The following is a 57440-nucleotide window of genomic DNA, read 5'->3' as shown; positions in this document are numbered from 1 at the left end:
GTGGGATGGCCGTGGCGCTGGACGGCGGCATGGTCGCTGAGCGGCTGGCCGCGACATGGCAGCGGCGGGCCGACAACGTGGCGCACCGTCGGAACCCGCTGACGGGGGTCAGTGAGTTCCCGCATCTGGACGAGCAGCTGCCGGCACGGCCCCCCGCTCCTGCGCCGCCGGGTGGCGGGCTGCCCCGACATCGGTACGCCCACGCGTACGAGGCGCTGCGGAACCGCGCCGAAGCCCATACGGCGGACACGGACCGGCGGCCCACCGTTTTCCTGGCTACTCTCGGGCCGGTGGCGGTGCACAACGCGCGGGCCGGCTTCGCCGCGAACCTCTTCGCCGCCGGTGGGATCGCCACCGTACGGCCGTCGGTCGGGGATGATGACCCGGCCCGGCTGGCTGCCGAGTTCGCCGTCAGCGGCGCCGGCGTCGCCTGCCTGTGCTCCTCCGACCGGGTGTATGGGCAGTCAGCGGAGGTGGTGGCGCGGGCGTTGAGCGCTGCGGGTGCGTCGCGGGTGTGGTTGGCCGGGAAACCGGCCGGCTACGGCGGCGTGGACGACTATCTGTTCGCGGGCTGCAACGCGGTCGCGGTGCTGGAAACGACGCTGGACGACCTGGGGGTGGCGTGATGGGCGCGGGAATTCCCGACTTCCGCGGCGTCGAGCTCGGCGCACCGCCGACTGCCGCCGACACCGACCTGGACCGGTGGCGCGAAGCAGTGCGCGCCGAGACCGGTGGCGCGCCGGAGGCGCTGACCTGGCATACGCCGGAGGGCATCGACGTCGCCCCGCTGCACACCGTGGCCGACCGGGACGGAGTGGACTTCCTGGGCACGTATCCGGGAGTCGCCCCGTACCTGCGCGGTCCGTACCCGACCATGTACACCACGCAGCCGTGGACGATCCGCCAGTATGCGGGGTTCTCCACCGCGCAGGAGTCGAACGCGTTCTACCGACGTAACCTGGCTGCCGGTCAGAAGGGGCTGTCGGTCGCCTTCGACCTGCCGACCCACCGTGGCTACGACTCGGATCACCCCCGTGTCGCCGGTGACGTGGGCATGGCCGGGGTGGCGATCGACTCCATCTACGACATGCGGCAACTGTTCGACAAGATCCCGTTGGACCGGATGAGCGTGTCGATGACCATGAACGGTGCCGTCCTTCCGGTGCTGGCCCTGTACATCGTCGCCGCGGAGGAGCAGGGGGTGGCGCCGGAGCAGCTCTCCGGCACCATCCAGAACGACATCCTCAAGGAGTTCATGGTCCGCAACACCTACATCTACCCACCGCAGCCATCGATGCGGATCATCTCCGACATCTTCGCCTACACCTCGGCGCGGATGCCCCGGTTCAACTCGATTTCCATTTCCGGCTATCACATCCAGGAAGCCGGCGCGACCGCTGACCTGGAACTCGCCTACACCCTCGCCGACGGCGTCGAGTACCTGCGCGCCGGCTGTGATGCTGGGCTGGACATCGACGCGTTCGCGCCCCGGCTGTCCTTCTTCTGGGCAATCGGGATGAACTTCTTCATGGAGGTGGCGAAGCTGCGGGCCGCACGGCTGCTGTGGGCCCGCCTGGTGCGCGACTTCCACCCGAAGAACCCCAAGTCGCTGAGTCTGCGGGCGCACTGCCAGACTTCCGGCTGGTCGCTGACCGCGCAGGACGTGTTCAACAACGTCGTGCGTACCTGCGTCGAGGCGATGGCCGCTACCCAGGGGCATACGCAGTCCCTGCACACCAACGCCCTCGATGAGGCGTTGGCGCTGCCGACCGACTTTTCCGCGCGGATCGCCCGCAACACCCAGCTCGTACTTCAGCAGGAATCGGGTACCACACGGGTGATCGACCCCTGGGGCGGCAGCGCCTACGTGGAACGTCTCACCCACGACCTGGCCGCCCGCGCCTGGCAGAACATCCGCGAGGTGGAGGCGGCCGGTGGAATGGCCCGGGCCATCGACGAGGGCATCCCGAAGCTGCGGATCGAGGAGGCCGCCGCGCGTACCCAGGCACGCATCGACTCTGGTCGGCAGCCGGTGATCGGCGTCAACAAGTACCGCCTGGACGCCGACGAGCCGATCGACGTGCTCAAGGTCGACAACCGGTCGGTGCGTACGCAGCAGATGGACAAGCTACGCCGACTGCGCGCGGAACGCGACGAGCAGACCTGCACCTCGGCGTTGGACGCGTTGACCCGGGCGGCCGGTGCCGCCCTCGACGGTACCCGCGGGCCGGGCCTGGACGGCAACCTGCTCGCTCTGGCGGTCGACGCGGCCCGGGCGAAGGCCACCGTCGGGGAGATCTCCGACGCGCTGGAGAAGGTGTACGGGCGTCACGCCGCGCAGATCCGTACCATTTCCGGGGTGTACCGGCACGAGGCGGGAGCGGTTTCCGCGCTGGAGGGCGTCCGCGCCGCCACTGTGGCGTTCGCCGTCGCCGAGGGCCGCCAGCCCCGCATCCTGGTGGCCAAGATGGGCCAGGACGGCCACGACCGCGGCCAGAAGGTGATCGCTACCGCCTTCGCCGACCTCGGTTTCGATGTCGACGTGGGCCCGCTGTTTCAGACCCCCGGCGAGGTGGCCCGGCAGGCGGTTGAGGCTGACGTGCACATCGTCGGTGTCTCCAGCCTCGCCGCGGGCCATCTGACGCTGGTACCGGCGCTGCGCGAGGAGCTGACCGCCCTGGACCGCGACGACATCATGATCATTGTGGGGGGTGTGATCCCGCCGCAGGACTTCGACGCGCTGCGCGAGGCCGGTGCCGCGGCCATCTTCCCGCCCGGCACCGTGATCGCCGAGGCCGCCCGGGAACTGCTCACCGTGCTGTCCCGGCGGCTCGGTCACCCGGAAGCGTGAGCGGCACGATGCGCACCCCGTCGGTCGAGGCGTACGTCGATGGGGTGCGCGCTGACTCGCGCGCGTGGATCGCCCGGGCCATCACCCTGGTCGAGTCCACCCGACCCGATCATCGCAGCGCGGCGCAGCAGCTGCTCGCGGCACTCACCCCGCACGCCGGCGGCGCCCGTCGCATCGGTATCACCGGGGTACCCGGCGTCGGCAAGTCCACGTTCATCGACGCCCTCGGCTGCCGGCTGACCGGCGCCGGACACCGGGTGGCGGTGCTCGCGGTCGACCCGTCGTCCACCCGCACCGGCGGGAGCATCCTCGGTGACAAGACCCGCATGGCCCGCCTGGCCGTCGACCCGGCCGCATTCGTCCGGCCCTCGCCCACGGCCGGCACGCTCGGTGGTGTCGCCAAGGCCACCCGGGAAGCGATCGTGGTGCTCGAAGCCGCCGGCTACGACGTGGTGCTGGTCGAGACCGTCGGCGTCGGCCAGTCCGAGACCACGGTCGCCGACATGGTCGACTCGTTTCTGCTGCTCACCCTGGCCCGCACTGGCGACCAGTTGCAGGGCATCAAAAAGGGCGTGCTGGAACTCGCCGACGTCATCGCCGTCAACAAGGCCGATGGGCCGCACGTGACCGATGCCCGCCGAGCGGCCCGCGAGCTCGCCGGCGCGCTGCGCCTGATACATCCACCTGACGCAGGGTGGCATACCCCGGTTGTCACGTGCAGCGCCCAGGAGGAGACCGGCCTCGACGAGGTGTGGCAGCAGATTCGTCACCACCAGGACACCATGACGGCCTCCGGTGAACTGGCCGAGCGGCGCCGACGACAGCAGATCGGCTGGGTGTGGGCGATGGTGCGGGCCGAGCTGCTCGACCGGCTCCACACGCATCCCACCGTGCGAACCCTCGCTCCGCAGGTCGAGCGGCAGGTCCTCGCCGGCACCCTCACCCCGGCAGTGGCCGCCGAGCGGCTGCTGGCCGGTTTCGCCGACCCGACCGTCACACCGGACACACCACCAGACCGGTCTCCGCCGGGTAGCGATACTGCCAGTTCCCTGCCGGCGTCCGGCTGAGCGTCGACGCGAGCAGGTCCAGCAGCCGGCGGGCCAGCGGCCCGGGCAGCGACCGCCCGGCCAGGCGCTGGACCAGTTCGGTCTCGTCGGCCACGGTGACGGCCCGCACGGTGGTCACCATCCGCACGTCGGCGGCCAGACCCATTTCGGCCAGCGTCCCGGCGATGAGCAGATGTCGGGGCGCCTGCCGGATCACCGGTGCTCCGAGCAACGCCGCGAGGACCTGTTCGTGCGGTGCGGGCGTGCCGGCCTCGTCGACGCAGAGCAGTAGCCGGTCGGCGTGCAGCACCATGGCGCGCAGTGCCGCCGGCAAGTCGCGGTGCCGGCGTAGCGCGCCGGCACCGACCACCACGTCGTGGTGCGCGACCGCCGCGTGCGGCCAGAGCGCGTGCACGGTGTCGACGGTGACGCCGTGCCGCTGGGCGTCGGACGCCACCTGAGCGAGGCGCTGTGACGATCCATCGACCACTGTGACGTGCGCGCCGGCCTGGGCGGCCACCATCGCGAACTCATCCGCGGCGATGTCGAGCACGGTCTCTCCCGGACAAATGTAGGACGTCAGCGTCCGCGACACGTCCGGGCCGAGTAGAAGGGATTCGTCCCCTTCGCTGCCTGTCGTGGCGTGCCAGGCGGCGGCAAATCCGTAACCGGGGGTGGGCGAGGACGTCATCTGCCTGGGGATCCTTCCCTTGAGGTCCGGCGTGGCCAGCCGCTGGATCGGGGAAGGTGACGGCAGGGCTGGGCGATCCGTCGCCAGCCGCGCCCAGGCCCTCCCGCGAGGCCGTCGGCGGCGTGCGTGGTCACGCACGCGGCGCGGGCAGGTCTTCGGACTCGTGGGCACGACCGGACAGGCCGATCTCCTACTGGCCGTCGCTTCCCGGACACCAGGGGCATCCAGTGCATGTGACGGCGGTCGTTCCCACTCACCGCTGCGGGGCAGTCCCGGTCTCCCACCGGGTTCCCTCTTACGACGCCCGGACCGTCACGGTCCGCGCGAACCAGCACCGACGCCTATTCTAGGGCACCGGCCGGGGAGAGCGATGGTAGCCAGATGCAGTGCACGCTCCGGTGGTGAAAGCGCTGGTGGCTCGGCGACCATCGCGCTGCTGCCCGGCTCGGGTCCGCGAAGCGGGGAGCCCCCGGCCGTGCAGACGGTCGAGCGGCTTGCCGCCCATGGCCGAGAGGCGCGAATCGTGTCCCGCGCCTCGGACGCCGGCCGCGGCGGGCGGCGGTGGGGCGTAGGATCGCGGGCGGTGCTGGTTCGCCTCTCCCGTACGCGGGTGGGGCGTCGTAAGAGGGAACCCGGTGTGAGACCGGGACTGCCCCGCAGCGGTGAGTGGGAACGACCGCCGTCAACGAAGCACTGGACCGCATGGTCTGGGAAGCGACGGCCAGTAGGCGACCCTGTGTCATGCCCACGAGTCCGAAGACCTGCCAGCGCTGCGCGTACCGCCGGTGCGCGCCGTCGGCGGCCTCTCGGGAGGGCCAGGGCGGAATGCCGGTTACGCCGTGGCGTATCCGTCTTCCTCTCGGGTGGTCGCCGGACACCGCGAGGGAAGGACCACCTGTGACCACCTCATTCGGGCAGAGCACCGTGCTCGGCTATCCCCGTATCGGCGCCCACCGCGAGTGGAAGAAGGCCGTCGAGGCGTACTGGGCCGGCACGCTGGACGCCACCGGCCTGGAGGACGTCGCGGCCGGGCTGCGGGCCGAGGTGTGGCGGACGCTGCGCGACGCCCGCCTCGACGCGATCCCGTCCAACACGTTCTCCTACTACGACCACATGCTCGACACCGCCGTCACGGTCGGTGCGGTCCCCCGCCGCTTCGCCCGCCTCGGCCTCGGGCAACTCGACACCTACTTCGCCATGGCCCGTGGCGTCGATGCCGCACCAGCGTTGGAACTCACCAAGTGGTTCGACACCAACTACCACTACCTGGTGCCGGAGATCGACCCCGACACCGTGTTCGCGGCCGACCCGGCGAAGGCGCTGAGCGAGTACGCGCAGGCACGTGACCTGGGCATCACCACCCGACCGGTGCTGGTCGGGCCGGCCACCTTCCTGCTGCTGGCCAAGGGCGAGGATCCGTTCGCCCGGCTCGACGACCTGGTCGACACGTACGCCCGGATCCTCACCGCCCTGGCCGACGCGGGTGTGGCCTGGGTCCAACTGGACGAACCCGCCTACGTCGCGGACCGCACCACGGCCGAGATCGACGGCCTGCGGCACGCCTACCAACGTCTCGGGGAGCTGCCCCACCGTCCCCGGATCTTCGTCGCCACCTACTTCGGTGACCTCGGCGACGCGCTGCCGGCGCTGCTGGACACCCCGGTCGAGGCGATCGGCCTGGACCTGGTCGCCGGTGCGGGCAACCTGCGCCGGCTCGCCGCCGCCGGTCCCCTGCGCGGCAAGACCGTCGTCGCCGGCCTGGTCGACGGACGCAACATCTGGCGCACGGATCTGCGGGCGGCCGTCGCCGCCGGTGCCACGGTCGCCGGACTGGCCGACCACGTGGCGGTGTCCACGTCCTGTTCGCTGCTGCACGTGCCGGTCGACCTGTCCGCCGAGACCTCCCTCGACCCGGAGTTGTCCGCGCGGCTCTCGTTCGCCCGGCAGAAGGTCGACGAGGTGGTCCTGCTCGGGCGTGCGCTGCGCGACGGCACCACCAGCCTGCCGGCCCCGTTGCCACCCGCCCCGCCGGCGTGGCGGCACGACGACGTGCGTGGCCGGTTGGCGGCGCTGCGCCCCAGCGACCGGCACCGTGGCGACTACGCCGAGCGGGCCGCCCGCCAGCAGGAACGGCTGGGGCTGCCGGACCTGCCGACCACCACGATCGGTTCGTTCCCGCAGACCGCCGAGCTGCGCCGGGCCCGTGCCGCGCACCGCGCCGGCACCCTCGACGACGCCGGCTACACGCAGCGGATGCGCGTCGAGGTGGAGCAGGTCATCCGGTTGCAGGAGCGGCTGGGCCTGGATGTGCTGGTGCACGGTGAGCCGGAACGCAACGACATGGTCCAGTACTTCGGCGAACAACTCGACGGTTTCGCCGCCACCACCCACGGTTGGGTGCAGTCCTACGGGTCCCGGTGTGTCCGTCCGCCGATCATCCACGGCGACGTGGCCCGGCGGGCACCGATGACCGTCGCGTGGTCCACCTATGCCCAGTCGCTGACCGACCGTCCGGTCAAGGGCATGCTCACCGGGCCGGTCACCATCCTGGCCTGGTCGTTCGTCCGGACCGACCAGCCGTTGGCCGACACCGCCGACCAGGTGGCGCTCGCGCTGCGCGACGAGTGCCGCGACCTGGAGGCCGCCGGTATCCGGATCATCCAGGTCGACGAGCCTGCCCTGCGGGAGACCCTGCCGCTGCGTCGGGCCGACCAGAAGGTGTACCTGGACTGGGCGGTCGGCGCGTTCCGGCTGGCCACCGGCGGCGTCGCCGACGACACCCAGATCCACACCCACCTGTGCTACAGCGAGTTCGGTGAGGTGATCACCGCCATCGACGCGCTCGACGCGGACGTCACCAGCATCGAGGCGTCGCGTTCGAAGATGGAGATCCTCGACGACCTTGCCGCGATCGGCTATCGCCGGGGGGTCGGCCCCGGGGTGTGGGACATCCACTCGCCCCGCGTCCCACCGCACCATGAGGTGGTCGACGCGCTCCGTCGGGCCGTCGCGGCCGTGCCCGCCCGACGGCTGTGGGTCAACCCGGACTGTGGTCTGAAGACCCGCACCTATGCCGAGGTCGAGGCGTCCCTCCGACACCTCGTCGCGGCTGCCGCCGAGGTCCGCGCGAGCTGACTGGGCCGGCCCGGGCGGACTCCCCTGGGGTCCGCCCGGAGCGGATGAGTCGTTCGCGCGAACCCCATCTCCGGCGGGATCGGGCGGCCCAGGATGATGCCGTCGCGTGCCGCGCGGCGTCCGGGTGGGTGTCGCAGTGGTTCATGGCGTCGGTGTGGGCGAGCCCGGCGGTCGCGGGATCCGCTGGGCATCTAGCAGGTCACGGATCCGGCTGTCGGCGTCGCGGTGGGTCGCACAGCACTGCGGCGTCGAGTCGACGATGCGCCGGATGTCGGCCAGCAGTGTGCTCAGGGTGTTCACCTGGTCGGTCAGGCTGCGGTTTCGCGCTTCGCGTGCGCCGAGTTGCCGTCGCGCGGAGGCGAGACGTTCGTAGTCCGCTGCCGGGAGGACGACGACATCTTCGTCATCGATTCTGATGTGACGTGGTGCGGCGGGCCTACTCACTGGCCGTTCCGTTCGGCGAGCATGCCGGCGGTGCCGGGGGTCACGGCATCGGACGTTGACCGACGGGGTCGTTGTGCTGGTGGCGCTTGCATCGGGGTCTCCTTGTGCCGAGTCGTCGAACTCGGCTGAGAGCGGTGCGGTCGCAGGCAGCACCGGATGTCGTGCTGTCGGCGATGGTCGACCCGCCCTCGAAGGTCGCCGAGCTCTCCGCGTGCGGGTGCACGTGGGCAGCGGGCAGGTCTTCGGACTCGTGGGCGTCGTGCTCAGGCCTACCGGCCGTCGCTTCCCAGGCCGTGTGGGCCCAGTGCTGATGACGGCGGTCGTTCCCACTCACCGCTGCGGGGCAGTCCCGGTCTCGCACCGGGTTCCCTCTTGCGCCGCCACGTGGTGGCGTGGCGGACCGACTGCGGTGTCACGATATCGCGTCGGGTCCCGATGCGGCGGTGCTTCGGGCCGCAGCGTTGCGCACCGGGGGCGACGGTGAGTCAATGTGCCGTTGCTGACCGCGTTCGTGTCAGGTGGCAAGGGTACGGCCGGCTTCGTCCGGAGAGGACGGCGATCATGCCGGTTCTCACCAACCGTGTTCGTACGATGGCGCATTGACATCCACTGTCGTGGAGATCAGACTGTCGCGACAACTCCATCAACGTGTGTGCGTGGGGGAAGTCCGGTCGAAGTCCGGCGCTGGCCCGCAACGGTAGGTCGTCGAGGTGGCAGACACCCCTGACGGCGAGCCCGAATACCCGCCGCACGCGTGATTTTCCGTTCCCCACCCGTCGTGGCCCACGGGTCGGAGGCCGGTCGATCCTGCCTGCCGGTGGCGATCGTCCGGGTTCTGACGACCGCCGGGCCGGAAAGGCGCTTCCGATGGTCGTCCGCCTGAGCCGGCACCGCCTGCTCGCCCTGTTCTGCGGCGTACTCGCCGCTCTCACCCTCGCCACACCTGCGACCGCCGCACCCGCGCACCCCGGCGTCGACCGGGCCGGGGCCGCCGCCGGCTGGCTCGCGCGGCAACTCGTCGACGGTGAACGATTCGAGGTGGTCTTCGACGGCGTCGCCTACCCCGACCAGGGGTTGACCCTCGACGCGGTGTTCGCCTTCGCCGCCGCCGGTGTCGCCGACGACTTCGGCGCGCAGGCACTGGACTGGGTCACCCGACCGGACATCCGCGACGGTTACGTCGGTGACGGCGGCACCGAGGCGTACGCCGGCGCGACCGCGAAGCTCGCCCTCGCCGTGCAGGTTCGCGGGGGCGACCCGACCGACGTCGGCGGTGTCGATCTGATCGCCCGGTTGCGGGGCCTGGAATCGCCCAGCGGCCGGTTTACCGACCGGTCCGCGTACGGCAACTACAGCAATGCGTTCAGCCAGTCCTTTGCGATCCTCGCCCTGGACCGCACGGCGCACGGTGTGCCCGCGACCGCCGCCATCTGGCTGGCCGGGACCCGCTGCCCGGACGGCGGATACCCGCTGCTGCCCGCTCAGCCGGTGTGTACCTCCGATGTGGACGCCACCGCACTGGCGGTGCAGGCGCTCCAGGCGGCGGGCCGCCCAGCCGACGCTGCCGCCGGGCTGCGCTGGCTGGTGTCGGTGCAGGGCGCCAACGGCAGCTTCGCCGACTCGTCGGGTGTCCCGAACGCCAACAGCACCGGGCTCGCCGCGCAGGCGCTGCGCGCCGGCCACCGGCCGTTGGCCTGGTTGCGGGCACGGGCGTACCTGGTCGGCCTGCAGGTGGGTTGCGGCGCAGCGCCGGCCGACCGGGGCGCGGTCGACTTCGACGGCGGCACCTTCGACCCGGCCACCGCCACCCGCGCCACCGGCCAGGCCGTCCTGGGCCTGACCGGCGACGGCTACGCCACGCTCTCCGCTGCGGCCGCCGGTTCCGGCGCACCGGTCCTCACCTGTCCATGACCTGTCGCGCCGACCTGAACCCGGGAGGACACGTGTTCCGTCTCCAATCCATCGTCCGCGTGCGGCTGGCCAGGCTGGTGGCCGCTGCCGTCGCCGCCGTCGCCCTGACCGCCGTGGAGCCCGCGCCGCAGGCGGCGCACGCCGCCGCCTGCACCGGCACCACAGGGGTCACCGTCGTGGTCGACTTCGCCGCGCTCGGCGGGGGCGTGCAGGTCGCGTGTGCCCTGGGCGACCCGGCCACCGGGGTGGCCGCCCTGCAGGGGGCCGGTTTCACGGTGACCGGCACCTCGCGCTGGGGTCTGGCGTTCGTCTGCCGGATCAACGGCAAGCCCACCTCGGCGACCGAGCCGTGTGTCAACACGCCGCCGGCGACCGCCTACTGGTCGTACTGGCATGCCCCGGCGGGTGGGTCGTGGTCCTACAGTTCGTCGGGCGCGAGCAGCTACAACCCGGCTCCGGGCAGTGTCGAGGGCTGGTCGTTCGGGGCGGGCGCAGCGCCGAGCATCGCTGTTCCCTGATCCTGACGGCATCCCTGGTGTGACCGGCGCGTCGGCTGTCGGCGGCCGCCCTGGCGTCCTGCGACGCCAGGGCGATACCGTGTCGGCATCCGGTGCGCCGGGTACACAACTGCATACGTCCCGTGTGGGGGGAAGCCGGTAGAAGCCGGCGCTGACCCGCAACCGTGAGCGAGGGGTCCTCTCGCGAGCCGGAATGCCCCGCCCGGGACGAGCGGCTTCCACTGTCGAGGTCTACAGGGTGAGGTCCGGGCTGCCGTCGACGGTCCGTTCACCCCGCACCGCAGCATGCGGAGCGGGGTGACGTGCCCGGGGGTGTGTTCCGGAGGTCTCACCGACCGCTCTGCGAAAGGCAATCCCATGCTTTTGTCCCGGCGTCTCGCCACCGGCCTCGGCGCGATCGTGGCGACGACCGTCGTCACGGCCGCGGTGCCCCTGGCCGGGGTGGCCGCACCCGCCCCGGCTGATGCCGCCGCCGCGCGTGACGCCACCTCGTGGTTGGCCGGTGAGTTCACCGACGGCACGCTGCCTGGGCCGTTCGGTGGTCAGGACTGGGGTCTGACCATCGACGGCATCATCGCGATGTCCGCCACCGGCGGGTCCGCGCCGACGCGTCAGGCGGCGACCGGGCAGGTCGCGGCGCACGTCCGGTCCTACAACAGCTACGACGACTGGGGCATCGAGGGTTTCACCGACGGCGGGGCGACCGCGAAGCTGCTCTACGTCGCGTCCGCCGCCGGCGCCGACCCCACCGACTTCGGCGGGTACGACCTGCGGGCGGTGACGCTGTCCCTGCTGGCCGGGGCGGACGCCGGTCACCAGCGGGGACGGATCACCAGTCGCACCACAGCGGACAGTGGACCGGACGCCAGCAACACCTTCGACCAGTCCTTCGCGGTGCTGGGTCTGGCCCGCAGCGGTGACCTGCCGCAGGACACCGTCGACTTCCTCGTCCGGCAGCAGTGCGCCGCCGGCGGCTTCCGGCTCTACCCGGACACCGCGGACGGCCCGTCGCCGTCCTGTGACGAGCAGCCGGGCGCGACCCTCGACGTCGATTCCACGGCGATGGCCGTGCAGGCGTTGCTGGCTGCCGCTGACTCCGGTGCCGCCGGCGCTTCCGACGCCGCCCGCCGGGGCGCGGACTGGTTGGTGGGTCAGCAGCATGCCGACGGTTCGTTCGGCGGTTCCGGCCCGACCACCGGCGCGAACTCCAACAGCACCGGGCTGGCCGGGCAGGCGCTTGCCGCTGCCGGCCGGGACAGCCAGGCTGCACGGGCCGCCCACGCTGTGACGCAGTTGCAGCTCACGGCGGCGAACGGTGGTGCTGCCGCCGGGGACGCGGGCGCGATCGCCTACCACGCCGAATCGTTCACCGGCGCTGTCTCGACGGGGATCGCGGACACCGACCGGGACCAGTGGCGCAGGGCCACCGCGCAGGCCCTGCTCGGGCTCGCCCAGGTGCCGCTGGGCCGCATCGGTCTCGACCTGCCGCCGACGTCGCCGACGCCCACGCCGACCGGTACCGCGACTCCCACACCGACCGTGTCCCCCACGCCGACGGTCGCACCGACACCGACGGTGACCGGCACGGCCGGGCCGAGCCCGAGCGCCACCGGCAGCCCGGCGACGCCCTCCCCCACCGTGTCACCGACCGGCACCGCCGCGCCGAGCACCACCCCGGCGGCTCCCGCGCTGCCCGGCCTCCCCACCACCGGTGCGGCGATCATCGGGTACGTGCTGGTCGCGTTGTTGCTGATCGGCGGCGGTGTGGTGCTGTTGGTGCTCGGACGTCGACGGCGGGCGCAATGAGCCGCCGGGCCGCTCATGCCGCGACGGTCGTCGTGCTCACTGCGGTGAGCAGCGTCTCCTGGCCGGGCAGCCCGGCGGCGGCTGCCGGGTCGGCCGGCTACTGCCCGGATGCCTCCGGGGTCACCGTCGTGGTCGACTTTAACGAGTTGGGCGGGGGCACGGTGGTGCGCTGCGCCTCCGGAACCCAGGCCACCGGTCTCGCGGCGCTCAAGAACGCCGGCTTCGAGATCACCGGCACGCTGCGCTGGGGTGAGGGTTTCATCTGCCGGATCGACGGCAAGCCGTCGGCTGCCTCGGAGAAGTGCGTGGACACCCCGCCGGCCAGCGCCTACTGGTCGTACTGGCATGCCGCGAACGGGGGTGGTTGGGCGTACAGCGACAAGGGTGTCCTCAACCGCAGGCCGCCGGCCGGCAGCTTCGAGGGTTGGTCCTTCTCGCTCAACCGCAACGCCAGCGACGCCCCCAGGCCGAAAGTCACGCCGAAACGGCCGGCTCCCGCACCTCCTGCTCCACCTACATCGCCGCCACCTGCGGTCGGTGGCGGGCCGGCAGCGCCACCGCCGGCCGCAGGTGGTGGCCCGGTCGTGCCACCGGCCGGCGGGCCCGGTCGGACCACGACCGTCCCTCCTGCCGACACCCCGGGCGTCACCCCGGTAGGCACGGCGTCAGTCAGTGTGGCGGCGGCATCCCCGACGGCGGTGCCGACGACGACGCCCGGTGGCGTCACCGGCTCGTCGGGCGGTACGGCAAGCGAGCCGGCGGTGACCGAGGTCGCCGCCTCCGGCAGCGGCCACGGCGGGCTGCCGCTGGGCACGATCGCCGGGGCGCTGCTGCTGGCCGCGCTCGCCGTCGGCGGCGTGGTCACCGCCCGCCGACGCCGCGCCGCCGACCCCGATGACTGAGCGTCGGGACGGGGTTGACGCGGCTGCGGCCGCCCCGGGGCGCGGACCGCGCCGCTGGTCGGCCGCCCGGCTGCCGCGGGGGTTGCATCCGGGCGCGTGGTGGTTGTGGGCACTCGGTCTGGCCACAGCAGCCAGCCACACCACCAATCCGTTGCTGTTGGCGTTGCTCGTCGCCGTCGCCGCGCTGACGGTGCTGCGGCGGCGCACCGATGCTCCATGGGCGCTGGCGTTCCGGATGTACCTCGTCCTCGGCGCGGTGATCATCACGATGCGGGTGGTGTTCCGGATCGTCTTCGGCGGCGGGCAGGGCGAGCACCTGCTGGTGTCGCTGCCGGAGATCCCGCTGCCCGAGTGGGCGGCAGGCATCCGGTTGTTCGGGCCGGTCGCCGTCGAGCAGGTCCTCGGCGGCTTCTACGACGGGCTGCGGCTGGCCACGATGCTGGTCTGCCTCGGCGCCGCCAACGCGTTGGCCAACCCGAAACGGCTCCTCAAGGCGGTGCCCGGGGCACTGTATGCGGTGGGCACCGCCGTGGTGGTGGCGCTGTCGGTCGCGCCGCAACTGGTGGAGAGCGTGCTGCGGGTACGTCGGGCGCGTCGGCTGCGCGGCGCGACCGGTCGGGGCATGCGGGCGCTGCGGGGGATCGCCCTGCCGGTGCTGGCCGATGCCCTGGACCGGTCGTTGGCGCTGGCGGCGGCGATGGACTCGCGCGGCTACGGCCGCACCGCGGCGGTGCCGGCCGGTCAGCGCGCCGCGACGGGGGCCCTGGTGCTCGGTGGGCTGGTCGGTGTCTGCGCCGGCACGTACGGACTGCTCGACTCCACCGGATCCGGATACCTGGGTCTGCCGATGCTCCTCACCGGCCTGGTCGTCGCCGTGGCCGGGATGCTGTTGGCCGGTCGCCGGGTGCGTCGTAGCCGCTACCGGCCGGACCGGTGGCGTTCCGCCGAGCTGCTGGTGGCCGGATGTGGCATTGCCGCCGCCGCGTTGACGATGCTCGCCGGCTCGGTCACCCCGGAGTTGCTCTATCCGCCGGTCAGTCCGCTGACCTGGCCCGAGGTGACGCCGCTGATGCTGCTCGCCGTCACCGCGGCGGCGGGGCCGGCGTGGCTGGCCCCGCCACCACCCGGGTCACCGTCGACCCGACCACCGACGGTGGGCACACCGGTCGGCGCTGTCGCGGCACCTACCCGTACCGGTGACCCGGCCACGTCCGTACCCGGAGGTCACCCATGATCACCTTCGACCGGGTGACCGTCCGCTACAGCGACGACGGTCCACCGCCGCTGCGTGAGGTGAGCCTGCGGGTCGAGGAGGGCGAACTGTGCCTGGTCGCCGGTCGCACCGGGGCCGGCAAGTCGACGCTGCTGCGGGCGATCAACGGGCTGGTGCCGCACTTCACCGGCGGCACCCTGTACGGCAGCGTCACCGTCGACGGTCGGGACACCCGCCGGCACCCGCCCCGCGATCTCGCCGACGTCGTCGGCGTGGTCGGTCAGGACCCGCTGTCCGGCTTCGTCACCGACACCGTCGAGGAAGAGTTGGCGTACGGCATGGAGCAGTTGGCCCTGCCTGCGGCGGTGATGCGTAAGCGGGTGGAGGAGACCCTTGATCTGCTCGGCATCGCCGAGCTGCGGCACCGGCCGCTGCGGACACTGTCGGGTGGGCAGCAGCAGCGGGTCGCGATCGGCGCGGTCCTCACCACCCACCCGCGGGTGCTGGTGCTCGACGAACCCACCTCCGCCCTGGACCCCACGGCCGCCGAGGACGTCCTCGCCGCCGTCACCCGGCTGGTGCACGACCTGGGTGTGACCGTGGTGCTTGCCGAACACCGCCTGGAACGGGTCGTGCAGTACGCCGACCGGCTGCTCTACCTGCCCGGCGACGGCCGGGTGGTCGACGGCGAGCCGGCGACGGTGCTGGCCGGCGTCGACCTCGCGCCGCCGCTGGTCGAGCTGGGCCGGCTGGCCGGGTGGACGCCGCTGCCGCTGTCGGTCCGCGACGCCCGCCGACGGGCCGGTGCCCTGCGCCAGCGGCTCGCCGACACGACTCCTCCCGACCCGCCGCCGGCTCCGGGCACGACCCCGGTGCTGGCCGCCCGCAAGATCGTCGTGCGGTATCCGGGCACCGTGGCCGTGGCCGGCGTCGACCTCGACCTGCATCGTGGCAGGGTCGTCGCGTTGATGGGCCGCAACGGGTCCGGCAAGTCGAGCCTGCTCTGGGCGGTGCAGGGCAGCGGTCCCCGCCACCGGGGCACCGTCACCGTCGATGCCGGCGATGGGCGGGACCCCGTCGACCCGAAGCAGCTGCCAGCCGGTCAGGCCCGCCGGCACGTCGGACTCGTCCCGCAGACCCCGGGAGACCTGCTCTATTTGGAGACGGTGGACGCCGAGTGCCGTCAGGCCGACCGGGAGACCGCCGCGGCGGCCGGCACCTGCCGCAGCCTGCTCGACCGGCTCGCCCCCGGTCTGCCCGGCGACCGGCACCCCCGTGACCTGTCCGAGGGGCAACGGTTGGCGCTCGTGCTCGCCGTGCAGCTCACCGCCGCCCCACCGGTGGTCCTGCTCGACGAACCGACCCGAGGGCTGGACTATCTCGCCAAGCGGCAGTTCGTCGCCCTGGTCCGCGGGCTGGCCGCCGCCGGCCGGGCGGTGATGGTCGCGACGCACGACGTCGAGCTCGTCGCGACCCTCGCCGACCGGGTGGTCGTGATGGCCGACGGGGACATCGTGGCCGACGGCACCACCGCCGAGGTCATGCTCGCCTCACCGGCGTTCGCCCCGCAGGTGGCCAAGGTCCTCGCCCCGGCGCCCTGGCTGACGGTCGAGCAGGTCACCGCCGCGCTGGGCCCGACCCGGGAGCCGGCATGAGCGTGCTGCGGGTCGCGCCGCGCACCGCCGTGGTGCTGGCCCTCGCCTCCGCCGCCGCGTTGGCCACCTTCACCTGGCCGTTCTTCATTCCGGCGCATCCCGAGAGCACAGCTCGCACCGGTGAGGCCCCGCTGGTCTTCCTCGTCATGCTGCCGGTGCTGGTGGCGCTCGTCCTGGCCGAACTCAGCTCCGGTGGCATCGACAGCAAGGCCCTGGCGATGCTCGGTGTGCTCGCCGCCGTCAACGCCGCGCTACGTCCCCTGGGCGCCGGCACCGCGGGCATCGAAACCGTGTTCTTCCTGCTCGTCCTCGCTGGTCGGGTCTTCGGGCCGGGTTTCGGGTTCCTCCTCGGCTCGACGTCGCTGTTCGCCTCCGCGCTGCTCACCGCCGGGGTGGGCCCGTGGTTGCCGTTCCAGATGTTGTGTGCCTCCTGGGTGGGTCTCGGTGCCGGTCTGCTCCCAACGCGGTTGCGCGGCCGGGCCGAGGTGGCTGTCCTGGCCGGCTACGGTGCGTTCGCCGCCTACGGCTACGGCCTGCTGATGAACCTGTGGTTCTGGCCGTTCAGCCTTGGCGCGGACACTCAACTCTCCTACGTCGCCGGTGCGCCGGTGCTGGACAATCTGCACCGCTTCGCGGTGTTCACGGCTGTCACCTCGACATTCGGTTGGGACACCGGGCGGGCGATCACCACCGCGGTGGCGGTCCTGCTGGCCGGCCCGGCGGTGCTGGCCGCCCTGCGGCGCGCCGCCCGGCGGGCCGCGTTCGACGCCCCGGTCACCTTCGCCGCGCCCGCGCCGCAGCCGGCACCGTCAACGGCCACGCCGCCACCCGAAACGCCGGTGGCGGCACCGCAGGACGTGCCGGGTCCCGCCGTAGGCGTGGCCCCGCCTGCCCGCCGATGGCTGCATGAGGCACCCGTCACCGCCGGGGAGGACGGTCAGGGAGGTGGGTCACATCAGGCCCCGCAGCGGCCGGCGGACTGACCGGTCGCGGATAGGCTGCTTCGTGGCGCTGGTTCGCCCGGACGTTCGTCACGCCTGGGCGTCGTAAGAGGGAACCCGGTGGGAATCCGGGACTGCCCCGCAGCGGTGAGTGGGAACGACCGCCGTCACCAGCACTGGGCCGCACGGCCTGGGAAGCGACGGCTAGTAGGAGATCCGGCATCCGGATCACGCCCACGAGTCCGAAGACCTGCCCGCGCTGCGCATCCACGAGGTGGGTGCGCTGCCGTCGACCTCGCGGGCGGGTCGGGCGGGTGATGCGCTGCGGCGTGTCCTCGACGTGCGTGCCGGCTGGTCGGTCGGTGTGCTTCCCGAGGACGGATGAACCATGCACGAGAGCACCACACTCACCGGCCGGCCCCCGTCGGCGTCACGACTGACCCTGTCGCAGATCATGGACCAGCACCACACCAACCTGATGGGCACCGTCCACGGCGGTCGGATCCTCAACCTCATCGACTCCGTCGCCGGCGTGGTCGCCGCCCGACACTCCGATGGCCCGGCGGTCACCGCCGCCATCGACGAGACCGCCTTCCTGCGGGCCGTACGCGTCGGCGACGTCGTGCACGTCGACGCCCGGATCACCTGGGCCGGCCGCAGCTCGATGGAGGTCGCCGTCAAGGTCAGCGCGGACCGTTGGGACCGGGCGGTCCCGCCGGTCGACGTGGCCACCGCCCACCTGGTGATGGTCGCCGTCGACGACGACGGTCAACCGCGCGCCGTACCGCCGCTGCTGCCGGAGACCGACGGTGACCGGCGTCGGTACCGCGAGGCGCAAATCCGGCGGGAGCACCGGCTCGCTCTTCGGCGAGCGTTGCTCGACGGCGCCGAGGAGAGCTGAGCGGTGCTCGGACTGTCCGCGGCCACCCTGGCCGGCTACCTTGCCGCCATCGCCGTCCTCATGATCACTCCCGGGCCGGACATGATGTTCGTCCTGGCCAACGCCACCCGCTACGGCACCCGGGCCGGCGTGATCGCCGCGCTCGGGGTCGCGGCCGGAGAGGCGGTACACGTGGCGGCGGTGGTCGGTGGCCTCGCCGCCGTGGTCACCGCGTCGCCGGTGTTGTTCGCCACGATCCGCTGGGCCGGGGCGGCCTATCTAATCTTCCTCGGGATTCGGGCCCTCCGCGACGGCAGGGCGACGGCCGCCACCGCGGCGGAGCGGAACAGCCGCGGTGGCGGGGCATTCCTCCGCGGGTTGGTGACCAATCTCCTCAACCCCAAGATGATCCTGTTCAGCGTGGCTTTCCTGCCGCAGTTCGTCAGCCCGGCGACCGGTGACGTCACGGCGCAGTTGGTGCTCCTCGGTGCGATCTTCGTCGCGGTGCAGCTCACCGTCGATGTCACTCTCGGCGCCGGGGCGGGCAGGTTCGCCGGCAGGGTGACCGACGGTCGGTGGTCGCGGCGGATCAGCCGGATCTGCGCGGTGGCCTTCATCGCCCTGGGTGTCCGCCTGGCCACCAGCGGATGACGGCGCTGTCCCACGGCTGGCCCCGGATCGGCGGCCCGCCGTGGTCCGGACGGCGCTGCGCGGGGTCCCCATGCCCGTCGGGCGACACGGGGACCCCGCTGTCAGGCCGCAGCCGGCCGTGGTTGACCGGCGGTGTGCGCCACGAGTAAGGACAGCTCCCGTACCAGTTCGTCCATGGACTGCCCGGTGTCGGCCCGGACCAGGCCGAGCGCGAGGTCGGCGAGCAGGTAGAAACCGAGGTTTATGGCCTGCTCGCCGGAGAAGGCGGCGAGGAGTTCCTCCGCGCCGGCGTGGTCGCCGCGGTGGGTGGCGGCGATGACCCCGGCAGCGCGTTGGACCATCCCCGTCGCGGCGGGGTGGGTGCGCTCACCAGGCTCAGAGCGTCAGACCCGGGGCTCGGGCGGCGTCGAAGCGGGAGGCACTGCGCGCCCTCGCCGCTGCCGACGTCACTGTCCTCACCGTGCGCGAACCCAGCCTGAAGATCTTCCTCGACTACTACGGGCACACCGATCAGTGAGCGACATCCACTCAGGTTGTTGGTGTTCGCGCAGGAGGCTGGCGATCGCGCGGATGGTGGTGTCGAGCGGTCGTGGTAGCGGCCACCAGCACAGACCGAATCCTGTTCGTCGGCCGGGGATGCCTGGGCACTGCTCCCGGGGCCTGCTCGGATGAAGGCGACGTGCGAGTTCGGCGGCGGATCAGCTTGTGTTCGACCACCGGACGGCGCGACAGGCCAGCCTCATCCGTACCATCCTGGTGTCCCACGTCGAGGTCGTTCACGAGCTGCTCCGTCCCTGGCCGGCGTCGACCCTGCCGCAGTAGGGCCGTCAGCCGCGGCACCCCGACCCGAGTGGCTGTTCAACCTCGTCGCCGACGGTGAGAAGGTTGACCTCGACCGACTCGACGACGGCGACTACATCGCGCTGATCCGTGCCGCCGCCGGTCTGCCCGATCTCGACGTCGGCCTGGTCGGCCGGCAGCTGTGGCGTGCCTCGGCCCAGGTAGCCGGCCGGTTCAGGCATGGCCCGGTGTTCCTGGTCGGTGACTGCGCCCACGTCACCACCCCCTACGGGGGCTTCGGAATGAACTGCGGTGTTGCTAACGTCGACAACCTGGCCTGGAAACTCGCCGCTGCGCATCACGGTTGGGCTGCTCCCGCTCTGCTCGACACCTACGATCCCGAACGCCGACCGGTCGCGCTCGCCAGCGCCGCTGAGAGCCACCTGCGGTTGACCGACACCATCGGCGCGCGCCAGACCGGAGCGCCGCCGCGGGGCCGGCCCAGCGAGGGACTCGTCCTCGGCTACCACTACACCTCCACCGCCGTCATCGCCGACGGCACGGACCCGCCTGCCGGGGATCCGGTGGCCGACTACGTCCCCACCGGCCGGCCGGGCCATCGCCTGCCCCACGTCTGGCTCGACCCGGCACAGAACTGCTCCACCCTGGATCTGGTCGCGAACGACGGTTTCACCCTGCTCGCCGCCCCTGCCGCAGCCTGGGCCTCGGCTGCAGCCGCGCAGCGAAAGACCAGGTTTCCGCTGACCGTCCACCACCTCGACCGGGTGATGCCGCCAGCTGAGCGGACGGTCTTCCTCGACCAGTGCGGCCTGCACGACACCGGTGGCCTTCTCGTCCGACCGGACGGTCACATCGCCTGGCGTACCCCCCACACGCCGACCGACGGGCTCCCCACCATGATGAACATCGTGCGATAGCCGCCGTTGGAGGCCGGCGAGGGCACGCCCAGCAGGAGGAGATGAACGATGCGACGGCATGTACCGGGCCGGATTACCCTGGCGCTGCTCGTGGGAGCGGCGATCGCGCTCACGCCGGTTGGTCCGGCGCATGCGCACGTCTCGGTGAGCCCAGCCCAGGCCACGCCCGGTGGGTTCACCACTCTGACGTTCCGGGTGCCCAACGAGCGCGCCGAAGCGGCGACGACGAGCGTGCGCATCGTGATGCCCGAGGCCACGCCCATCACCTCGGCTGCGGTTCACAAGCTGGCCGGGTGGCGGGCTACCGTCGAGGACGGCCCACTCACCGCGCCGGTCAAGGTCGGCTCGGCAACGGTGACCGAGGCGATCACCTCGGTGACCTGGACGGCGGCAACCGCCGAGGACGCCATTGACGGCAACCAGTTCCAGGAGTTCAGTGTCTCCGTGGGCCCGTTGCCCACCACCGGCGACCGCATCGTGTTCAAGGCGCTCCAGACGTACGCCGACGGCGTCATCTCCCGATGGATCGAGGAACCCCAGGCGGGCGGGCCCGAGCCGGAGAACCCCGCCATTGTCCTGCGCCTGACCGAGGCGGCGGCCAGCGGTGTCGATGAACACGGGATGCCGATCACTGCGGCCCCACCGACGGCCGTCGGCGACCGCCCGGCCGGAGTCGCGTTGGCCGTCGCCGTGGCCGGTGTCGTCCTCGGTGCGGCGGCGTTGCTTTTGGGTCTGCTCAACCGGACCCTCGGTAAGCCACGTCGGTAGCCCGACCACCTACACATTCGGAGGTAGTCGGATGCCGCCGGCATCGGGTTCCCACCGTGTGATGAATAGTCGCCCGCTGACAAACATAAAGCGGTCACGGCAGGAATGCACAGACCCGTTCTAACGTGAACAGCGACGTCCGACGAATGGAGGCCCATATGGCAGCCGACGGCCTGGTTCATGTGCTCACCTTGTGCGGCAACTGCAACTGTGGATGCCCGGAGCTGTACATCGACCCCGCGGCACCCGCCGAGCAGCGGGTCGTCATCACCGATGATTTCGGTAACGCGATCCGACTCAGCGGCGGCCAGCTCAGCGACATCGTCGGACTCGCCCGCTCGGGCGCGCTGGACGACGTGGCCTCCGCCTAGATTGACCTCCGACATCCCCGGCACCCGATGCTGGGTGATGAGCCACCGCCCCTCGGACGCCGCCGACAGCCGGTCGCCAGGTCCCCGCCGGACTGTACTCGATCCGATCTCCGGCAGGCCCTGGCTCACCGGGTGGTGGCCGCAGCTGGCTTTTCATCAGATCGACGTTCCGGGCTTCCGGATGGTCCTGCTCGGTCCCTGTCCCCTGTCGCCACGGCTGCTCACTGAGCAGGCCAATCAGGCCGTGCGGCGTCATGCGTTCGGCGCGCTGGCCCGACTCCCCGGCAGCTACCTCACCTTCGTCCGCGCGCCGTACGGCACGTACGTTGCCGGCGATGTGGCGGGAGTCTGCCGGCTCTGGCTCGATGACGGGACCGCCGGCACCAGACCCGGGCCCACCGCGGTACTCCTGCCCGAGGCTACCGGGGCACTGCTGTACGACGACGGGGCAGTTCGCCACGAGCGGTACTGGACGCCACCCGTTGCCGAGGCGCCGGCAACCATCACGGGTCCGCTCGTCGCGCACCGGCTACGGATGGCAGTGCGCTGCCGACTCGACCTGCTCGGGTCCGGCCTGCAGCACTCGGGCCGCGTCGCCCGCCGGCTCGCCGGGGGCGAAGCGGTCGGCGTGAGCACGTCGATGCTGCTCTCTCCCACCGGGCTGGACGAAATCCTCGGACCCGCGCCGACGCCGCACCGTACGGTCTGGCGGAACGGCACGGCAGATCGTCTCCGGCTCGCCCGTGCCCAGTCATCTCCCTCCTCCGGGTCGGATGACTTGTGCGTGCACCGCCCCCTTCTCGACGCGCATGTGCTGGAGGCCGCCCTCGCCACCCGAGAACGCGACGTCCGGCGCGGCACATTGCGTCGCGAGACGATGCTGGTTCTCGATCAGATGTCGAGCGAATGACCGCGTTCTGCTGAACCGCGCCGCCCTTTCCCGCGTACCATGGTGCGGAGCCGGGACACGCCACCGCAGGACCATCCGCGGTGCGTCACCCAGGGTCGACACCAGGGCAGGGTGCCGCCCGTTCTCCGCCGCACATCGTGCGGATCCGGCTGATCGAAAGAGGTCATCGTGCAATCCACGTACCAGGTTCGGGGTATGACCTGCGGGCACTGCGCCCAGTCCGTCACCTCCGAGCTCACCGCACTGTCGGGCGTTCAGACCGTCGAGGTCGATGTCGAGGCGGGTCGTGTCACCATTCGTAGCGCTGAGGCATTGCCGCTGGCCGAGGTCCAGCGGGCAGTGGACGAGGCCGGCTTCGAACTGGCCGGCAGCCCCGCGTGACCACCACCGTCGACCAACTGCACACGTCACTGACAATCGGGGGCATGACCTGCGCAGCCTGCGCCAACCGCATCGAGCGCAAACTCAACCGGATTGACGGCGTGCGGGCCACGGTCAACTTCGCCACGGCCACCGCCACCGTGGAGCACGATTCGGCTGTTGCGGTGCCCGACCTGGTGGCGACCGTCACCGCGATGGGCTACACCGCTCAGCCGCCCGCGCCGACGACCATTGCCCAGGAAGACGACCAAACCACGAACGACGCGGGCAGACGGCTGCTGCTCGCGGCGGCGTTCGCCGCCCCGGTGATGGTGATCTCGATGACCCCAGCAGCCCAGTTCCCGTACTGGCAGTGGGCGACCGCCGCACTGACCGCGCCGGTCGTCGCGTGGGCGGGCTGGCCGTTCCATCGGGCGGCAATGATCAATGTCCGCCACGGCGCCGCCACGATGGACACGCTGGTTTCTCTCGGCGCGTTGGTCTCCTTCCTGTGGAGTCTGTGGGCGTTGCTCGCCACACCCGCCGGTCAGCCGGGACTACAGATGAGCCTGTCCTGGTTTTCCGGACACGACCACCCGCTGTACTTCGAGGTCGGTGCGGCCCTGGTGACGTTCCTGCTGGCCGGGCGGTGGCTGGAGGCACGGGCCCGGTACCGCGCTGGTTCTGCTGTCCGTTCACTCGCCCGGTTGGGTGCCAAGGACGTCGCTGTCCTCGACACGGACGGCACCGAGCGGCGGACGCAGGTCACCGACCTGAGGGTCGGTGACCTGTTCGTGGTCCGCCCCGGCGAGAAGATCGCCACCGACGGGGTGGTCGAGGCCGGCGTGAGCGCGGTTGACGTCGCCCTGCTCACCGGGGAGAGCGTCCCCGTCGAGGTGGGCCCCGGGTCGACAGTGACCGGCGCCACGGTGAACACCGGCGGTCGGCTTGTCGTGCGGGCGAGCCGGGTCGGGGCCGACACACGGCTCGCGCAGATCACCCGCCTGGTCGCCGAGGCGCAGGCCGGCAAGGCCCGGATTCAGCGTCTCGCCGACGAAGTAGCAGGCATCTTCGTCCCGTTCGTACTGGTGATCGCCCTGGCCACCTTCGCCGGCTGGCTCGTCCTCGCCCCCACTGCGACGGCGGTCGGGGTGGCGGTGGCGGTGCTGATCGTCGCGTGCCCGTGCGCTCTCGGCCTGGCCACACCGACCGCACTGCTCGTCGGCACCGGACGCGGCGCGCAACTCGGCGTGTTGATCCGTGGGGTGGCGGCGCTGGAGTCGGCCCGTCGCATCGACACCATCGTGCTCGACAAGACCGGCACCCTGACCAGCGGTCGGATGCGGGTCACCGGCGTGCATCCCCTTCCCGAGGTCAGCCGCAGCGAACTGCTGCGCTTGGCCGCCGCAGTCGAGGCGTGCTCCGAGCATCCGGTCGCCCATGCCATCGTGATCGCCGCCGGGGCCGAGGATGGGCTGAGCCTGCCGCCGGCTGACGCCTTCCATGCCGAGCCGGGGCTCGGGGCCCGGGGCACCGTCGACCAGGTCCGGGTCACGATCGGTAACGCCCGGCTCCTCGCCCTGGACGGCATCGACGTCGACCAGGTGACCGGATCGGCGGACACGGTGGTCTACGTCGCATGGGACGGGCAGCTTCGGGGTTGGATCACCATCGCCGACACGCTGCGAGAGTCCACCGTGCCGATGTTGCGACGGCTGCGCGCACTTGGCCTGCGGCCGGTCCTGCTGACCGGTGACAGCCTCGCCGCGGCGGAGGGCGTCGCCGCTCAGGTGGGGTTGACTGAGGTCATAGCCGATGTCACACCCGAGGCGAAGGCTGCCACCGTACGGCGGCTGCGCGACGAGGGCGCGACGGTAGCCATGATCGGCGACGGAGTCAACGACGCGGCCGCTCTCGCCGAAGCCGACCTCGGCGTGGCGATCGCGACCGGCAGCGACGTCGCCATCGAGGCCAGCGACGTCACGATCGTCCGCGCGAGGGCCGGCACCGTGGACCTCACCGCCGTGGTCGACGCGCTGTCCCTGGCCCGGGCCACCCTGCGCACCATCAAGGTCAACCTGTTCTGGGCGTTCGCCTACAACAGCCTGATGATCCCGCTGGCCGCTGTGGGTCTGGTCACCCCGATGCTCGCCGCCGCCGCGATGGCCTGCTCCAGCCTGCTCGTCGTGCTCAACAGCCTTCGCCTGTTCCGCTGGCGACCAGCGGCCGACGAGGCAGTGGGGCAGCGCGCCGACAACAACCGCCGCACGTTGATCCACTGACTGATCGTGACCGCACCGGTAGACGCAGCGGTGCCGTAGGCTCCCCCGGCACCTGCGACGACCCGTCGTCACCGGCGATCGGGTCATGACGGCGGGGGACGCCCGGCAAAACCGGACACGGAGGTACCAGGTGACCGACGACGCGGAGATCACCTCCTGGGCTCTAGCGGCAGGCCGGGGCGACCAGGAATCGGCCACCCGCTTCATTCGGGCGACCCAGCAGTACATATGGCGGTTCGTCGCCCACCTGATCAGCCCGTCCGAGGCCGACGACCTGACCCAGGAGACGTATCTGCGAGCGATGCGCTCGTTGCCGTCATTCGCCGCGCGCTCGTCGGCCAGGACATGGCTGCTCGGGATCGCCCGGAAGGTAGCGGTCGACCACGTACGCGCGGCGACGAGACGGCCGCGTACCACGCAACTGTCAGACCGGCACGATGTCCCCGACGCTGGCGGCAGCGCCTTCGATGGTGCGGTCGTGCTCAACGATCTCCTGTGCTCGTTGGCGCCGGACCGACGCGAAGCGTTCGTGGCGACCCAGATCCTCGGCCTGTCCTACGCCGAGACCGCCGAGGTGTGCGGGTGCCCTGTCGGCACCATCCGTTCCCGGGTGGCACGGGCTCGAGAGGACCTGGTTGCCGCAGTCGACGCGAGCCCTTGGCCGGCGCGGCGGCAGCGCGGCAGCGCGGCCAGCTGAAGGCGACCGACCGAGGACGCCACATCCCCGGTCAACCCGGGAACCAGGACACCCTGTCAACCGACTACCGGTGCATGGGGTGTGAGCAGTGGCGGGAGATCCTGTCAGCGCAGTTGGACGGCGAGGCAACCTTCGCTGAGCAGGCCGGGGCCGACGTTCACCTCGACGGGTGCGCGACCTGCCGGCGATGGTACGACCGGGCCGCTGCCGTGACCCGGCGGACCCGCCTGACGCTCACCGCGCCCGGACCCGTTCTCACCCACGTCGTCGTGGTCGCACCCCCCGCGCCTCGACGCCTGCGGGACCGTCTCGTGCTCCCCCTGCGAGCAGGGCTTGCGCTCATCGGTGCTGTTCAGCTGGTGCTGGGCCTGGCGCAGGTCGGCCGTGGCCCGTCCACCGCACACGCCCACGGCGCCCTGAGCTCTGGGCACCTGTGGCACGAGGCTGCCGCCTGGAACGTCGCCGTCGGCGCTGGATTCCTCTTCGTGGCTGCGCGGCGTACACCCTCCACCGGGCTGGTGCCGACCCTGAGTGCCTTTGTCGGCACACTCATGCTGTTGTCGGTCAATGACCTGATGACCGGCCGGGTGGAACCCTCCCGCCTGGTCAGCCACGGTTTCCTGCTCGCCGGGTACCTGATCGTCGTCGCGTTGTCGCAGACCAGGCGGCACCGTGACGAGCCTCCGACGCACAGCCGGACCACCCGTCCCACTTGGCATTCCACGGCTGGTGACGAACCACAGGCCACCCGGCCGAGGCTGCGACTGGCACCGCCCCACCCGGGCACGGCACGGATCAGCGACCGGTCAGCGGCCTGAACCGCGAGAACGCCACACCACTGCGCCAGCCGTGGCCACGTGACGGCCATTACCCGCCAGCCCGGAACTTTCGCGCCGCGGCGACCGACCAACAATGCAGCACGCAATCATCGGAGGCACAGTTTATGCGCACCACCAGCCCTTTCGGATCGCGCCGACGTTCGGCCCTTGTCCTCGCCACCGCAGCTGCGCTCGTCGCAGTCGGTGCCGGCGGATGCGCCTCGTCCGACTCGTCGTCGACCGCGCAGCCGAGCCCGTCCGCGTCGGCCAGCGCCGCTGCGGGTGTGGTCACGGTTCGCGACCCGTGGGTGAAGGCAGCCGACAAGGGGATGACTGCGGCCTTCGGGACCCTGGTCAACGACGGCGACACCGATGTGACTCTGACCAGCGCCACGACCTCCATCTCCGCGATGGAGTTGCACGAGATGGCCATGAAAGACGGCAAGATGGTCATGCAGCAGAAGCAGGGCGGCATCGTGATCAAGGCCAAGAGCACCCACGCGTTGGAGCCCGGCGGTGATCACCTGATGCTGATGGATATCACCAAGCCCGTCCAGGCCGGCGACGAGTTGACCTTCACGCTCACCTTCTCCGACGGCAAGACCCAGCAGTTCACCGCGGTCGCCAAGCCGTTCACCGGCGCGCAGGAGACCTATGCCCCGGGGCACGGCGAGCCGATGCCCGGCATGAGCGCCACGCCGGGGATGACCATGACCCCAGCATCGTGACGCAGACACCACCCGTCCACCCGGTGAGCAGGCGTGGCCTGCTCACCGGCGGCGCGCTGGCCGCCGGCGGGGTACTGGCCGGTGGGGCCGCCGTTGTCGCGACCCGCGCAGGGCAGACCGGCCCCCCGTCGGTGGACGCCGCCGGCACGACGCCGGTGGCGAGTGTCGGCGGACTGGTCGAGCCGTTCTACGGCGTCCGGCAGGCCGGGATCGCCACCGAACCGCAGGCGCACGGGTCGTTCGTGGCGTTGACACTGCGGGCCGGCACGGACCGGGCCGCGCTGGGTCGATGGCTGCGGCTACTGACCGACGACGCGGCCCGGCTCACCCAGGGCCGACCCGCTCTGGCTGACACCGAGGCCGAACTCGGGCTGCTGCCCGCACGGTTGACCGTGACCTTCGGCTTCGGGCCGGGCCTCTACCGGGCGGGCGGCGTCGACGATCGCCGGCCGGCGTCGGTCGCCGACCTTCCGTCGTTCCGCATCGACCGGCTTCAGCCGGCCTGGTCCGGTGGTGATCTGCTGCTGCAGATCTGCGCCGACGACGCGATCAGCGTGGCCCATGCCCAACGGGTCCTGATCAAGGACAGCAGGCCGTTCGCGACCGTGCGATGGGTGCAACAGGGCTTCCGGCGTAGCCCCGGCGTCGAGCCGGGCGGCCACACACAGCGCAACCTGTTCGGTCAACTCGACGGCACCGCCAACCCCCAGCCGGGGGTTGCGATGGACACGGCCGTCTTCGTGGCCGACGGACCGGCATGGCTACGCGACAGCACCACCCTGGTACTGAGACGAATCAGCATGAACCTGGAGACCTGGGACCTGCTCGGCCGTACCGACCGCGAACTCGCCGTGGGCCGACGGCTCGCCACCGGCGCACCGCTGACCGGAACCGCCGAGCACGACGAACCCGACTTCGCCGCCACCGGCCCGGACGGCCTCACCGTCATCCCCGACTTCTCCCACATGACCCGCGCACACGTCACCGACGACCGGTACAAGATCCTGCGCCGGCCCTACAACTACGACGGTGCGCCGACGGCGGAGGGTCACGCGGACAGCGGTCTGATCTTCGCGTCCTACCAGGCCGACATCACCCGTCAGTTCCTGCCCATCCAGCGCCGGTTGGCCGATCGGGATCTACTCAACGAGTGGACCACCCCGATCGGGTCCGCCGTCTTCGCCGTCCCTCCCGGTTGTCAACCGGGAGGATGGATCGGCGAGCAGGTACTCGGATGATCACGTCCACCGGAGTTTCGTCATGACCGCACCGTCGTCCCGCCCCACCGCCGTTCGACTCGGCGCGGCGGTGCTCGCCGCCGTCGTGGCGCTGCTCATTCCGGTCAGCCCGGCGTGGGCACACAACACGCTGCGCTCGGCTGCGCCGGCCCAGGAGTCGACGCTGTCCAGCGCACCCACCGAGATCGTGCTCGAGTTCGTCGAACGGCTGGACCCGACGTTCACCACCATCGTGCTCACCGACGCCGCCAAACGGAAGGTACCCACGGGCGATCCGGTCGTCGGTGGCGCGAAGGGATCGGTCCAGGTGACCGGGGCGCTGCCCAACGGCACCTACACCGTCGCCTACCGGGTCGTCTCCACCGACGGCCACCCGGTCCAGGGGTCGTACCCGTTCACGGTGGCCGACCCCAACTCCAGCGCCGCGCCGATCGTCGGTACGACCACCGACGCGCCGTCCGCGGCGGCGTCGGTGCAGGGCGACGATGGGCCGGGCACCGGCGTCCTCGTCGCCGGCGGCGCGCTGGCCGCCGTCGTCGTGGTGGTCGTTGGTGGGCTGCTCCTACGACGGCGAGCGAACCGTCGTTGACCAGACCGTTCTCCTGCGGTCGCGTCTCATCACCACTTCACAGGTCAAGGTCACCACGTGTCCGACACAGATTCCCGGCAGGTCGCCGCCGACGGCTCCGCTACCACCATCCCGGTGCCGGCGGCGACATCCGCCAGCCGGTTCCGGTCCACCGCATCGACGGCCTACGACTGGTTCCTTGTTGTCACCGCCTGCGCCTCGGGGATCGCTGTGCTGCTGTCGGGCCTGCGGGTCGGGGGTGCCCTCGCCGCCGTGATTCCAGGCCTACCCGATGCGGGACCAGCCACGACCTGGGCGCTACCGGTGGTCCGGCTCCTCGGTGACGGCCTCGCCACCGTCACCGTCGGCATGCTGGTGACCTCCGCATTCCTGCTGCCCGGCGACGGGCGCACCGTCTCGCCCCACGGCTACCTGCTGCTACGGCGAGCGAGCCTCACCGCGCTCGGCTGGGCGGTGGCGGCGCTGTCGCTGATGGTGCTGACGGTCTCAGACCTGCTCGGCCAGCCGCTGGAAACGCTCAAGCCCGCGACGGTCGTCAGTTTCGCCACCATGATCTCGCAGGGCCAGTCCCTCGTGCTGCAGGCTGGGCTGGCCCTGACCGTGGCGCTGCTGGCCCGTGCCGGGGTGTCCCGAGGGCTCGCCGCGACGGTCACGATCCTGGCCCTGATCGCGGTGCTACCTCCGGCTTTCACCGGCCACGCCGCCGGAGCCGGTAACCACCAGATCGCGGTCACCAGCCTGGCCCTGCACATCCTCGCCGCCGCGGTGTGGATCGGTGGACTCGTCGCCCTGCTGATGGTGCGGCGCAGCCGAATGCTGGCCGAGGCCGCTGCCCGGTACAGCCGCCTGGCACTGGGCTGCATCGTCGCCGTGACGGTGAGCGGGCTGGCCAACGCCGCCGTCCGCCTCGGCACGGTCGACCAGCTCTGGCAGTCCCGCTACGGCTGGCTGGTCCTCGGCAAGGTCGCCGCCCTGCTGATCCTCGGCGTGCTCGGCGCGGCACACCGCTGCCGTACCCTGCCGGCGTTGCGCGCCGGCAGTCGATGGGCGTTCACCCGACTGGCCGCCGGTGAACTGATCGTGTTCGCCGCCACCGTGGGCCTTGCCGTGGCACTGTCGCGCAGCCCCACCCCCGTCCCGGTGTCCGGCATCGACGCCGACCCGATCACCGAGTTGCTCGGCTTCCCGATGCCTGCCGCACCCACGGCGGGCAACCTGCTCGGGCAGCCGCTGCCGGACATGTTCTTCCTGACCCTCTGCGCTGTCGGCGTCGGCGGGTACCTGGCCGGGGTACGCCGGATGCACGTCGCCGGGCACCGGTGGCCTCTCGCCCGGACGGCGAGTTGGGTGGGCGGGTTGCTGTTGCTCGCCGCGACGACCAACCTCGGTGTGGCCCGCTACGCGTACGTGCTGTTCAGCGCACACATGGCCCAACACATGGTGCTGTCGATGCTGGTGCCGATCCTGCTGGTCGGCGGCGCACCGGTCACCCTCGCCCTGCGTGCCCTGCGCCGACCGGCCGACCCACAGGTACGCGGCGCCCGGGAGTGGCTGCTGATCGCCGTGCACAGCCGCGTCACCAAGCTGCTCACCCACCCACTCGTCGCGCTCGGCATCTACACCGGCAGCCTGTTCGGTCTGTACTTCAGCGACCTACTCGGCGTGCTGATGCGCTCCCACCTCGGTCACCTGGCGATGCTCACCCACTTCGTGGTCGCCGGCTACCTGCTGTTCTGGGTGCTCATCGGTGTCGACCCCGGTCGCCGACGGCTCCCCCATCCCCTGCTGGTGATCATCCACCTCGCGTCGATGATGGCCCACGGCTTCTTCGGCCTGGTCCTCATGCAGACCACCACCGTCATCGCCCCCGACTGGTACATCGCCGTCCACCCCGCCTGGGCGTCGTCGCTGCTGGCCGACCAGAACCTCGGTGCCGGCATCGCCTGGGCCTTCGGCGAGCTACCTGCCGTCGTCGTCATGATTATTCTTGTTCGCCAGTGGATCCGCGCCGATGTGCGCGAGCAGGTCCGCCTCGACCGGGCGGCCGACCGGGCGGACGCAACCGGCGAGGAGGACGACCTCGCCCGCTACAACGCGTTCCTCGCCGCGTCCGGACAGGCCGACAGTGGCGCGCGGCGCGCGACCGGGTCCGACCAGCACTGACAACGCTGCGGCCTGGTGCCGTCCGAGAAATTCTCGGGAACCTCGAGGGCTTGCGTTCCGACTACCTCACCAAGCCGGAGCAACGCAACGAACCACCGGGCGACCATGCCAGCAGGAGAAGCACCCCCTGGCGGGGGTGCTTCTCGCCAATGCCGATCGGAAGAACATGTCTCTCACCGAACTGTCCGGCGGGTCGACGCCGGAACCCGCCACAGCCACCGAAACACCTGCCCGACCGGCCCGACGAACGTCACCGTTCGGTGCGCTGCTGCTACGGCTGCACTTCTACGCCGGTATCCTCGTCGCCCCGTTCCTGGTGGTCGCCGCCCTGACCGGGCTGGCCTACACCACCACCCCGCAACTGGACAGCATCCTCTACAGCGACCAACTGACCGTCGCTCAGGTGGGTGACCGTCCGCTGCCACTGGCCGACCAGGTCGGTGCCGCCCGCAACGCCCACCCGGAGGGCAGCATCACCACCGTGCAGCCCGGCGAGGGTGACCGGACCACCCGGGTGACGTTCGCCCTGCCAGAGCTCGGCGACAAGCAGCACACCGTCTACGTCGACCCGTACACCGCGCAGGTCCAGGGCCAGCTGACCACCTGGTTCGGCTCGACCCCGGCCACCACCTGGCTGGACGACCTGCATCGTAACCTGCACCTGGGCGTGGTGGGCCGGCACTACTCCGAGCTGGCCGCGAGCTGGCTGTGGGTCCTCGCGCTCGGCGGGGTGATCCTGTGGTGGCGTCGACGCAGCGCCTCCCGGGCCACCGCCCGGCACCTGCTCGTACCGGACCTGTCCGCCGGCAAGGGTGTCCGCCGTACCCGGGGCTGGCACGCCACCACCGGCATCTGGCTCACCGTCGGCCTGCTGTTCCTCTCGGCCACCGGGCTCACCTGGTCCCGCTATGCCGGGGCGAACTTCGGTGCCGGCCTCGACGCGCTCAGCGCCCGCGCCCCGGAGATCTCGACCAGCCTCACCACCGTCCCGGACGAGCCGGCCGAGACCGGCGGCGGCCACCACGAGGCCAGCGGTGCAGGCGGAGTGGTCGAGTCGGCTGCTTTCGATCGGGTGGTGGCGGCCGCCCGTACGGCCGGCCTGGACGGCCCGGTCGAGATCGCCCCGGCTGCCGAGGCGGGCTCGGCCTGGACGGTCACGCAGGTCGACAACACCTGGCCAGTCGCCAAGGACCGCGTCGCCGTCGACCCGGCCGGCGGTCAGGTCACCGCCCGCAGCGACTTCGCCGACTGGCCGCTGCTGGCGAAACTCAGTGGCCTCGGTATCCAGGCCCACATGGGTATCCTGTTCGGCCCGGTCAACCAGATCCTGCTCGCGGCGCTGGCGCTCGGGCTGCTCTGCGTCATCGTCTGGGGCTACCGCATGTGGTGGCAACGCCGACCCACCCGCGCCGACCGACGCGCCCTCGCCGGCACCCCGCCGCCCCGTGGCGGGGTCCGCGGCATGCCGCTGTGGGTCCTGCTCATCGGCGTACCGGTGACCGTGGCAATCGGTTGGGCGCTGCCCCTGTTCGGGATCACCCTGCTCGCGTTCCTCGTCATCGACGTCGTCGTGGGCGCGGTGTCGCGACGACGCCGTCCAGCCGTGGTCCCCACCTCCCCCGCGCCAGCCGGCAGCTGACGCACTGACAGGGTTCGGCCGTTCGTCCGCCGAACGGGCGGCCGAACCCCGCGTCTGGTGGGCCAGCAGCACGCCCAGTCCGATGCCGGCTGGTCACCCCCGTTGCCGTGATCAGTTCGCCGGACGTCGCCTCTGGTCAGGGCGGCGAGACCGGTGGTGCGTGCCGGTTGTCGGGAACCAGCGGGGTCGGCGGTGCGACTACCCCACCAGCGGGCGGCGCATGCCGTACCGGGGCGTGGCGGGGGGTACCGGATGACGGGCGTACACATCCTGGCGGTGGGTCTGGCCGTGACGGTCTGGCTGCTCCTGACGGCCGGGCGACGTGTTCCTGATCTATCCGGAGACACCTCCGTGGAGACCGAGGTGCCATCGTCGCCTGGTCAGTGCGCGGAGCCTGACCACGCCGCAACCGGCCCGGCCCGCTGCTTCCCCGACCCTCGACACCCGACGACTCGTCGACGGCAGGTGACCGCACCAGCGACCAGGGCGGTACGCGGTCACGGGCGGCGACATGGCCCGGGTCTGCGGCTGAGTCACCGGACGGCCGGCTACACCACGGGGAAGACTCAGGATCTCGGTCATGTCCTCAGCTGCGCGCCTCGTGCCCGTGGGCGTCACGAGGCGCTCACCGGGCCGCAGCGGCACCAGCGATGGCCAGCCGTGCTCGCGGTGTCCGCCCTCGCACTCACGCTGATCGCCGCGGTGACGGTGCCACCGGTCACCGCGCAGGCAGCCCGTGACCGCGCGTTCTGTCCCAAGCGTCAGTCGGTGGCGATCAGCGGGGACGGCCACACTCTGCACGTGTGGTTGCAGCGCGACACCGCGTCTCCCCTCCTGCACCTCTGCTGGACCAACGACGGCGGCCCCGCCGACGAGATCCGCGGCTGGGCGGCCACCGCTGTGGACGCCACCGCTCCCGAGCTGCGGACCGACGTCGAGGTTCTGGCGCTGACCGCTCAAACCGCGATCGGACACGTGGCCCTTACCCCCGGTCACGTCTGGCGGCTGTCCTTCGAGCTGGACACGGACTCCGGCGCCCTCCCGACTCTGTCGACGGCCATCCGGATCTGACCGGTCGTCGCACGAGCCGGAACTCCAGCAGGGTCTCGAACGACCAATAAGTCAGCACCCGCCCGAAGGCGGCAGTGCGACGAAGCCTCGGGTGGAAGGTCCACGGATGTCCAAGAAGCGCAACCGGCCCGCAAGGCCGACCGCCGACGGCGGCAGGACTGGCGGTTCCGGAGCAGAGCGCAGCAGGAAGGCGTCTGACAAGGCTGCCAAGGCGATGCGCGCCCGATGTGTGAGCACCAACACCAAGATCACTTTCGGGCTGTTGGCGATCGTGCTCGCCGGACTCGCCGGGCTGTTCGTCTTCGTCCAGAACAGCAGTGACAAAGCTCGGCAGGCAGCTGGCGACCGGGTGGTGAGGGCGGATAGCCACCGGCTCACCGCCGCCGAGGACGGCAAGGTAACCATCGTCGAATTCCTCGATTTCGAGTGCCCGTCCTGCGGACAGGCGTTCCCTGGCGTGGAGAGACTCCGCCAGGAGTACGCTGGCAAGATCACCTATGTGGTCCGGAACTTCCCGCTGACCCAGCACGCCAACGCACAGAACGCCGCCCGCGCCGCCGAGGCCGCCGCGCGACAGGACAAGTTCGAGCAGATGTACGTAAAGCTGTTCGAGAACCAGTCCACGTGGGGCGGGCAGCAGCAGGACCAGTCGGTCGTCTTCGAGGGCTACGCCCAGCAGCTTGGCCTCGACCTGGCGAAGTTCCGCGCCGACCGCGACGACCCGGGCACCGCGGCCCGTATCCGTGACGACCAGAGCGACGGAACCGCCGCCGGGGTCCAGAGCACCCCGTCGTTCTTCATCAATGGCCAGCGCTTCGACGGGCAGGCCACGTACGCCGGGCTCAAGGCCGCCGTCGACGCAGCGCTCGCCGGATGAGCGGGCAGGTCACGACCGCTCCCGGCCCGGCGGTCGTCCCAGCGGACCCGACGGCGCCGTTCGCGGCGCGCATCATCGGCTGGGTGCTGGCCGTATGCGGTGCGATCGGTAGCGCCGCAGCGCTGACCCTGACCATCGAGAAGATCAACCTTCTGACCGATCCGAGCTATCGGCCCAGTTGCAGCATCAACCCGATCCTGTCCTGCGGCTCGGTGATGACCACGCCGCAGGCGACCGCGTTCGGTTTCCCCAACCCTCTGATCGGCATCGTCGGGTTCAGCGCGGTGACCACCATCGGTGTCGCGGTCCTGGCCGGCGCCCGACTACCGCGCTGGTTCTGGCTCGGCCTGCAACTCGGCGCGACGTTCGGTATCGGGTTCGTGCACTGGCTGATCTTCCAGAGCCTCTACCGTATCGGCGCGTTGTGTCCGTACTGCATGGTGGTGTGGGTCGTCACCATCGCGATCTTCTGGTATGTCACCTTGCACAACGTCCATCGCGAGCAGTTGTTCAATTCCCGGGGGGCTGTGCTCCTCCGGTATCACACCGTCGTCCTCACCGTCTGGTACGTCATCATCGTCGCCCTCATCGGCGAGCAGTTCTGGTTCTACTGGCGCACCCTGTTGATTTGAGCGGGTATAACTGCCGGGGATCAGCCGGGTGCCATACCCTCCCCAGCCCCCTGACGTTGATGATCCAGCTGGGAAGATGACGATGACACGGTGGCGCTACCGTCGCCGGTGCCCTACCTGGTCCAGACCGTGCCCCGTGCCTGGTATTCAAGAGCCTCTTCGACTTGGACCGCGACGTCGGCGTTGAGTTCGCGCGCGACGAGGTGCAGCGCCAGATCCAAGCCGGACGTGATGCCGGCCGCGGTGACCAGATCGCCGTCGTCTACCACGCGCGCATTCTTGACCACACCGCCGCGCGCGGCCAGTTCCTTCTTGGCGACCGTGTGGGTGGTGCAGGGACGGCCGGTGACCAGACCGGCGGCGGCCAGGATGATCGCGCCGGTGCAGAGCGAGGTGATGGTGAGCCCCGGGCGGCGTGCTGCGGCGAGCGCCTTCGGGAGTGCCCCGCTGTTGATCTCCGCCCAGATGCCGGGCTCTCCGGGACGGCCGCCGCCGGGCACGACGATCAGATCCGCTTCCTCGGGCCGCCAGCCGCAGTCGACCGTCACGCGAGTGCCGAACGCGGCGGTGATGACGCGCGGCCTGCCAAGCACCATGTAGCTGGTGTCGATCTTTCTGCTGCTGTACCAGCCGGCCAGGGAGAACACTTCCTGTGGTGCGATGAAGTCCTGCTCCTCGACACCGTCGAACAGGACGATGCGAACTCGCAGGGGACCCTTGGCACCACCCCGTGTGGCCTCGGCCGGCTGTGCGCCGATCAGTGTGCCCACGCCCGCAGCCGCACTACCCGCCAGCACTGCCCGTCGCCTCATGAGGAGCACCTCCCGACACCCGTCAATGTACAAACAGTCGCCGGCCGGGAGGAGAAAGTTCCTGGCCGTGGGTGAAGGTGCGGTGGGTGTCGCCGAACCAGACGGCAGACTCGGCGGTCCATGGTGGACCGGAGCACCCGTCAAGGCGACAGCATGCGGCCGGCCCGCTCCACTACCGACGGTGGCGCGGTGTCCACGGAACCTGCCTGGTACGGCGGCTCCGGGGCGTACTCGATGATCAGCTGCACGGTCTGTGCGGCCTCGTCGCCCATGATCCGGCCGGCCAGGATCAGCGCCATGTCGATGCCTGCGGACACGCCGGCCGCAGTCGCGTAGTGGCCGTCGATCACCACCCGGTCCTTCACGGGCGTCACCCCGAAGCCGGTGAGCATGTCGAGCCCGGCCCAGTGGGTCGTCGCCCGTCGGCCCGTCAGCAGTCCGGCGGCGGCCAGCACGAACGCGCCGGTGCAGACGGACGTCGTCCATGTGGTGGTCCGGTCGACGGCCCGCAGCCACTCGATCAGCGGGCCGTCGTCGGCCATCTGGTCCTGCTGGCCCGCTCCCCCGCCGACCAGCACGATGTCCGGCTCGGACACGTCGGCGTACGTCGCGACGGCGTCGACCGACAGGCTGCCCAGGTCGTTCACGACCAAGCCCGGACGCTCGGCGACGAACACGACTTCGGTGTCCGGCAGACGACCCAGAACCTCGTACGGCCCGAGGACGTCGAGCGCCGTGAAACCGGGATAGACGACGATGGCGACCTGCATGTCACGATCCCTCCGCGATGGCGAAGCGCTGTGGTGCCGCCCGGAATTGCTCCTGGCACCAGTCGCCGCAGAAGTGCCAGGTGCGTCCGTCCATTTCGAGGGTGATCGGGGTGTCGGGGGATACCGGCATCTGACATACCGGACACACCGGCTGTTCCGGGTTTACCGCCGCAGGCTCGGTGAACTCGGCGTTACTGTCGGGGTGCATCCAGCCCGTGCCCTGGTATTCGAGGTAGGTGGCGGTGCGCTGCGCGACGGCGCGCCCGAAGTAGCGTTCGACGATCCGCAGGGCGAGGTCGGTGCCCGAGGTGAGCCCGCCGGCGGTGGCGAGCCGGCCGTCCTCGACGTAGCGGACCCCGGCGACGACGGTGAGGGCGGGAAACATGGCCTGGAGTGCCTGGTAGGCGCTGTGGTGGGCCGTTGCGGTCCGGCCGTCGAGGAGGCCCGCCTGGCCGAGTACGAACGATCCGTTGCAGACCGACATGGTCACTGCGGTGTTCTGATGGACACGCCGCAGCCAGTCCAGCACCTCGGGGGCGAGTCTGCCGGTGTCCAGGGCCGGGACGACCACGATGTCCGGTGCCGGCACTGTTTCGACGGCGTGACCGGGCACGACGACCATGCCTCCGGAGATCGGGACAGGGTCCGTCGTAGCCGCCACCGTGGTCAGCGTGAACGGGGTACGCCCGTCGTCGAGGCGGGCGTACTCGAACACGCCCCACGGGCCGGCGAAGTCGACCAGTTCCGCGTGCGGTGAGAGAACGACGGCCACGGTGATGGTGCCGGTCGCAGGTGGTTCGAGGGGTGCGGTGAGCCTGGCGTCGGGAACCGGCTCGCCGGGCGGGCTCTGCATGGTCATCTGGAAATCTCCCGTTCGGAACACGGCGCCGCGAACACCAGGTGCGGCTGACCGGTGAGTGGGTGGGTGGTCGTCGCTCCCCGTACGCCGAAGACGTCGGCCAGGCGTTGCGGGGTGAGCACGGTGACGGGATCGTCGGCCGCGACGACCCGGCCGTGGTGCAGCAGCACGACGGCGTCGCAGTAGGACATCGCGTGGTCGAGGTCGTGCAGGGCGGCGACGGTGGTGAGCCCGAGTTCGCGGATCAACTCGAGCAGTTCCAGTTGCGCGCCGATGTCGAGGTGGTTGGTCGGCTCGTCGAGCAGCAGGACCGGGGTGTTCTGGGCGAGCGCGCGGGCGAGTAGGACCCGCTGGCGTTCGCCGCCGGACAGCGTGACGAAACGCCGTCCCTCGGCCCACTCGATGCGGGCGCGGACCAGCGCCTCGTCGACGATGGTGCGGTCGGTGGTGCTCTCCCGTTCGAGCAGTCGCTGGTGCGGGATCCGTCCCATGGCGACGATGTCGCGGACGGTGTAGTCGTTGTCGAGTTCCTGGTCCTGGGCGACCACCGCCCGTAACTGGCCGGCCCGGCGGGCGGGGACCTGCCAGACGTCGTGATCGCCGATGTGCACGGTGCCCTGCTGCGGCCGGATGATGCGGTACAGGCAGCGCAGCAGTGTGCTCTTGCCGGATCCGTTCGGCCCGATCAGTCCGGTCACCCGGCCGTCGGCGGCGGTGAACGAGACGTCATCGAGGATGGTCGTGCCGTCGATGGTCACCGAGACGCCGGTCGCCATGACCCTCATCGCACCGCCCCGGACTGGCTGCGCAGCAGCCACAGGAAGAAGGGCGCGCCGAGCACGGCGGTGAAGATGCCGATCGGCATCTCGTTCGGCCGGTCCAGGGTGCGCGACAACAGGTCGACGAGGATCAGGAAGACCGCCCCCAGCAGCAGCGACACCGGGATCACCCGGCGATGGTCGGGGCCGACCAGCAGCCGGACCGCGTGCGGCACCAGCAGGCCGACGAAGCCGATCCCACCCGCGACGCTGACGATCGTCGCGGTCAGCAGCGACGCCACCGCGAGCAGCCCGAGACGTAGCCGGTTGACGTCGATCCCCAGCCCGGCCGCCGACGTCTCGCCCATCGTCAGCGCGTTCAACCGGCGGCCGTCAACCAGCAGCCAGAGCAGGCAGACCAGCAGGGCGGCGGTGGGTGCGGGTAGGTCCGGCCAGGACGCGGCGGCGACCGAGCCGAGCACCCAGAACAGGATGCCGCGTAGTTCGCCCGGGTTGGCCTGCAGTTGGATGTAGCTGGTGACGGCACTGCCCAGATAGGCGACGGCCACTCCGGCCAGGATCAGCCGGCCCGGCGCGACCCGACCGGCCCGCTGTGCCAGCCCCACGACCAGGGCGACGCTGACCACCGCCCCGAGGAAGGCCGCGCCGGAGACACCCAGTCCGGCGATCGCCGCGGGCACGAAGCTCAGCGCCAGGGCGGCGCCGATGGAGGCGCCTCCTGAGATGCCGAGCAGGTAGGGATCGGCCAGCGGGTTGCGCACCAATGCCTGCAGACAGACTCCGGCGATGCTCAGACCCGCGCCGGCGACCCCTGCCAGCAGCACCCGGGGCGCGCGGAAGTCCCACACGATCTGGTCGTAGAGCAGGCTGCGCTCGGTGTCTCCCGGCGTGAGGTGCGCCCAGGTCACCGCGACCACGTCGCCCAGCGGCACCGGTACCGTGCCGACGGCGATCGCGACCGCCGCGGCCAGCACGACCGCGACGGTCAGGAGCACGATCAGCAGCGGAACGGCTCTGTCGGGTACGAGGTGGGCACGGGCCGCTTCCGGGCGGGTGCGGTCAGTTCGCTGCGTGGACGGCATCGCTGATCTTCTTCACCGCGACCGCGTTCAGCGGTCCGAGGTAGAAGCTGTCGGAAACCGAGGTGTAGGTCTTGGTCTTCGACGCCGGCCACTGCGGATACTGCGCGAACAGCTGCTCCGCGAACTTCTTGGCGTCGTCGTCCGGCTGGTACAGGCCGATCACCAGCACCTCTACGTTCGCCGCGGCGAGGGCCTCGACGTTGAGTGCGGTGAGTTGCTGGTCGGTCAGGCCGCCGAACGCGTTGACACCGCCGGCCCGGGTGATGATGTCGTCGAAGATGCCGCCGCCGAACACGGCAGGCACCTTGAGACCCATCGCCGACCCCATACTGGGATAGGCGGCCAGCACCCGCTTGGGTGCCCCGGTCGGCGACGGGATGGCGGCCAGCGCCGTGCGCGAGTCCTGCACGACCTGCGCCGCCTTGCCTTGAACGTCGAAGATGACCCCGAGTTGGTTCAGCAGCTCGTACGACGACTCGACCGACCGCGTCACATACGTGGCCGTGTCCTGCGGTCGGGGCGAGGTCGCACCGTTGGCGCAGTTCGACGGGGACACGAAACTGTTGATGCCGGCCTTGCCGAGCTCGTCGCGGGTGATCGAGCCGATCTTGTCGTCGAACCCGCCTGCCCACGTCGAGATCACCAGATCGGGTGACTGGGCGATCACCTGCTCGCGGGGGACCTCGAAGTTCTTGTTCAGCTTCAATCCGCCGGTCGGGATGGCCTTGATCCGTTCGACCATCGTCGGGTCGTCGGAGACGCCGTAGCTCTGGCTGTTGGCCACGATGGTTCCCTCGACGCCGAGCGCGATCATCGACTCGACCTCGGCCACGGACGCGCCGTTGAGCAGCACGACCCGGCGGGGCGCCTGGGAGAACGTGACCTCGCGGCCGCAGTTGTCGATCGTCAGCGGATACGTGGTTCGGGGACCGACGGCGACCGACGCGTCGGCCGATGCGACCGGAGCGTCCGGCACCGTCGTCCCCGAGCAGGCGCCGAGCGCGACGACGAGGCCGATGGCCAGCGTGGAACGGACAATCCGGTCTGGAACGAGAGTCACGTCGAGCTCACATCTCTGTCATGAAGCATGCACGGAAAGCTGAAAATGGCATGAAAATATTCATTTCGCCATATGTCAGGAAGCTTAGAAGCGGCCCGCGCTCACGCCTATGACGTACCGGCCAACAAATCTGCCATCGACGAAGATCCGTCGGGGATCACCGACTCCTTCGCCGACGCGCGACGGTATTCGGTCGGCGAAATGTCGAGTTCGCGCAGGAACGCCCGGCGCATCGCCTCCGCCGACCCATATCCGCAACGGTGAGCGATACCGAGCACACCATCGGTGGTGTCGGTCAGCATGCGCTGGGCAGCCTCCAGCCGGATCAGGTCCACGTACCGGCCCGGCGGCATCCCAACCTGTTCCCCGAACGCCCGGGCGAACTGCCGCGGAGACAGCCCGGCGCGCTCCGCCATCGCCGGGACGGACAGGTCGGCCGCCAGGTTCGCGGCGGCCCAGTACTGCACCTCGCGCAGCGGATCGGTCCGGGCGATCTGGGTCGAGAGCTGGACGCTGAGCTGGGCCTGATTGCCCGGCCGGCGCAGGTAGCACACCAACAGCCGGGCGATGCCCAGAGCCACCGCACGACCGAAGTCCTCCTCGACCAGCGCCATGGCCAGGTCGACCCCGGCTGTCGCCCCCGCCGACGTGGAGATCGTCCCGTCCCGGACGAAGATGGCGTCCGGGTCGAACGCCACCCGGGGAAACATCTCGCTCAGGTAACCGCAGGCCTCCCAGTGGGTGGTGGCCCGGCGACCGTCCAGGAGACCGGCCTTGGCCAGCAGGTAGGCCCCGGTGCACACCGAAACCACCCGCGGGATGCCGGGAGCACGCTCGGCGAGCCAGGCGACGAGCCGGTCGTCGACGTCTCCCACGCCCGGCCCGCCCGGCACCACCAGCAGGTCCGGATCCTCGACGCCGCCCAGGTCACCGTCCGGGACGAGGCGCAGACCACCGGCGGCCCGGACCGCCCCACCATCGAGAGAGGCGGTCCGGATGACGTACGGCGGGCTGTCCGCGTCACCCACGAAGCGGGTAGCCGACGTGAACACGTCGACCGGACCGGCCACGTCGATCGGCTGCACCCCGTCGAACAGGATGACCAGCACCACCCGGGTGCGCACCCCGGCGATCCCGGCGTCAGGAACGTCAGTCATCACCTCGGGTTGGTCGCGCCGTGGACGGCTTTAGTTCCCTGTTCCGACCTTCCACCAGCAGCGGAGCGGGTCCCTCGCCCACAAACCCGCCAGCGTCAGCAGCGTGGAACCAGCCGAACCCGACGGCCTGCTCATCACCGGCGACGCCATGGCCCGCCGGGGGACGGTCGCCTCCGGTAACGCGGAACGCTCTGCCCGAACCGAATGACGCCCGTCGTGGGCCAGTTCGCGCGGGCCGGGCCGACGGCGGTCGCCTTCGCAGCGAAGATCCGGTCAGCCCGTCCTGCGCAAGGCGATCACATTGTCGGTCACCTCGGCCGTCTGGCCACCCGGGCCGGTGGCCGTCCGGTCGCGGGCTTCGCAGCGAAGCACATGCCAGGACGTGGAATCGAGGGCCAGACCGGCCAGGGTCTCGTCCGGGGTGGGAATCGTGGCCCCCTGGTTCCAGGACCATGGTGCTACTGAACCGTGGTCGACGATCAGCAGCATGCCACCGGGGTTCACCTGCTCGCTGAGATCACGCAGGATGCGGGCCCTGGGGAAGTCGAAGAGGCTGTGCAGGTAATGAGCGCTCACCAGGTCCCAGGTGCCCCGGGGTAGGGAATTTGCCAGATCATGCCGTTCGGTGACGATCCTGTCGCTCAGTCTCTGCTGGGCGGCACGTTCGTTCACCCGTTGCAGGGCGGCATCGGCGATGTCGACCGCGGTGACCTGCCAGCCGCGTTGCGCGAGCCACAGGCTGTCGCCGCCCTGGCCGCAGCCCAGGTCGAGAGCGGCACCCGGCGGAAGGTCGCCGGCCGTTGCGGCAAGGATCGGGTTGACGCGTACCTCCCACTGGGCGTCGGCCACCTGCTGGTGCAGACTCTCCCAGAACTCGGCCGGGGTTGCCGCGTCCGGGCGCTCGATGTACTTCATACGCTCACGTCCTCACGATCGATCAGGCTCGACCGGCATGGTGCCCCCTGTCACGCGATGCCGGCGAGGAAACTTGCCGGATCGGCAAACGACCTTCGGAGGGACAACGAGGGCTCGGGCGCAGGGGTGCACGCTGGGATCGGGGCACGGCACCGTGACCGACTCGCCTCGGGGACACCCCGTCGCCGGATCGGAGCAGGTGCCAGGCACCGGTTCGGACTGTGGCGGGGCTGCGTGAGGCAGAGCCGACATCGCCACACTCCCGCGCCCGGTCGGCGTACCGCATCATCCGACTGGTTCGCCGATCCGGTCGCCGGCTCACCTTGAGGGAACTTTCGCTTGTCGTCAGACGACTATGTCTGTGAATCACCCCGGCCTCCTTCTCGAGGTAGGGGTGTCCGCCACCCCTGGTCAGCGCAGATGCCACTCTGGAAGGGTCATTGATGCGTGTCGCTTGCTATTCGGACGAAGGTTCCTCGCTGCTACGGGCCTGCCGACCAGCCCGGGCGCTGGCCACACTGGCGGTGCTGGCTGCTCTGGTGGCAGGTTGCACGGCCAGCGGATCCGGGGACGTCGATCGAACCGCCGCGACCGGCGGCACGCTGCGCGTGGCGAACGCGAACGAGTACGGCGACCAGGACCCGCACGACTACAACGGGGACTGGTTCATCGCGCCGATGGTCTTCGAGACGCTGGTGAAGTACGGACAGGGTGGTCGCCTGGAGCCGGGCCTGGCCACGTCGTGGCAGGTCGCGGCGGACGGACTCACGATCGACTTCGAGCTGCGGACCGGTGTGAAGTTTCACGACGACACGCCGTTCGACGAACAGGCGGCGAAGTGGAACCTCGATCGCTGGGTGGGCAAGGAGTCGCATTCCTGGCTGGCCGCCTCGAAGATCATCAAGGCCGTGGAGGTGCCTGGGCCGATGAAGCTGCGGCTGCGCCTCGAACGCGCCTACGACCCGCTGCTGCAGGAACTGACCTTCACCCGGCCCCCCGGCTTCATGAGCCCCAAGGCCGTCGACGCTTCCGGGAAGTTCACCAAGGCCATCGGCACCGGGCCATGGCGGCTGGAACAGATCACGACGACGGCCGCGAGCCTGGTCCGCAACGACGGCTATTGGGGCGCCAAACCGAAGATCGACCGGGTTGAGTTCAGCGTCAGAAAGGACTCGCAGACCCGGGTCTCCGCGCTGCGCGCGGGCGAGGTGGACATGCTCGGCGGTAGTTACCTTGCGCCGATCTCGCCGACCGAGGCGGTCACCCTCGGCAAGGACGAGCGGGTCACGGTGCTGCACGGTGATCCGGACATCACCGTCATGCTCGGCTTCAACCTCAACGGCATCGCGGGCGACAAGGCGATCCGCGAGGCGGTGCGGTACGCCCTGGACCGGGAGACCCTGACCAAGGTGCTCTACGCCGGACAGGCCAAGGCTGCGACCACGCTGTTCGCGCCGGGAATCCCGGACGCAGGGGCGCCGCAGAGCCTGCCCTTCGATCCCGACCAGGCCCGCCGGATTCTCGATGCGGCCGGGTGGCGCCAGGAGGGCAAGGGCCGGGTCAAGGATGGCAAGCAGCTGGTCCTGTCGCTGCGGATCCCGTCGACGGCCGCCGTCGGCTGGCAGGACTCGCGGCTCAGCGCTCAGGCCGTCGCCTCGGCACTGGGCGAGGTCGGGATCACGGTGAACATCGTCGCGGTCGACGAGGCCACGTTCTACGACGACCTGCACGCCGGCAAGTACGACCTCGCCTTCATGGAGACCTACGGCGCCCCTTACGACCCGTCGGGGTTCGTGGTCGGCTTCCTGACCGGCGACCGTAAGGATCCCGGACTGTGGAAGACCGACGAGGTCGAACGGCTCATCGACGGAGCGTTGTACGCCCGGGACGCCGCCACCCGCGCCAAGAACTACCAGGACGCCTGGGCCGTGCTGAACCGGGAGGCCGCCTTCGTGCCGATCGCGTACCGGCCACGGGTGTGGGCCGTCGGTCCGGCGGTCAAGGGCTTCCAGGTGCCGCACACGGAGTACGACTTCGACCTGTCCACGGTGACGCTGCAACGATGAACGGTCTGCTCGTGCGTTGGACTCGGCGGTCGGCCCGGCTGGCCGCCGAGTTGGCGCTGGTTCTCGGAATCACGTCGCTGCTGGCGTTCGGGCTCATCGCGCTGGCTCCCGGTGACGCCGCCACCCGGCTCGCGCAGCAGCGGGCCGGGCACCCCGGCGTCACCGAGGACCAGGTCGCCTCGGCCCGGCGTGAGCTGGGAATGGAGGGCAGCATCCCCGAACGTTACGTCCGTTGGCTCGGCCACGCCGTGCAGGGTGATCTGGGGAAGTCCGCGCGCACCGGCCGGCCGGTACTGACCGAGTTGGCGGAACGAGTCCCGGTCACGCTGTCGCTGGCCGGGCTGGCGGCGGTTGTGGCGTTGCCGCTAGGCATGCTGGTGGGTGCGCTGGCCGTCATGCTGCCGTGGCGTCCGGCTCGACGCGGCCTGCGGCTGACGGGCCTGCTCGCCGTCTCGTTGCCCACCTTCTGGGTCAGCTATCTACTGGTCGTCGTGCTCACCGAGCAACTGGGTCTTCTACCCACCTCCGCCGACGGCGGTCTCGCCGGATACGTGATGCCGGTGGTCGTCCTCGCCCTACCGGCTGTCGGTCTACTCAGCCGTGTGGTCGCTGTGTCACTGCGCGAAGCACTCGCCCAACCGTATGTACGCGCCGCGCAGGCGCGGGGCACGCCGACGGTGTCGATCGTCGTGCGCGACGCGCTGCCCAACGTCGCCGGCGCCGTCCTCAACACGATCGGCCTGATCGTCGGCGGCATGCTCACCGGAGCGCTGGTGGTGGAGACCGTCTTCGCCCACAACGGTATCGGTGACTACTTCGTCCAGGCCGTGAACTTCCGCGACCTGATGGCGATCCAGGCGTGCGTGCTGTGCTTCGCGCTGGCCTTCACCGCGACCAACCGGCTGGCCGACCGGCTACACGGCCGGATCGACCCGCGGGTGAGCAGCGGATGACGGCGTCGGGGGCGGGCCGCCGGCGTCGTACGGTGATCTGCGCACTGCCGTTGCTGGGTTTCGTCATGGCCGGGGCCCTGGCACCGGTCATCGCTCCGTACGACCCGATCGCCAACGATCTGATGGCCAGCCTGGCGCGGCCGTCGATGGAGCATCTGCTGGGCACCGACCAACTGGGCCGGGACCAGTTGTCCCGCCTGCTGTACGGTGCGCAGGCCTCACTGATACTGGCCGCGGCGGTGCTCGCGGTGTCCGTCACTGTCGGGGTGGTGATCGGTGCCGCCGGAGGCTTCCTCGGCGGCTGGCCGGATCGCGTGGCGTTGTGGTTGATGGACGTGACGCTGACGCTGCCCTCACTGATCGTCGCGCTGGCCATCCTGGGCGTGCGCGGTCACGGCAGCGCCAACCTCGTTCTGGCCCTGTCCCTGACCGGTTGGCCGCCATTTGCCCGGTTGGCGCGCGGGCGGTTCGTCAGTCTCCGCCGCAGCGCCTACTTCGACGCGCTGCAGGTGCTCGGCGCCTCCCGGTTCCGGATCCTCTTTCAACATGCATTGCCCGCCCTGGCAGCACCAGTGCTCGTCTACGCGAGCATCGAGATCGGTTTCATCGTGCTGTCGCTGGCGTTCCTCAGCTTTCTCGGTCTCGGCATCCCGCCGCCCGAACCGGAGTGGGGGCAGATGCTCATCGACGCCCGCCCGTATCTGGACTCCGCCCTGTGGCTGGCGCTGCCACCCGGCCTGGCCATCGCCGCCGTCGTCCTCGCCAGCAACCTGCTGGCCGAGCAGTTCGCCACCGACAACCTGCCGCTGGTACGGCTCGGGATGCCGCGGCGGCGCGCCCGGATGAACGGCTCGACCGCCGGCCCGTACCGGGTCGAGGAACTCGCGGTCGCCTTTGCCGGACGGAAGGTGGTGGACGGTATCGACTACCGCGTAGCCCCTGGCAGAGCGTTGGCGATCGTCGGGGAGAGCGGGAGCGGCAAGACGTTGTCCACCCTCGCCCCGCTCGGGCTGATCGATGCCACCGCGCGGGTCAGCGGTCGCGCCGTCCTGGGCCAGGTCGACCTGCTCGGCGGCGGACCGGCGATCCAGGAGGCGGTGCGGGGGCGCCGGGTCGGTGTGGTGTTGCAGGACGCGCGGGGTGCGCTCAACCCGGTACGGACGGTGGGCGCGCTGCTCGACGACGCGGTGCGGCACGCTGGCGTCGTCCCGCGCGGCCGTGAGCGCGCCCGATCGCTCGAGCTGTTGAAGATGGTCGGTCTCCCGGAACCGGAGTCGCAGGTCTCCGCCTACCCGCACACGCTGTCCGGTGGAATGTGCCAGCGGGTGATGATCGCCCTGGCCCTGGCCGGAGAGCCGGAGATCCTGATCGCCGACGAACCAACCTCGGCGTTGGACGTCACCACCCAGGCCCAGATCCATGCTCTGCTGGCGGATCTGCGCGAATCCATCGGGATGGGGCTGATCCTCATCAGCCACGACATCGCGGCGGCGGCCAGGATCGCCGACGACATCGCGGTCTGCTACGCCGGCCGCATCGTCGAGGTCGGGCCGGCAGCCGACGTCGTGAGCCGGCCCGACCATCCGTACACACGCGGCCTGCTCGACGCGGTGCCGTCACCCAAGGCGGTGCCCGGAACCCGGTTCCGGACCCTTCCGCCCGCGGAGCCGGCCCGACGCAAGGTGAGTGCCTGCGCATTCGCACCGCGCTGCGCACATGCCACGAAGCGATGTCACGTCGAGGAACCGCCGCTGCAACCGGTGACGCCAGGGCACACCTCTGCCTGCTGGGTGCGTCCGACGGTGGCGCGGCCGATCGGGTACGACGGTGCTTGAGCTGACCGCAGTACGAGTGGCGTTCCCGATCGCCGGCAGGCTCGTGCCGGTGGTCCGCGACGTCGACCTGAGTGTCCGCCCCGGCGAACTGCTGGCGCTCGTGGGTGAGTCCGGTTGCGGCAAGTCGACAATCGCCCGGACCGTGGTGCGGCTCGAACGCCCGATCGCCGGCACGGTGTCTCTGGACGGCGCGGATGTCCACGCGCTGCGCGGTGACGCCCTCCGGGCGTACCGGCGGGCGGTACAGATGGTCTTTCAAGATCCGTTCCAATCGCTGAGTCCGCGGCAGACGGTCGCCCGTGCGCTCGCCGAACCACTGCACATCCACCGCATCGGCTCTCGGGCGGCACGCCGCCAGCGGGTGGCGGAACTACTCGAGCTGGTCGAGCTGGACCCGGGCCTCGCCGGGCGGCGGCCGCGTGAGCTCAGTGGAGGGCAGCGCCAACGCGTCGCGATCGCGCGCGCTCTCGCGGTACGGCCCCGGCTGCTGATCTGCGACGAACCGGTCACGGCCCTCGACGCGCCCGTGCAGGCCACCGTCCTCAACCTGATCCGGGATCTGGTGGACAGGCTCGGCCTCGGCTGCCTGTTCATCGCGCATGACCTAGCCGTGGTGCGCCAACTCGCCGACCGGGTGGCCGTCATGTACCGGGGCCGAATCGTCGAGAGCGCACCCACGCTGCGCCTGATGGATGCCGCTCGGCACCCGTACACGCAGGCGTTGCTTGCGGCCGTCCCACGCCTCGACGCGGACCCTTCGCCGGCTCCTACGCTGCGCGGGGAGATGCCCGGCCCGCTCGCCAGCATCGACGGGTGTGCCTTCAACCCGCGTTGCCCGCAGGCGTTCGACCGGTGCGAAGCCGAACGCCCGCAAATGATCGTCGGGCCCCGCCCCGACGAGTCCGTCGCCTGTCACCGACAGAATCAGGAGCAAGCATGATCGACCAGACGATCGCGCAGGCCTCGTTCGCCGAGCTGCTGCGCCGCTGGGATGTCCAGCAGGACATCTACATCGAGCAACGCGAGCGGGTGTTCACCGTGATGTTCGACGTCCTGGAGCAGCTCTGCCCGCAGCCCGGCCTGACGGTGCTCGATCTCGCCTGCGGTCCCGGCGCCATCAGCGAACGCTTTCTCCGCCGCTTTCCCGAGGGCCGCGCGGTGGCGCTTGACACCGATCCGGTGCTGCTCGCCATCGGCGAGGGCGGGCTCGGCGACCAGGGCGGGCGGCTGCGTTGGGTCCGGGCTGACCTCCGTGATCCATCGTGGGCGGAGCGGCTCGGCCCTGAATTCGGTGAGGGCTCGTTCGATGCCGTCCTGTCCAGCACGGCGCTGCACTGGCTCACGCCGCCCGCGCTGACGGCGGTCTACCGTACCGCGGCCGGGTTGCTCCGCCCGGGTGGCGTCCTGGTCAACGCCGACTACCTACCACTACCTGCGGGCAGCCGCCTCCGGGCCGCCTGTGAGGCCATCGACCGGGGGCGCCAGCAGCATGCGATCGAGGCCGGCGCGGAGCCGTGGGAGGACTGGTGGGCGGCCGTCGAAGCACACCCGGCGCTGGCCGACGCCGTCGCCGAACGGCAGACGCTGTGGCCAGCAGGGGCCCGTGACTGGACGGGTGCCACGCTCGACTATCACCAGGCAGCTCTCGTGGAGGCCGGGCTGACCGAGGTCGGCGTGGTTTGGCAGGATCTCGAAGAGCGGGTCCTGGTCGCGATCCGCTGAGCAACGGATCTCAGCTGTACGCCGTGGTCGGTGGCGGGTTGCCGGTGAGCAGGTGCGTGCCGAGTTCCCGGGCCTTGTAGGCGACTGGATCGTGGACGGTGAGCGTTCGGGCGTCACGCCAGAAGCGGTCCAGTCCGGATGAGCGTGTCGTGGCGCGACCCCCGGTGAGTTCGAAGATCCGGCTCGTTGCCTCCACCGCGAGGCGGGTGGCTACGACCTTCGCGGCCGAGACCGTCAGCGCGGTCCGGCCACGTTCGGCCGGGGTCAGGTCCAGGCCCCGCCGGTCGGCCTTGGCGAGGGCGCGGGTCGCGTCGTCGGCCAGCAATCGCGCCGCGTGGAGGCTCGCGGCGAGTTCGCCGTATCCGGCGAGCACGTGTGGGTCGTCGACGGCCCTGGCCAGCCCGCTGGCTGGCCAGGGCCGGGACTGCTCCCGCGTGTAGCGGGCAGCCTCGTCCAGCGCTCCCTCGGTGATGCCGACGAGTATCTGGGTGAGCACTGTTTGGAAGGCGAGGGAGACGAGCGACAGTTGCTGCCATCTCGGGCTCGTCTCGTCCTCACCGGGCGGGAAGGTCCCCAGCACGTCGGCGGGGCCGGCCGTGACATCCCGCAGGACGATGCTGCCGCTGGCCGTCAGGCGCTGGCCCAGGTTGTCCCAGTCCGGTGGATGCGAGAGCCCGTCCGCGTCACCGGGTACCACTACCACGATGCGGGACTCCTGGTCGTCGCGAATCGCGCCGACCAGGATCCGGTCAGCGACCGCACATCCGGTGGCGAACGCGCCCCGGCCGGAGACCGTGAACGTGTCTGCGGTCGTGGTCGCCACGATGGTGTCGCGTGGGTTGCTGACGGACGCCACGAAGAGCCCTTCGGCTCTGACGTCTTGTCGCAGTCGGCGGGCCAGGTCGGCGTTGTCGTACAGGCGGGCGCGCCAGAGGTGTGTGTAGTGGTAGCCGAGGAGGTGTCCGATCGAGGCGTCGGACGCCGCGATGATGCGGGTGACGAGGTGCGTGGTCTCGAGGTCGTCGGGATCGGCCGCGAGTAGACCGCTGCCGCGTAGCAGTTGGATCTCGGCCCGCGGCGGTCGGTTGGCGCGCTCGCGCGCGACCACGTCTTCGTGCAGGCGCCCCGCGACGGCGCGGGCCGCGGCGACTGCGTCGGCCGGGGTCATCGGGGACCCACCGGTGCGGGAGCGGGGTGCCGGAGCCTTCGGTGCACCAGTACGACCAGGATCGGCAGCAGCACACACTGGGCGGCCACGGCCAGCCATAGCCCGGGCAGGTGTCCGGCGGTCTCGAACGCCTGGTAGACGACGCCGCCGACGACACCGCTGAGGAGCGCGCCGACGCCTTCGGCGAGCCGCTGGTGCCCGAAGACCACCGCCGCCGAGCGGGGGGTGCCGGCGAGCGCCTCGAGGACGTTCTTGAGAAAGAGTATCGAGTTGCCCACGCCGAGGGCGACGATGCCGGCGGCGATCGTGAGTTCGTGCCCGCCGGCGAACGCGGTCATGCCGATGGCCAGGCCACCGAACCCGATCGTCATCGCCTGGGTGTACCGCATCTGTTCGACCCGCCCTGCCAAGAGTGGTTGCAGCACGACCAGCAGCAGCGAATAGCCCATCATGGCCGATCCGTAGAACACCGTGGGCACCCTTCCTTCCGCATAGGACGCGAGATATTGGTAGAAGTAGAGGTGGAGGTAGATGGTCAGGGCAGTCACCGTGAACGGCAGGACCGCCAGCCCGCTCAGGGCACGGTGCAGCGGCTCGACGGCCCGGGTGTGGCCACGCGACTCCTGCGGCAGGAGCGCGTGCCCGACCGTCAGCGCGGCATGCAGGGCGGCCGCGGCGGCGAACATCACCCCCGGGTCGTTGATGAACAGCGCACCTACCACCGGACCGAGGGCGATCCCGGCGTTGCCGGTGGCGTAGCTCGCCGACACCAGCCGCGGCTGCTCGTCCGGGTCCGCGCCGTGCACCGTGTAGGCGCGGACCGCAGGCGAGTACAGCGCGGTGGCCGCCGACCGGATCATCAGCGCCAGGACTGTCACCGGCGGCCATACCTCGCCAGCGAGCAGTCCCAGCGAACCGAGCGTCTGCAGCGCCATCGCCAGCAGCAGCGAACGCCGCAGGCCGAGGTGCTCCGCCAGCACCGCGCCCGGCGCTCCGCCGGCGAACTGCACGAATGCCGTCAGCCCCAGGACGACGCCGACCTGATCCATGCTGAGGTCCATGCGCTGCCGCAGCAGGATCGCCAGGTACGGGTAGACGGAGAAGCCGATCAGGTTGACGAGCAGCCCGCTGCCGAGCAGGGCGATCCGCACCCCGGTGAACGAGCCGAGTGCGGCGGGTCTCACCCGCTTCCCTTGCTGCCCCGGATGATCAGGCGGGTCGCGTTGGCGTCGTAGGGGCCGCCGTCCAGATTGCCGAAGCACTCGATCTTCCCGAATCCTGCCTCCGCGAACATGTCGCGCAGTTCGGCGGCGCTGTAGACGTAGCAGGTGAGGGAGGTGTGCGCGGCTGTGTCGCCCCGCACCAGCGTCCAGTCGGTTCGGTAGCGGGTCCAGTCGTCCAGAATCGTGTCGCGCATCACCACCATGCCGCCGGGCACGTCGACGATCTTTGGTGGTCCGACCCACGACGCGTAGGTCTCCTTGCTCAGCAGATCGACGAGCAGCTGGCCTCCTGGAGCGAGGGACCGGTGGGCGTTGTGCAGCACCCGCATGTTGTCCTCGTGGTCGTCGAAGTAGCCGAAGGAGGTGTACATGTTCACCACGACGTCGTACGCCTCCGGCGCCCCGTACTCGCGAACGTCCGCTCGTACGAGAGACGCCGTCGCGCCGGCGTCGGCGCACGCGGCCGCCGCGCGTTCGAGCAACTCGGGGTGCAGGTCCACGCCGGTCACCTGGTAGCCACGGCGAGCCAGTGGCGCGGTGAAGAACCCCGTGCCGCAGCATTGGTCGAGCACGCGGCTTGCGGGAGCGAACGCGAGCAGGGGTGAGGTGGCGACCGCATCGGCGGCGGCCCGCGCACGCTCGGGGGTGAAGAGCACCTCCGAGAAGCCGGACCACAGGTTCATGTCCTCGTACCAGTTCACTGTCGACTCCGTTTCGGGCTGGCCGCGGGCGCCACCCCGAGCCCGGGTCCGTCGCCCAAGACGATCCACCCGCCCTCGAGTCCGAGCCCGCGGAAGGGTTGATCGCGGAGGTAGAGGTGGCCGTCGAGGTCGATGTGGTCGGCCAGCGGGGCGAGCAGCGCGGCCTGGCTGATGGCGAGTTCCGACTCGCACATGCAGCTGAGCAGCACCGTGAGCCCGGCCTGCCGGGCGGCTGCCATGACCCGTCGTGCGGCGCGGACGCCGCCCGCCTTGCACAGCTTGACGACGATGCCGTCGGAGTGTTTCCGGGCGGCGTGGACGCTGGCCACGTCGGTGCATCCTTCGTCCAGGACGATCGGGAGCCGGTCGGGAAGCTCTCGGTAGCGGACGTAGTCATCGATGCGGCTTCGTGGGAAGGGCTGCTCGACGAGGTGGACGCCAAGCGCGCGCAGACGTGGCGTGAGGGCGCGCGCGGTGCTGAGATCCCACGCCTCATTCGCGTCGATCCGGATCGGCAGCGGTGTCACCTGCCGGATGGCGTCGAGGACATCGATGTCGTCGGGGCCACCGACCTTCACCTTGAACGCACCCACCTGTGGTGCGTTGCGGACCGCAGTAGCGGCCTCGGCCGGACTCGCGATCCCGATCGTGTACACCGTCGGCCCGATCCGGCGGGGCGCGGCGAGGATCTGCCAGGTCGGCCGTCGGCCGACCTTGCCGATCCAGTCGTGCAGCGCGCCGTCCAAGGCCATCCGGGCGCCTGCCGGCGCGTCCCAGGCGTCGACACGTTCGAGCGCCGCCTGCGGGTCGGTCAGGTCGGGACCGAGCAGGGCAGAGCCGTCGGCCTCGATGGCCCGTGCGACATCGTCCGCGGTGACCCCGTCGTACTCGATCGGCGTGCCCTCACCGTAGGCAACGATGCCGGCATGGGTGACGGTGACCATGCAGGTGTCCACGGCGTCGATCTCACCGCGGGAACTCCGCACGGTCTCGGTCAGCCGCAGCGAAACACGCTCGACGGACAGGCTCAGCATGACATGCCTCTCTCCGATCGTTCGACGCGCCGGAACCGATCGGGAACCGGCAACGACATATACAAGGAGGTGGATCTGACCGGTGGCGAAGGGAACGGCGATGGAGTGGTTCGAGGACGAGTCGATGTGGACCGATTTCTCTGCGGTGTTCTTCGCGCCCGAACGTGCCGCGGAAGCCGAGACGAGAGTCGCCTCGTCGCCGCTGCTGCGGCTGTCGCCCGGCACCAGGGTGCTCGACCTGGGATGCGGGCCGGGCACGTACACGATCCCGCTGGCCCGCCGCGGTGCCCAGGTGGCCGGGGTGGACCTGAGCGCAGCGCTGCTCGATCGGGCCGCGACGGCGGCGGTCGAGGCCGGGGTCGACGTGCGGCTGCTGCGGGCGGACATGCGCCAGTTCGTCGAGGCCGGCCAGTACGACCTGGTGATCAGCATGTACACGTCGTTCGGCCTGTTCGACGACCACGACGAGAACATGCAGGTGCTGCGCAACGCGCTCACCAGCCTCACACCCGGCGGCCGGCTCCTCATCGACCTGTACGGCAAGGAGGTCGCGGCCCGAGACGGGGCCGCGCCGATCATTTCCGACGTCGATGGAGGCACGCTGATCGTGCGCGGCACCGTGCTGGATGACTGGACCCGTTTCCGGGACGACTTCTACCTCGTCCGCGGCGGCCGGTCCCGGCAGGCTTCCATCACGCATCACCTCTACAGTGCCGCCGAGCTCAAGCGGATGCTCACCGCAGCGGGCTTCACCGGCGTCGAGTGTTTCGGCGGATTCGATGCCGAGCCCTTCGACAACCACGCCCGACGGCTCATCGTGCGCGGCACCCGGCCCTAGCACGCGGGGCGGGTCTCGACACGCACGGCACCCGCCGCGGCCACGGCGCGGTGCGTGGCGATCTCCGCGGTCGGCCCCTCGGCCAACAGGATCCCCACGTAGCCGCGCCCGTCGTTGAGGTGCTCGATGGAGGCACCGACCGCCCTGGTCGGGTACCACTCGGGTCGACCGGGATAGCGGGCGATGTCGTCGAGGCCGTGCACGGCGACGAGGTCGCCGGACCTGTCCGGATACGCCAGTACGAACGCCACAGCCGGTCCACCGCCCAACGGCATGTCGAGCAGCCGCGGGCGGCGGCCCAGCGCGAGGTCGATCATTCCCCCGTAGACATTCACATCCAGGGCCCGGCACATCGACTCGCCCACGAGCGCACCGCCGATCCGCGGATTCACCTCGATCAGGCGCGGCCCGTCGGCGGTCATGGCCAGCTCGACATGGGCGAACCGATCGGTGTAGCCGAGGACCGCCAGCACGTCACCGAGCCAATCCTCGATCGCCCGGAACTCGTCGGGCGGCAACGCCACCGGAAACGCGGTCACGTCCTCCCGGAACCAGGGCTGCGGCGACATAAGGCGGCTCGACATCCCCAGCATGCGAGTGCGACCGGCCCAGGTCACAGTCTCGGCGCTGTAGACCGGACCGGCGAGGAACGGCTCCGCGAACAACCGCCCGAACAGCGTCGCGCCCGCAGCCTGCCGCTGCAGGCGGGCGAAGTCGTCGGCGTCGCGGACGAGCCACACGTTCCGGCTGCTGGTACCGGCTGTGTCCTTGACAACGGCCGGCAGGCCGACGGCTGCCGCCAGTTCGTCGAGCGACAGTGAGGCCACGTCGTCCACGGCGAACGCCGGGAACGGGCTCAGCCTACTGCCGTGGAGCAGGTCCCGGACGCGTGACTTGTCGCGCGCCAGCCGGATGACCGCCGGGTCGATACCCGGTAGACCGAGTTCGACGGCGAGCTCGGCACCGGTCACGCCCCACGTGTCGGTAGAACTGATCAGACCCCGGAGGTCCTCGATCGCGCGCAGCGCCTGGGAGACCGCCTCACGATCGTTCGTGTCCACGGCAACGACCTGGATCGCCTCGGGCGGCAGCTTCGCGAGTTCATGCAGGTACAACTCCTCGACACCGGTCAGCAGCACGATCCGCTCGCCGGCAGCCCGGGCGGCACGTACGAGGTGGGCAAGCCCGAAGGAGAGCATCTCGAGGCAGGCAATCGTCACGGTGTATATGTCGTCCCGCCGGCCCGAAGAGTTCCCGACCTATTGCATCGACTACGGCGGAACTAATGCGGCCGCCGACCCGACTTACCATCCGACACAGACATGCGTCGACTTCAATGCGTTTGGAGTGTCTCCGCCATCCACCGGCTTCAACCCCAGGGACGACCGCCGATGTCACTGCCGAACCCGCCCGACGTGCCAACGACCGTCCACAGCCACATCACCGACGCGATCCGGGCTCCCAGCCTGATCAGACTGTCGGACAACGTCGTGCTGCTACGGTTCGAGACCCTGAAGATCTACGCCGCGCTCGGCGCCGTCCGGGCCCTGCTCGCCGACGGCACGATACGGCCCGGCGATACCCTCGTCGACAGCTCGAGCGGCATCTACGCATTGGCACTGGCGATGGTCTGCCACCGCTACGACCTGCGATGCCACATCATCGCCTCCACCACGGTCACACCTACCATCCGGGCCCAGCTGGAGATCCTCGGTGCCACCGTCGACCAGATGCCGGCCGAGCACGATCTGCGGCTCGACCAGAACCGGCGAGTCGAGCGGGTACGCCAGCTGCTGCGCGCCAATCCCGGCATGCATTGGATGCGCCAGTACCACGACCCGGTCCATTATCTTGGCTACGCCGAACTCGCCGACCTGGTGCGCGCCGCGCTGCCGGACACGCGTCTTGCCGTGGTGTCCAGCGTCGGCACCGGCGCGTCCAGCGGGGGGCTGGTCCAGCCGCTGCGAGCACACGACCCGGCGACCCCGCTCGTCGGCATCCAGCCGTTTGGCAGCGTGAGCTTCGGCAGCGAACGGTTCCAGGACCCCGAAGCCATCATCGCCGGCATCGGCAGCGCCATCCCGTTCGACAACGTCCGGCACAACCTCTATGACCAGATTCACTGGCTGACATTCCGATACGCCATGGCCGGCGCGATCGGCCTGATGCGCGACCACGCGGTCTTCGCAGGCCTGTCCACCGGCGCCGCCTACCTCGCGGCGGCCTGGACGGCACGACGGGACCCCGGTCGCACCCACCTCGTCGTGGGGGCAGACACCGGGCATCGCTATGTCGAACGGGTCTTCGCCCGCTACCGCGAGGCCCTGGACCCCGACACGCTCAAACCCATGGAGATCGACTCGCTCGACGGACTCGCGCCGCCCTGGTCGGTCATGCACTGGCGGCGCCACCCGAGAGCTCAAGATTCCTGAACCGCATGGCTGGAGCCAGGTGCCCACGGCAACGATGTCAACGCGCCCGGACGGATCGAGGGTTACCGGGAACTTCTGTGGTGTGGTGGCCCACCACACGGAACCGTCGCCTGCACCGTTCCCGGGGCGTGAGTTGGGAGGCTGGGGTGCCCTCGTGACCCCGCATCCGCAGGGAGCAGTCGCCGGTACGCCGTGCTGTACGTAGCGAAAGTGGACCCCCACCTGCGTGAGGACAGATGCCTTGCTCGCCAAAGGATGTCTCGAAGTTCGGTGAAGGTGTTGCCCGGCACCGGTGTTGGTGTCAGCCGGCGAGGATGATGTTGTGGAGGTGGGCGATGCCGGAAGCGGTGTCGGCAAATGTTCGGGCGGCTCGGCGGTAGTCCCGCAGGATCTTGAAGGTCTTCATGCGGGCCAGGGCGTGTTCGATCTGGGCACGGATGGTGCGGTGTTGCCTGTTTGGGCCTGCCCCGTTTTGACGGACATCCGAGATCAGGGGACCTGGGGTCTCCGGGAGGATGTCCATCATCAT

52 protein-coding genes, 1 pseudogene and 5 riboswitches (1 of these 58 running past the window's edge) are annotated in these 57440 nt (G+C 70.6%); of the genes and pseudogenes, 36 read left to right on the top strand and 17 right to left on the bottom strand.

The features are described from left to right. The 3 genes in view from B5D80_RS08930 to meaB are tightly spaced (each overlapping or abutting the next) and all read left to right on the top strand, a layout consistent with a single transcriptional unit that may run on beyond the window. Nucleotides 1–626 carry the 3' portion of a methylmalonyl-CoA mutase family protein gene (locus B5D80_RS08930; protein WP_088643330.1) on the top strand. 1228 nt of this gene lie to the left of the window's left edge, so 626 of the gene's 1854 nt are visible here — the last part of the coding sequence; the start codon falls outside the window, past its left edge; the stop codon is at nucleotides 624–626. Beyond that, entirely contained in the window at nucleotides 626–2851 is a 2226-nt protein-coding gene (gene scpA, locus B5D80_RS08925; RefSeq protein WP_088643329.1) for a methylmalonyl-CoA mutase, read from the top strand. The genes B5D80_RS08930 and scpA overlap by 1 nt, the downstream gene beginning before the upstream one ends. After that, nucleotides 2848–3918, top strand: a complete 1071-nt coding sequence (gene meaB / locus B5D80_RS08920; protein WP_245854364.1) for a methylmalonyl Co-A mutase-associated GTPase MeaB — start codon at nucleotides 2848–2850, stop codon at nucleotides 3916–3918. The genes scpA and meaB overlap by 4 nt, the downstream gene beginning before the upstream one ends. On the opposite strand, the gene B5D80_RS08915 is transcribed toward meaB, so the two are convergent. Next, the gene (locus tag B5D80_RS08915) at nucleotides 3845–4450 is read right to left on the bottom strand and encodes a class I SAM-dependent methyltransferase (protein WP_088643328.1); all 606 of its coding nucleotides are present in this window, start codon (nucleotides 4448–4450) and stop codon (nucleotides 3845–3847) included. The genes meaB and B5D80_RS08915 overlap by 74 nt on opposite strands. A gap of 267 nt (nucleotides 4451–4717) precedes the next feature. Then, nucleotides 4718–4936: riboswitch (cobalamin riboswitch) on the bottom strand. Nucleotides 4937–5158: 222 nt separating this feature from the next. Further along, nucleotides 5159–5371, top strand: a riboswitch (cobalamin riboswitch). Nucleotides 5372–5485: 114 nt separating this feature from the next. Between B5D80_RS08915 and metE the strand changes: the two genes are divergently transcribed. Next, entirely contained in the window at nucleotides 5486–7723 is a 2238-nt protein-coding gene (gene metE, locus B5D80_RS08910) for a 5-methyltetrahydropteroyltriglutamate--homocysteine S-methyltransferase (RefSeq protein WP_088643327.1), read from the top strand. A 141-nt stretch (nucleotides 7724–7864) separates the two neighbouring features. Here metE and B5D80_RS32845 read toward each other — a convergent pair whose 3' ends face one another. Then, nucleotides 7865–8167, bottom strand: coding sequence for a hypothetical protein (locus B5D80_RS32845; protein ID WP_144081613.1), 303 nt, complete (start codon nucleotides 8165–8167; stop codon nucleotides 7865–7867). A gap of 216 nt (nucleotides 8168–8383) precedes the next feature. After that, nucleotides 8384–8587, bottom strand: a riboswitch (cobalamin riboswitch). Nucleotides 8588–8803: 216 nt separating this feature from the next. Then, nucleotides 8804–8932: riboswitch (cobalamin riboswitch) on the top strand. A gap of 102 nt (nucleotides 8933–9034) precedes the next feature. Here B5D80_RS32845 and B5D80_RS08905 point away from each other — a divergent pair. The 9 genes from B5D80_RS08905 (at nucleotide 9035) to B5D80_RS08865 (ending at nucleotide 18644) form a co-directional block, all read left to right on the top strand. Further along, nucleotides 9035–10078: a peptidase gene (locus B5D80_RS08905; RefSeq protein WP_088643326.1), complete on the top strand. Its 1044-nt coding sequence runs from the start codon at nucleotides 9035–9037 to the stop codon at nucleotides 10076–10078. A gap of 32 nt (nucleotides 10079–10110) precedes the next feature. Then, entirely contained in the window at nucleotides 10111–10596 is a 486-nt protein-coding gene (locus B5D80_RS08900; protein ID WP_088643325.1) for a hypothetical protein, read from the top strand. Nucleotides 10597–10953: 357 nt separating this feature from the next. Further along, nucleotides 10954–12402, top strand: a complete 1449-nt coding sequence (locus tag B5D80_RS08895; RefSeq protein WP_088643324.1) for a cell wall anchor protein — start codon at nucleotides 10954–10956, stop codon at nucleotides 12400–12402. Further along, entirely contained in the window at nucleotides 12399–13304 is a 906-nt protein-coding gene (locus B5D80_RS08890; protein WP_088643323.1) for a hypothetical protein, read from the top strand. Before B5D80_RS08895 ends, B5D80_RS08890 begins: the two co-directional genes overlap by 4 nt. Beyond that, nucleotides 13297–14538: a CbiQ family ECF transporter T component gene (locus B5D80_RS08885; protein WP_144081612.1), complete on the top strand. Its 1242-nt coding sequence runs from the start codon at nucleotides 13297–13299 to the stop codon at nucleotides 14536–14538. The genes B5D80_RS08890 and B5D80_RS08885 overlap by 8 nt, the downstream gene beginning before the upstream one ends. Continuing rightward, a complete protein-coding gene (locus tag B5D80_RS08880) occupies nucleotides 14535–16172 on the top strand; it encodes an ABC transporter ATP-binding protein (RefSeq protein WP_088643322.1) in 1638 nt (545 codons plus the stop codon). The genes B5D80_RS08885 and B5D80_RS08880 overlap by 4 nt, the downstream gene beginning before the upstream one ends. Further along, entirely contained in the window at nucleotides 16169–17155 is a 987-nt protein-coding gene (locus B5D80_RS08875) for an ECF transporter S component (protein ID WP_245854362.1), read from the top strand. Before B5D80_RS08880 ends, B5D80_RS08875 begins: the two co-directional genes overlap by 4 nt. A gap of 12 nt (nucleotides 17156–17167) precedes the next feature. Next, nucleotides 17168–17385, top strand: a riboswitch (cobalamin riboswitch). Between the two features lie 116 nt (nucleotides 17386–17501). Next, nucleotides 17502–18014 (top strand): acyl-CoA thioesterase, encoded by a 513-nt coding sequence (locus B5D80_RS08870; RefSeq protein ID WP_088643321.1) that lies wholly within the window; start codon nucleotides 17502–17504, stop codon nucleotides 18012–18014. A 3-nt stretch (nucleotides 18015–18017) separates the two neighbouring features. After that, the gene (locus B5D80_RS08865; protein ID WP_088643320.1) at nucleotides 18018–18644 is read left to right on the top strand and encodes a LysE family translocator; all 627 of its coding nucleotides are present in this window, start codon (nucleotides 18018–18020) and stop codon (nucleotides 18642–18644) included. A gap of 101 nt (nucleotides 18645–18745) precedes the next feature. On the opposite strand, the gene B5D80_RS08860 is transcribed toward B5D80_RS08865, so the two are convergent. Further along, entirely contained in the window at nucleotides 18746–18985 is a 240-nt protein-coding gene (locus B5D80_RS08860) for a superoxide dismutase (RefSeq protein WP_088643319.1), read from the bottom strand. A gap of 327 nt (nucleotides 18986–19312) precedes the next feature. Between B5D80_RS08860 and B5D80_RS08855 the strand changes: the two genes are divergently transcribed. The 16 genes from B5D80_RS08855 (at nucleotide 19313) to B5D80_RS08780 (ending at nucleotide 35505) form a co-directional block, all read left to right on the top strand. Then, nucleotides 19313–20362 carry an FAD-dependent monooxygenase gene (locus B5D80_RS08855; RefSeq protein ID WP_088643318.1) on the top strand — a complete coding sequence of 350 codons (1050 nt, stop codon included), beginning with the start codon at nucleotides 19313–19315 and terminating at the stop codon, nucleotides 20360–20362. 48 nt (nucleotides 20363–20410) lie between these two features. Continuing rightward, the gene (locus tag B5D80_RS08850; RefSeq protein ID WP_088643317.1) at nucleotides 20411–21130 is read left to right on the top strand and encodes a YcnI family copper-binding membrane protein; all 720 of its coding nucleotides are present in this window, start codon (nucleotides 20411–20413) and stop codon (nucleotides 21128–21130) included. 158 nt (nucleotides 21131–21288) lie between these two features. Further along, nucleotides 21289–21501 (top strand): hypothetical protein, encoded by a 213-nt coding sequence (locus B5D80_RS08845; protein ID WP_088643418.1) that lies wholly within the window; start codon nucleotides 21289–21291, stop codon nucleotides 21499–21501. 1 nt (nucleotide 21502) lies between these two features. Further along, on the top strand, nucleotides 21503–22411 hold the full coding sequence (locus B5D80_RS08840) for a hypothetical protein (RefSeq protein ID WP_088643316.1): 909 nt from the start codon (nucleotides 21503–21505) through the stop codon (nucleotides 22409–22411). A gap of 165 nt (nucleotides 22412–22576) precedes the next feature. Further along, complete coding sequence (locus B5D80_RS08835; protein ID WP_088643315.1) at nucleotides 22577–22792, top strand: heavy-metal-associated domain-containing protein; 216 nt, start codon at nucleotides 22577–22579, stop codon at nucleotides 22790–22792. After that, a complete protein-coding gene (locus tag B5D80_RS08830; protein ID WP_281253446.1) occupies nucleotides 22789–25053 on the top strand; it encodes a heavy metal translocating P-type ATPase in 2265 nt (754 codons plus the stop codon). Before B5D80_RS08835 ends, B5D80_RS08830 begins: the two co-directional genes overlap by 4 nt. A gap of 130 nt (nucleotides 25054–25183) precedes the next feature. Next, nucleotides 25184–25750 carry a sigma-70 family RNA polymerase sigma factor gene (locus B5D80_RS08825; protein ID WP_088643416.1) on the top strand — a complete coding sequence of 189 codons (567 nt, stop codon included), beginning with the start codon at nucleotides 25184–25186 and terminating at the stop codon, nucleotides 25748–25750. Between the two features lie 74 nt (nucleotides 25751–25824). Continuing rightward, nucleotides 25825–26568: a zf-HC2 domain-containing protein gene (locus tag B5D80_RS08820; protein WP_088643415.1), complete on the top strand. Its 744-nt coding sequence runs from the start codon at nucleotides 25825–25827 to the stop codon at nucleotides 26566–26568. A gap of 125 nt (nucleotides 26569–26693) precedes the next feature. Then, nucleotides 26694–27296 carry a copper chaperone PCu(A)C gene (locus B5D80_RS08815; protein ID WP_088643314.1) on the top strand — a complete coding sequence of 201 codons (603 nt, stop codon included), beginning with the start codon at nucleotides 26694–26696 and terminating at the stop codon, nucleotides 27294–27296. 23 nt (nucleotides 27297–27319) lie between these two features. Further along, nucleotides 27320–28534, top strand: a complete 1215-nt coding sequence (locus B5D80_RS08810) for a Dyp-type peroxidase (RefSeq protein WP_088643313.1) — start codon at nucleotides 27320–27322, stop codon at nucleotides 28532–28534. A gap of 22 nt (nucleotides 28535–28556) precedes the next feature. Further along, the gene (locus tag B5D80_RS08805) at nucleotides 28557–29123 is read left to right on the top strand and encodes a copper resistance CopC family protein (protein WP_088643312.1); all 567 of its coding nucleotides are present in this window, start codon (nucleotides 28557–28559) and stop codon (nucleotides 29121–29123) included. A gap of 57 nt (nucleotides 29124–29180) precedes the next feature. Next, nucleotides 29181–31286 (top strand): bifunctional copper resistance protein CopD/cytochrome c oxidase assembly protein, encoded by a 2106-nt coding sequence (locus B5D80_RS08800; protein WP_245854360.1) that lies wholly within the window; start codon nucleotides 29181–29183, stop codon nucleotides 31284–31286. A 166-nt stretch (nucleotides 31287–31452) separates the two neighbouring features. Then, entirely contained in the window at nucleotides 31453–32925 is a 1473-nt protein-coding gene (locus B5D80_RS08795) for a PepSY-associated TM helix domain-containing protein (RefSeq protein WP_088643311.1), read from the top strand. Nucleotides 32926–33585: 660 nt separating this feature from the next. After that, nucleotides 33586–33996, top strand: a complete 411-nt coding sequence (locus B5D80_RS08790; RefSeq protein ID WP_088643310.1) for a hypothetical protein — start codon at nucleotides 33586–33588, stop codon at nucleotides 33994–33996. 106 nt (nucleotides 33997–34102) lie between these two features. Beyond that, nucleotides 34103–34873: a DsbA family protein gene (locus B5D80_RS08785; RefSeq protein ID WP_245854358.1), complete on the top strand. Its 771-nt coding sequence runs from the start codon at nucleotides 34103–34105 to the stop codon at nucleotides 34871–34873. Continuing rightward, nucleotides 34870–35505, top strand: a complete 636-nt coding sequence (locus B5D80_RS08780; RefSeq protein WP_088643308.1) for a vitamin K epoxide reductase family protein — start codon at nucleotides 34870–34872, stop codon at nucleotides 35503–35505. The genes B5D80_RS08785 and B5D80_RS08780 overlap by 4 nt, the downstream gene beginning before the upstream one ends. A gap of 113 nt (nucleotides 35506–35618) precedes the next feature. Here the strand turns inward: B5D80_RS08780 and B5D80_RS08775 are convergent, their stop codons facing one another. From B5D80_RS08775 to B5D80_RS08740, 8 genes are all read right to left on the bottom strand, one after another. Then, the gene (locus B5D80_RS08775) at nucleotides 35619–36275 is read right to left on the bottom strand and encodes a DJ-1/PfpI family protein (RefSeq protein WP_245854356.1); all 657 of its coding nucleotides are present in this window, start codon (nucleotides 36273–36275) and stop codon (nucleotides 35619–35621) included. A 182-nt stretch (nucleotides 36276–36457) separates the two neighbouring features. Beyond that, nucleotides 36458–37087 carry a DJ-1/PfpI family protein gene (locus B5D80_RS08770; RefSeq protein WP_088643307.1) on the bottom strand — a complete coding sequence of 210 codons (630 nt, stop codon included), beginning with the start codon at nucleotides 37085–37087 and terminating at the stop codon, nucleotides 36458–36460. A gap of 1 nt (nucleotide 37088) precedes the next feature. After that, nucleotides 37089–37946 carry an AraC family transcriptional regulator gene (locus B5D80_RS08765; RefSeq protein WP_088643306.1) on the bottom strand — a complete coding sequence of 286 codons (858 nt, stop codon included), beginning with the start codon at nucleotides 37944–37946 and terminating at the stop codon, nucleotides 37089–37091. Then, entirely contained in the window at nucleotides 37943–38722 is a 780-nt protein-coding gene (locus tag B5D80_RS08760; RefSeq protein WP_245854353.1) for an ABC transporter ATP-binding protein, read from the bottom strand. The genes B5D80_RS08765 and B5D80_RS08760 overlap by 4 nt, the downstream gene beginning before the upstream one ends. Nucleotides 38723–38727: 5 nt before the next feature. Next, nucleotides 38728–39720, bottom strand: coding sequence for a FecCD family ABC transporter permease (locus B5D80_RS08755; RefSeq protein ID WP_204923512.1), 993 nt, complete (start codon nucleotides 39718–39720; stop codon nucleotides 38728–38730). A gap of 64 nt (nucleotides 39721–39784) precedes the next feature. Further along, nucleotides 39785–40783 carry an ABC transporter substrate-binding protein gene (locus tag B5D80_RS08750; RefSeq protein WP_211291439.1) on the bottom strand — a complete coding sequence of 333 codons (999 nt, stop codon included), beginning with the start codon at nucleotides 40781–40783 and terminating at the stop codon, nucleotides 39785–39787. Nucleotides 40784–40974: 191 nt separating this feature from the next. Further along, nucleotides 40975–42024 (bottom strand): GlxA family transcriptional regulator, encoded by a 1050-nt coding sequence (locus B5D80_RS08745; protein WP_211291438.1) that lies wholly within the window; start codon nucleotides 42022–42024, stop codon nucleotides 40975–40977. Between the two features lie 273 nt (nucleotides 42025–42297). Beyond that, nucleotides 42298–42939 (bottom strand): class I SAM-dependent methyltransferase, encoded by a 642-nt coding sequence (locus tag B5D80_RS08740; protein WP_088643301.1) that lies wholly within the window; start codon nucleotides 42937–42939, stop codon nucleotides 42298–42300. Between the two features lie 608 nt (nucleotides 42940–43547). On the opposite strand from B5D80_RS08740, the gene B5D80_RS08735 reads away from it, so the two are divergent. The 5 genes from B5D80_RS08735 to B5D80_RS08715 are packed head-to-tail and all read left to right on the top strand — an operon-like array spanning nucleotide 43548 to nucleotide 49515. Beyond that, complete coding sequence (locus B5D80_RS08735; RefSeq protein WP_158224148.1) at nucleotides 43548–45005, top strand: ABC transporter substrate-binding protein; 1458 nt, start codon at nucleotides 43548–43550, stop codon at nucleotides 45003–45005. Continuing rightward, nucleotides 45002–45958: an ABC transporter permease gene (locus B5D80_RS08730; protein ID WP_088643299.1), complete on the top strand. Its 957-nt coding sequence runs from the start codon at nucleotides 45002–45004 to the stop codon at nucleotides 45956–45958. Before B5D80_RS08735 ends, B5D80_RS08730 begins: the two co-directional genes overlap by 4 nt. A gap of 32 nt (nucleotides 45959–45990) precedes the next feature. Further along, on the top strand, nucleotides 45991–47793 hold the full coding sequence (locus B5D80_RS08725) for a dipeptide/oligopeptide/nickel ABC transporter permease/ATP-binding protein (RefSeq protein WP_158224147.1): 1803 nt from the start codon (nucleotides 45991–45993) through the stop codon (nucleotides 47791–47793). After that, nucleotides 47786–48733, top strand: coding sequence for an oligopeptide/dipeptide ABC transporter ATP-binding protein (locus tag B5D80_RS08720; protein ID WP_088643297.1), 948 nt, complete (start codon nucleotides 47786–47788; stop codon nucleotides 48731–48733). The genes B5D80_RS08725 and B5D80_RS08720 overlap by 8 nt, the downstream gene beginning before the upstream one ends. Next, entirely contained in the window at nucleotides 48730–49515 is a 786-nt protein-coding gene (locus B5D80_RS08715) for a class I SAM-dependent methyltransferase (RefSeq protein WP_088643296.1), read from the top strand. The genes B5D80_RS08720 and B5D80_RS08715 overlap by 4 nt, the downstream gene beginning before the upstream one ends. 10 nt (nucleotides 49516–49525) lie before the next feature. Here B5D80_RS08715 and B5D80_RS08710 read toward each other — a convergent pair whose 3' ends face one another. Genes B5D80_RS08710 through B5D80_RS08695 form a run of 4 tightly spaced genes read right to left on the bottom strand, consistent with a single transcriptional unit; the run spans nucleotide 49526 to nucleotide 53641 of the window. Further along, entirely contained in the window at nucleotides 49526–50683 is a 1158-nt protein-coding gene (locus B5D80_RS08710; protein WP_088643295.1) for an acyl-CoA dehydrogenase family protein, read from the bottom strand. Continuing rightward, nucleotides 50680–51867, bottom strand: a complete 1188-nt coding sequence (locus B5D80_RS08705; RefSeq protein WP_088643294.1) for an MFS transporter — start codon at nucleotides 51865–51867, stop codon at nucleotides 50680–50682. The genes B5D80_RS08710 and B5D80_RS08705 overlap by 4 nt, the downstream gene beginning before the upstream one ends. Next, nucleotides 51864–52607, bottom strand: a complete 744-nt coding sequence (locus B5D80_RS08700) for a class I SAM-dependent methyltransferase (RefSeq protein ID WP_088643293.1) — start codon at nucleotides 52605–52607, stop codon at nucleotides 51864–51866. Before B5D80_RS08700 ends, B5D80_RS08705 begins: the two co-directional genes overlap by 4 nt. Next, nucleotides 52604–53641 carry an enolase C-terminal domain-like protein gene (locus B5D80_RS08695; RefSeq protein WP_088643292.1) on the bottom strand — a complete coding sequence of 346 codons (1038 nt, stop codon included), beginning with the start codon at nucleotides 53639–53641 and terminating at the stop codon, nucleotides 52604–52606. Before B5D80_RS08695 ends, B5D80_RS08700 begins: the two co-directional genes overlap by 4 nt. 100 nt (nucleotides 53642–53741) lie before the next feature. Here B5D80_RS08695 and B5D80_RS08690 point away from each other — a divergent pair, with 100 nt between their 5' ends. Beyond that, entirely contained in the window at nucleotides 53742–54479 is a 738-nt protein-coding gene (locus B5D80_RS08690) for a class I SAM-dependent methyltransferase (protein ID WP_088643291.1), read from the top strand. On the opposite strand, the gene B5D80_RS08685 is transcribed toward B5D80_RS08690, so the two are convergent. Continuing rightward, complete coding sequence (locus B5D80_RS08685; RefSeq protein ID WP_088643290.1) at nucleotides 54476–55699, bottom strand: ATP-grasp domain-containing protein; 1224 nt, start codon at nucleotides 55697–55699, stop codon at nucleotides 54476–54478. The two genes, B5D80_RS08690 and B5D80_RS08685, sit on opposite strands and share 4 nt — an antisense overlap. A gap of 171 nt (nucleotides 55700–55870) precedes the next feature. On the opposite strand from B5D80_RS08685, the gene B5D80_RS08680 reads away from it, so the two are divergent. Beyond that, entirely contained in the window at nucleotides 55871–56911 is a 1041-nt protein-coding gene (locus tag B5D80_RS08680; protein ID WP_088643289.1) for a pyridoxal-phosphate dependent enzyme, read from the top strand. A 301-nt stretch (nucleotides 56912–57212) separates the two neighbouring features. Here the strand turns inward: B5D80_RS08680 and B5D80_RS08675 are convergent. Continuing rightward, nucleotides 57213–57440 (bottom strand): annotated as a pseudogene (locus tag B5D80_RS08675) (hypothetical protein); the annotation flags it as partial.

This window comes from Micromonospora wenchangensis, from assembly GCF_002210435.1.
Taxonomy (GTDB): domain Bacteria; phylum Actinomycetota; class Actinomycetes; order Mycobacteriales; family Micromonosporaceae; genus Micromonospora; species Micromonospora wenchangensis.
This window is presented reverse-complemented; position numbering and strand designations above follow the sequence as displayed.

Excerpts from the sequence above, each read along its gene's own strand:
- scpA (WP_088643329.1), top strand. The coding sequence starts at position 626 with ATGGGCGCGGGAATTCCCGACTTCCGCGGCGTCGAGCTCGGCGCACCG.
- B5D80_RS08905 (WP_088643326.1), top strand. The coding sequence starts at position 9,035 with ATGGTCGTCCGCCTGAGCCGGCACCGCCTGCTCGCCCTGTTCTGCGGC.
- B5D80_RS08895 (WP_088643324.1), top strand. The coding sequence starts at position 10,954 with ATGCTTTTGTCCCGGCGTCTCGCCACCGGCCTCGGCGCGATCGTGGCG.
- B5D80_RS08890 (WP_088643323.1), top strand. The coding sequence starts at position 12,399 with ATGAGCCGCCGGGCCGCTCATGCCGCGACGGTCGTCGTGCTCACTGCG.
- B5D80_RS08885 (WP_144081612.1), top strand. The coding sequence starts at position 13,297 with ATGACTGAGCGTCGGGACGGGGTTGACGCGGCTGCGGCCGCCCCGGGG.
- B5D80_RS08880 (WP_088643322.1), top strand. The coding sequence starts at position 14,535 with ATGATCACCTTCGACCGGGTGACCGTCCGCTACAGCGACGACGGTCCA.
- B5D80_RS08875 (WP_245854362.1), top strand. The coding sequence starts at position 16,169 with ATGAGCGTGCTGCGGGTCGCGCCGCGCACCGCCGTGGTGCTGGCCCTC.
- B5D80_RS08870 (WP_088643321.1), top strand. The coding sequence starts at position 17,502 with ATGCACGAGAGCACCACACTCACCGGCCGGCCCCCGTCGGCGTCACGA.
- B5D80_RS08860 (WP_088643319.1), bottom strand. The coding sequence starts at position 18,985 with ATGGTCCAACGCGCTGCCGGGGTCATCGCCGCCACCCACCGCGGCGAC.
- B5D80_RS08855 (WP_088643318.1), top strand. The coding sequence starts at position 19,313 with ATGAAGGCGACGTGCGAGTTCGGCGGCGGATCAGCTTGTGTTCGACCA.
- B5D80_RS08850 (WP_088643317.1), top strand. The coding sequence starts at position 20,411 with ATGCGACGGCATGTACCGGGCCGGATTACCCTGGCGCTGCTCGTGGGA.
- B5D80_RS08845 (WP_088643418.1), top strand. The coding sequence starts at position 21,289 with ATGGCAGCCGACGGCCTGGTTCATGTGCTCACCTTGTGCGGCAACTGC.
- B5D80_RS08820 (WP_088643415.1), top strand. The coding sequence starts at position 25,825 with ATGGGGTGTGAGCAGTGGCGGGAGATCCTGTCAGCGCAGTTGGACGGC.
- B5D80_RS08815 (WP_088643314.1), top strand. The coding sequence starts at position 26,694 with ATGCGCACCACCAGCCCTTTCGGATCGCGCCGACGTTCGGCCCTTGTC.
- B5D80_RS08805 (WP_088643312.1), top strand. The coding sequence starts at position 28,557 with ATGACCGCACCGTCGTCCCGCCCCACCGCCGTTCGACTCGGCGCGGCG.
- B5D80_RS08795 (WP_088643311.1), top strand. The coding sequence starts at position 31,453 with ATGTCTCTCACCGAACTGTCCGGCGGGTCGACGCCGGAACCCGCCACA.
- B5D80_RS08785 (WP_245854358.1), top strand. The coding sequence starts at position 34,103 with ATGTCCAAGAAGCGCAACCGGCCCGCAAGGCCGACCGCCGACGGCGGC.
- B5D80_RS08780 (WP_088643308.1), top strand. The coding sequence starts at position 34,870 with ATGAGCGGGCAGGTCACGACCGCTCCCGGCCCGGCGGTCGTCCCAGCG.
- B5D80_RS08770 (WP_088643307.1), bottom strand. The coding sequence starts at position 37,087 with ATGCAGGTCGCCATCGTCGTCTATCCCGGTTTCACGGCGCTCGACGTC.
- B5D80_RS08765 (WP_088643306.1), bottom strand. The coding sequence starts at position 37,946 with ATGACCATGCAGAGCCCGCCCGGCGAGCCGGTTCCCGACGCCAGGCTC.
- B5D80_RS08760 (WP_245854353.1), bottom strand. The coding sequence starts at position 38,722 with ATGGCGACCGGCGTCTCGGTGACCATCGACGGCACGACCATCCTCGAT.
- B5D80_RS08745 (WP_211291438.1), bottom strand. The coding sequence starts at position 42,024 with ATGACTGACGTTCCTGACGCCGGGATCGCCGGGGTGCGCACCCGGGTG.
- B5D80_RS08740 (WP_088643301.1), bottom strand. The coding sequence starts at position 42,939 with ATGAAGTACATCGAGCGCCCGGACGCGGCAACCCCGGCCGAGTTCTGG.
- B5D80_RS08730 (WP_088643299.1), top strand. The coding sequence starts at position 45,002 with ATGAACGGTCTGCTCGTGCGTTGGACTCGGCGGTCGGCCCGGCTGGCC.
- B5D80_RS08715 (WP_088643296.1), top strand. The coding sequence starts at position 48,730 with ATGATCGACCAGACGATCGCGCAGGCCTCGTTCGCCGAGCTGCTGCGC.
- B5D80_RS08710 (WP_088643295.1), bottom strand. The coding sequence starts at position 50,683 with ATGACCCCGGCCGACGCAGTCGCCGCGGCCCGCGCCGTCGCGGGGCGC.
- B5D80_RS08695 (WP_088643292.1), bottom strand. The coding sequence starts at position 53,641 with ATGCTGAGCCTGTCCGTCGAGCGTGTTTCGCTGCGGCTGACCGAGACC.
- B5D80_RS08690 (WP_088643291.1), top strand. The coding sequence starts at position 53,742 with ATGGAGTGGTTCGAGGACGAGTCGATGTGGACCGATTTCTCTGCGGTG.
- B5D80_RS08680 (WP_088643289.1), top strand. The coding sequence starts at position 55,871 with ATGTCACTGCCGAACCCGCCCGACGTGCCAACGACCGTCCACAGCCAC.